The 54977-nt window shown below is 71.8% G+C and carries 54 protein-coding genes (1 of these 54 running past the window's edge); 22 read left to right on the forward strand and 32 right to left on the reverse strand.

Annotated elements, in window-relative coordinates:
- From AB0L65_RS58365 to AB0L65_RS58375, 3 genes are all read left to right on the forward strand, one after another.
- The coding region (locus AB0L65_RS58365; RefSeq protein WP_364265518.1) for a substrate-binding domain-containing protein at positions 1-523 on the forward strand (523 nt) is incomplete at its 5' end.
- A gap of 61 nt (positions 524-584) precedes the next feature.
- On the forward strand, positions 585-2420 hold the full coding sequence (locus AB0L65_RS58370; protein WP_364265520.1) for a beta-L-arabinofuranosidase domain-containing protein: 1836 nt from the start codon (positions 585-587) through the stop codon (positions 2418-2420).
- 73 nt (positions 2421-2493) lie between these two features.
- Complete coding sequence (locus tag AB0L65_RS58375) at positions 2494-3879, forward strand: MFS transporter (protein WP_364265522.1); 1386 nt, start codon at positions 2494-2496, stop codon at positions 3877-3879.
- Here AB0L65_RS58375 and AB0L65_RS58380 read toward each other — a convergent pair.
- Positions 3854-5137 carry a ferritin-like protein gene (locus tag AB0L65_RS58380; protein ID WP_364265524.1) on the reverse strand — a complete coding sequence of 428 codons (1284 nt, stop codon included), beginning with the start codon at positions 5135-5137 and terminating at the stop codon, positions 3854-3856. The genes AB0L65_RS58375 and AB0L65_RS58380 overlap by 26 nt on opposite strands.
- Before the next feature lie 205 nt (positions 5138-5342).
- Here AB0L65_RS58380 and uvrA point away from each other — a divergent pair, with 205 nt between their 5' ends.
- Positions 5343-8198: an excinuclease ABC subunit UvrA gene (gene uvrA, locus AB0L65_RS58385; protein ID WP_364265526.1), complete on the forward strand. Its 2856-nt coding sequence runs from the start codon at positions 5343-5345 to the stop codon at positions 8196-8198.
- A gap of 4 nt (positions 8199-8202) precedes the next feature.
- Here the strand turns inward: uvrA and AB0L65_RS58390 are convergent, their stop codons facing one another.
- The 4 genes from AB0L65_RS58390 to AB0L65_RS58405 are packed head-to-tail and all read right to left on the reverse strand — an operon-like array spanning position 8203 to position 11846.
- Positions 8203-9825 (reverse strand): hypothetical protein, encoded by a 1623-nt coding sequence (locus tag AB0L65_RS58390; protein WP_364265528.1) that lies wholly within the window; start codon positions 9823-9825, stop codon positions 8203-8205.
- Positions 9822-10715: an ABC transporter ATP-binding protein gene (locus AB0L65_RS58395; RefSeq protein WP_364265530.1), complete on the reverse strand. Its 894-nt coding sequence runs from the start codon at positions 10713-10715 to the stop codon at positions 9822-9824. Before AB0L65_RS58395 ends, AB0L65_RS58390 begins: the two co-directional genes overlap by 4 nt.
- Before the next feature lie 36 nt (positions 10716-10751).
- Complete coding sequence (locus AB0L65_RS58400) at positions 10752-11579, reverse strand: oxidoreductase (protein WP_364265532.1); 828 nt, start codon at positions 11577-11579, stop codon at positions 10752-10754.
- A gap of 36 nt (positions 11580-11615) precedes the next feature.
- On the reverse strand, positions 11616-11846 hold the full coding sequence (locus tag AB0L65_RS58405) for a hypothetical protein (RefSeq protein ID WP_364265534.1): 231 nt from the start codon (positions 11844-11846) through the stop codon (positions 11616-11618).
- A 220-nt stretch (positions 11847-12066) separates the two neighbouring features.
- Here AB0L65_RS58405 and AB0L65_RS58410 point away from each other — a divergent pair, with 220 nt between their 5' ends.
- A complete protein-coding gene (locus tag AB0L65_RS58410) occupies positions 12067-12774 on the forward strand; it encodes a helix-turn-helix domain-containing protein (RefSeq protein ID WP_364265536.1) in 708 nt (235 codons plus the stop codon).
- Between the two features lie 22 nt (positions 12775-12796).
- On the opposite strand, the gene AB0L65_RS58415 is transcribed toward AB0L65_RS58410, so the two are convergent.
- A complete protein-coding gene (locus tag AB0L65_RS58415; protein WP_364265538.1) occupies positions 12797-13552 on the reverse strand; it encodes a glucose 1-dehydrogenase in 756 nt (251 codons plus the stop codon).
- Positions 13553-13638: 86 nt separating this feature from the next.
- On the opposite strand from AB0L65_RS58415, the gene AB0L65_RS58420 reads away from it, so the two are divergent.
- Positions 13639-14235, forward strand: coding sequence for a TetR/AcrR family transcriptional regulator (locus AB0L65_RS58420; RefSeq protein ID WP_364265539.1), 597 nt, complete (start codon positions 13639-13641; stop codon positions 14233-14235).
- Positions 14236-14274: 39 nt separating this feature from the next.
- Here the strand turns inward: AB0L65_RS58420 and AB0L65_RS58425 are convergent, their stop codons facing one another.
- Positions 14275-15240 carry a zinc-binding dehydrogenase gene (locus tag AB0L65_RS58425; RefSeq protein ID WP_364265541.1) on the reverse strand — a complete coding sequence of 322 codons (966 nt, stop codon included), beginning with the start codon at positions 15238-15240 and terminating at the stop codon, positions 14275-14277.
- Positions 15241-15338: 98 nt separating this feature from the next.
- Positions 15339-15758, reverse strand: coding sequence for a VOC family protein (locus AB0L65_RS58430; protein ID WP_364265543.1), 420 nt, complete (start codon positions 15756-15758; stop codon positions 15339-15341).
- Positions 15759-15843: 85 nt separating this feature from the next.
- On the opposite strand from AB0L65_RS58430, the gene AB0L65_RS58435 reads away from it, so the two are divergent.
- Complete coding sequence (locus AB0L65_RS58435; RefSeq protein WP_364265545.1) at positions 15844-16512, forward strand: GntR family transcriptional regulator; 669 nt, start codon at positions 15844-15846, stop codon at positions 16510-16512.
- A gap of 17 nt (positions 16513-16529) precedes the next feature.
- On the opposite strand, the gene AB0L65_RS58440 is transcribed toward AB0L65_RS58435, so the two are convergent.
- Together AB0L65_RS58440 and AB0L65_RS58445 are read right to left on the reverse strand one after the other, a co-directional pair.
- A complete protein-coding gene (locus AB0L65_RS58440) occupies positions 16530-17528 on the reverse strand; it encodes a LacI family DNA-binding transcriptional regulator (protein WP_364265547.1) in 999 nt (332 codons plus the stop codon).
- A gap of 100 nt (positions 17529-17628) precedes the next feature.
- On the reverse strand, positions 17629-19158 hold the full coding sequence (locus tag AB0L65_RS58445) for an alpha-L-arabinofuranosidase C-terminal domain-containing protein (RefSeq protein WP_364265549.1): 1530 nt from the start codon (positions 19156-19158) through the stop codon (positions 17629-17631).
- A 146-nt stretch (positions 19159-19304) separates the two neighbouring features.
- Here AB0L65_RS58445 and AB0L65_RS58450 point away from each other — a divergent pair, with 146 nt between their 5' ends.
- The gene (locus AB0L65_RS58450) at positions 19305-19523 is read left to right on the forward strand and encodes a hypothetical protein (RefSeq protein WP_357736843.1); all 219 of its coding nucleotides are present in this window, start codon (positions 19305-19307) and stop codon (positions 19521-19523) included.
- Positions 19524-19564: 41 nt separating this feature from the next.
- On the opposite strand, the gene AB0L65_RS58455 is transcribed toward AB0L65_RS58450, so the two are convergent.
- The 5 genes from AB0L65_RS58455 to AB0L65_RS58475 all read right to left on the reverse strand — a co-directional run bounded on the left by AB0L65_RS58455 (position 19565) and on the right by AB0L65_RS58475 (position 23549).
- A complete protein-coding gene (locus AB0L65_RS58455) occupies positions 19565-20335 on the reverse strand; it encodes an ABC transporter ATP-binding protein (RefSeq protein WP_364265551.1) in 771 nt (256 codons plus the stop codon).
- On the reverse strand, positions 20325-21422 hold the full coding sequence (locus AB0L65_RS58460; RefSeq protein WP_364265553.1) for an iron ABC transporter permease: 1098 nt from the start codon (positions 21420-21422) through the stop codon (positions 20325-20327). Before AB0L65_RS58460 ends, AB0L65_RS58455 begins: the two co-directional genes overlap by 11 nt.
- Positions 21415-22491, reverse strand: coding sequence for an ABC transporter substrate-binding protein (locus AB0L65_RS58465; protein WP_364265555.1), 1077 nt, complete (start codon positions 22489-22491; stop codon positions 21415-21417). Before AB0L65_RS58465 ends, AB0L65_RS58460 begins: the two co-directional genes overlap by 8 nt.
- Before the next feature lie 199 nt (positions 22492-22690).
- Complete coding sequence (locus tag AB0L65_RS58470) at positions 22691-23281, reverse strand: hypothetical protein (RefSeq protein WP_364265557.1); 591 nt, start codon at positions 23279-23281, stop codon at positions 22691-22693.
- A gap of 64 nt (positions 23282-23345) precedes the next feature.
- Positions 23346-23549, reverse strand: a complete 204-nt coding sequence (locus AB0L65_RS58475) for a heavy metal-associated domain-containing protein (RefSeq protein ID WP_357736831.1) — start codon at positions 23547-23549, stop codon at positions 23346-23348.
- 178 nt (positions 23550-23727) lie between these two features.
- Between AB0L65_RS58475 and AB0L65_RS58480 the strand changes: the two genes are divergently transcribed.
- Together AB0L65_RS58480 and AB0L65_RS58485 are read left to right on the forward strand one after the other, a co-directional pair.
- The gene (locus tag AB0L65_RS58480; protein WP_364265559.1) at positions 23728-24267 is read left to right on the forward strand and encodes a hypothetical protein; all 540 of its coding nucleotides are present in this window, start codon (positions 23728-23730) and stop codon (positions 24265-24267) included.
- 94 nt (positions 24268-24361) lie between these two features.
- Positions 24362-25747: a PepSY-associated TM helix domain-containing protein gene (locus AB0L65_RS58485; protein WP_364265561.1), complete on the forward strand. Its 1386-nt coding sequence runs from the start codon at positions 24362-24364 to the stop codon at positions 25745-25747.
- On the opposite strand, the gene AB0L65_RS58490 is transcribed toward AB0L65_RS58485, so the two are convergent.
- The 4 genes from AB0L65_RS58490 to AB0L65_RS58505 form a co-directional block, all read right to left on the reverse strand.
- On the reverse strand, positions 25738-26280 hold the full coding sequence (locus AB0L65_RS58490) for a hypothetical protein (RefSeq protein ID WP_364265563.1): 543 nt from the start codon (positions 26278-26280) through the stop codon (positions 25738-25740). The two genes, AB0L65_RS58485 and AB0L65_RS58490, sit on opposite strands and share 10 nt — an antisense overlap.
- On the reverse strand, positions 26226-27152 hold the full coding sequence (locus tag AB0L65_RS58495; protein WP_364265565.1) for an MFS transporter: 927 nt from the start codon (positions 27150-27152) through the stop codon (positions 26226-26228). The genes AB0L65_RS58490 and AB0L65_RS58495 overlap by 55 nt, the downstream gene beginning before the upstream one ends.
- A 213-nt stretch (positions 27153-27365) precedes the next feature.
- Entirely contained in the window at positions 27366-27974 is a 609-nt protein-coding gene (locus AB0L65_RS58500; RefSeq protein WP_364265567.1) for a copper resistance protein CopC, read from the reverse strand.
- Positions 27975-28070: 96 nt separating this feature from the next.
- Entirely contained in the window at positions 28071-28679 is a 609-nt protein-coding gene (locus AB0L65_RS58505) for a hypothetical protein (protein WP_364265569.1), read from the reverse strand.
- Between the two features lie 328 nt (positions 28680-29007).
- Here AB0L65_RS58505 and AB0L65_RS58510 point away from each other — a divergent pair, with 328 nt between their 5' ends.
- Positions 29008-30396, forward strand: a complete 1389-nt coding sequence (locus tag AB0L65_RS58510; protein ID WP_364265571.1) for a glutamine synthetase family protein — start codon at positions 29008-29010, stop codon at positions 30394-30396.
- 465 nt (positions 30397-30861) lie between these two features.
- On the opposite strand, the gene AB0L65_RS58515 is transcribed toward AB0L65_RS58510, so the two are convergent.
- On the reverse strand, positions 30862-31938 hold the full coding sequence (locus tag AB0L65_RS58515) for a saccharopine dehydrogenase NADP-binding domain-containing protein (protein WP_364265573.1): 1077 nt from the start codon (positions 31936-31938) through the stop codon (positions 30862-30864).
- 96 nt (positions 31939-32034) lie between these two features.
- Here AB0L65_RS58515 and AB0L65_RS58520 point away from each other — a divergent pair, with 96 nt between their 5' ends.
- Entirely contained in the window at positions 32035-33012 is a 978-nt protein-coding gene (locus tag AB0L65_RS58520; RefSeq protein ID WP_364265575.1) for a helix-turn-helix domain-containing protein, read from the forward strand.
- A 201-nt stretch (positions 33013-33213) separates the two neighbouring features.
- Here the strand turns inward: AB0L65_RS58520 and AB0L65_RS58525 are convergent, their stop codons facing one another.
- The 3 genes from AB0L65_RS58525 to AB0L65_RS58535 form a co-directional block, all read right to left on the reverse strand.
- Complete coding sequence (locus tag AB0L65_RS58525; RefSeq protein WP_364265577.1) at positions 33214-33768, reverse strand: hypothetical protein; 555 nt, start codon at positions 33766-33768, stop codon at positions 33214-33216.
- A complete protein-coding gene (locus AB0L65_RS58530) occupies positions 33765-35204 on the reverse strand; it encodes a hypothetical protein (protein ID WP_364265579.1) in 1440 nt (479 codons plus the stop codon). The genes AB0L65_RS58525 and AB0L65_RS58530 overlap by 4 nt, the downstream gene beginning before the upstream one ends.
- 110 nt (positions 35205-35314) lie before the next feature.
- Positions 35315-35773 (reverse strand): MarR family transcriptional regulator, encoded by a 459-nt coding sequence (locus AB0L65_RS58535; RefSeq protein WP_364265581.1) that lies wholly within the window; start codon positions 35771-35773, stop codon positions 35315-35317.
- Between the two features lie 354 nt (positions 35774-36127).
- Between AB0L65_RS58535 and AB0L65_RS58540 the strand changes: the two genes are divergently transcribed.
- From AB0L65_RS58540 to AB0L65_RS58575, 8 genes are all read left to right on the forward strand, one after another.
- Positions 36128-36307, forward strand: coding sequence for a hypothetical protein (locus AB0L65_RS58540; RefSeq protein WP_364265583.1), 180 nt, complete (start codon positions 36128-36130; stop codon positions 36305-36307).
- Between the two features lie 381 nt (positions 36308-36688).
- Entirely contained in the window at positions 36689-37600 is a 912-nt protein-coding gene (locus tag AB0L65_RS58545; RefSeq protein ID WP_364265585.1) for an SDR family NAD(P)-dependent oxidoreductase, read from the forward strand.
- A complete protein-coding gene (locus tag AB0L65_RS58550; protein WP_364265587.1) occupies positions 37597-38469 on the forward strand; it encodes an amidohydrolase family protein in 873 nt (290 codons plus the stop codon). The genes AB0L65_RS58545 and AB0L65_RS58550 overlap by 4 nt, the downstream gene beginning before the upstream one ends.
- Entirely contained in the window at positions 38466-38921 is a 456-nt protein-coding gene (locus AB0L65_RS58555) for a MaoC family dehydratase (protein WP_350735003.1), read from the forward strand. Before AB0L65_RS58550 ends, AB0L65_RS58555 begins: the two co-directional genes overlap by 4 nt.
- Positions 38922-38935: 14 nt before the next feature.
- The gene (locus AB0L65_RS58560; RefSeq protein ID WP_364265589.1) at positions 38936-40432 is read left to right on the forward strand and encodes a long-chain fatty acid--CoA ligase; all 1497 of its coding nucleotides are present in this window, start codon (positions 38936-38938) and stop codon (positions 40430-40432) included.
- Between the two features lie 46 nt (positions 40433-40478).
- Entirely contained in the window at positions 40479-41000 is a 522-nt protein-coding gene (locus tag AB0L65_RS58565; protein WP_363964670.1) for a hypothetical protein, read from the forward strand.
- 34 nt (positions 41001-41034) lie between these two features.
- The gene (locus AB0L65_RS58570; RefSeq protein WP_364265591.1) at positions 41035-41931 is read left to right on the forward strand and encodes a DUF4097 family beta strand repeat-containing protein; all 897 of its coding nucleotides are present in this window, start codon (positions 41035-41037) and stop codon (positions 41929-41931) included.
- A 95-nt stretch (positions 41932-42026) separates the two neighbouring features.
- On the forward strand, positions 42027-42599 hold the full coding sequence (locus tag AB0L65_RS58575; protein ID WP_364265593.1) for an isochorismatase family cysteine hydrolase: 573 nt from the start codon (positions 42027-42029) through the stop codon (positions 42597-42599).
- A 110-nt stretch (positions 42600-42709) separates the two neighbouring features.
- Here AB0L65_RS58575 and AB0L65_RS58580 read toward each other — a convergent pair whose 3' ends face one another.
- From AB0L65_RS58580 to AB0L65_RS58605, 6 genes are all read right to left on the reverse strand, one after another.
- A complete protein-coding gene (locus AB0L65_RS58580) occupies positions 42710-43333 on the reverse strand; it encodes a TetR/AcrR family transcriptional regulator (RefSeq protein WP_364265595.1) in 624 nt (207 codons plus the stop codon).
- Between the two features lie 67 nt (positions 43334-43400).
- Entirely contained in the window at positions 43401-45716 is a 2316-nt protein-coding gene (locus AB0L65_RS58585) for a YhgE/Pip domain-containing protein (protein WP_364265597.1), read from the reverse strand.
- Positions 45713-46273: an ATP-binding cassette domain-containing protein gene (locus tag AB0L65_RS58590; RefSeq protein ID WP_364265599.1), complete on the reverse strand. Its 561-nt coding sequence runs from the start codon at positions 46271-46273 to the stop codon at positions 45713-45715. The genes AB0L65_RS58585 and AB0L65_RS58590 overlap by 4 nt, the downstream gene beginning before the upstream one ends.
- 181 nt (positions 46274-46454) lie before the next feature.
- Positions 46455-47681, reverse strand: coding sequence for an alkaline phosphatase family protein (locus AB0L65_RS58595; RefSeq protein WP_364265601.1), 1227 nt, complete (start codon positions 47679-47681; stop codon positions 46455-46457).
- A complete protein-coding gene (locus tag AB0L65_RS58600; protein ID WP_364265603.1) occupies positions 47678-48577 on the reverse strand; it encodes a LysR family transcriptional regulator in 900 nt (299 codons plus the stop codon). The genes AB0L65_RS58595 and AB0L65_RS58600 overlap by 4 nt, the downstream gene beginning before the upstream one ends.
- A complete protein-coding gene (locus AB0L65_RS58605; RefSeq protein ID WP_364265605.1) occupies positions 48574-49914 on the reverse strand; it encodes a cation:dicarboxylase symporter family transporter in 1341 nt (446 codons plus the stop codon). Before AB0L65_RS58605 ends, AB0L65_RS58600 begins: the two co-directional genes overlap by 4 nt.
- A 227-nt stretch (positions 49915-50141) precedes the next feature.
- On the opposite strand from AB0L65_RS58605, the gene AB0L65_RS58610 reads away from it, so the two are divergent.
- On the forward strand, positions 50142-51056 hold the full coding sequence (locus AB0L65_RS58610; protein ID WP_364265607.1) for an ADP-ribosylglycohydrolase family protein: 915 nt from the start codon (positions 50142-50144) through the stop codon (positions 51054-51056).
- Between the two features lie 29 nt (positions 51057-51085).
- On the opposite strand, the gene AB0L65_RS58615 is transcribed toward AB0L65_RS58610, so the two are convergent.
- The 3 genes from AB0L65_RS58615 to AB0L65_RS58625 all read right to left on the reverse strand — a co-directional run bounded on the left by AB0L65_RS58615 (position 51086) and on the right by AB0L65_RS58625 (position 54241).
- The gene (locus AB0L65_RS58615; protein ID WP_364265609.1) at positions 51086-52096 is read right to left on the reverse strand and encodes a leucine-rich repeat domain-containing protein; all 1011 of its coding nucleotides are present in this window, start codon (positions 52094-52096) and stop codon (positions 51086-51088) included.
- A gap of 137 nt (positions 52097-52233) precedes the next feature.
- Positions 52234-53334: a hypothetical protein gene (locus AB0L65_RS58620; RefSeq protein ID WP_364265611.1), complete on the reverse strand. Its 1101-nt coding sequence runs from the start codon at positions 53332-53334 to the stop codon at positions 52234-52236.
- Positions 53335-53449: 115 nt separating this feature from the next.
- Positions 53450-54241, reverse strand: a complete 792-nt coding sequence (locus AB0L65_RS58625; protein ID WP_350734982.1) for a phytanoyl-CoA dioxygenase family protein — start codon at positions 54239-54241, stop codon at positions 53450-53452.
- Positions 54242-54343: 102 nt separating this feature from the next.
- Here AB0L65_RS58625 and AB0L65_RS58630 point away from each other — a divergent pair, with 102 nt between their 5' ends.
- Positions 54344-54977, forward strand: the 5' portion of a protein-coding gene (locus tag AB0L65_RS58630; protein ID WP_364265613.1) for a helix-turn-helix domain-containing protein. Its footprint extends 269 nt past the window's final position; 634 of the gene's 903 nt are visible here — the first part of the coding sequence; the start codon lies at positions 54344-54346; the stop codon falls past the right edge of the window.

Genomic DNA, 54977 nt, shown 5'->3' on the forward strand with positions numbered 1-54977 from the left:
CAGGTCGGCCTCGGTCAGCTCCTCGGTCATGCCGCCCGTGTTCCACAGGCCCCAGGCCAGCGAGATCGCGGTCGGCCGGTTCAAGGCGATCTTCGACCCGCGCAACCGGATGACGGCGGGCTGGCGCGCCGCCCTGGAGGCCCGCGGGATCGAACCGCCGCCGACCTGGGCGGCCACCTTTGACCCGCGGAGCGGCTACGAGCTCGGGCTGGAGCTGGCGCACCGCGACGACGTCACCGCCGTCTTCTGCGCGACCGACGTCGTCGCCGCCGCCGTGCTGCGCGCCTTCCGCGACGCCGGTGTGGCGCTCCCCGGCGGCAAGTCGGTGGCGGGGTTCGACGACCAGCCCTTCAGCCGGTTCCTCTCCCCCGCCCTGACCACCGTGGAGCAGGACTTCCAGCGCCTGGGCTGGCTGGCGTTCCGGCAGCTGCTGCACCTGCGCGACGGGCAGTCGCAGCCACCCGATCTCGTCGTCAGGCCCGCGCTCGTCGTCCGCGAGTCCTCCGCCCGCCCCCACCCCTGAAGAACCACCCCTGAAGAACCACCCCTGAAGAACCAGCTCTGAAGAACCAGCCAGGAGTGCCATGTCAGCGCCACCCGTCCAGCCCTCGCACGCCCTGCTCCGGCCGTTGCCCCTCGACCGGGCCCGGCCGGCGGAGGGATTCTGGGGCCGGCTCCAGAGCGTGAGCCGCTCGGCGGTCATCCCGCACGCGGTCGAGTGGATGGAGCACCTCGGCTGGGTGGCCAACTTCGACCGGGCCGCGGGCGGCGCCCGGTACGAGCACCGGGGCCGCGAGTTCGCCGACTCGGAGATCTACAAGATCATTGAGGCGATCTCCTGGGAGCACGCGCACTCGGGTCCGAGCGCGCTCGACACGATCGCCGACGACCTGATCCGGCGGGTCGCCGCGGCGCAGGAGCCCGACGGCTACCTGCACACGCTCTTCGGCCGCCCCTGGCAGGCCCCCCGCTACAGCGACTTCACCTGGGGCCACGAGCTGTACTGCTTCGGCCACCTGATCCAGGCGGCGGTCGCGCACCACCGGGCGTACGGCACCAGGTCGCTGCTCGACGTGGCGGTCCGGCTCGCCGACCACGTGTGCGTCATGTTCGGGCCGGGCGGGCTGAACCGGGTGTGCGGGCACGCCGGGATCGAGGTCGCGCTCGTGGAGCTGTTCCGCACCACCGGGGAGCGTCGCCACCTCGACCAGGCGGCGCTGTTCGTCGAGCGGCGCGGCACGGGCACGTTGCCGCTGATCGAGTTCGGGCGGGCCTTCGCGCAGGACGACCTCCCCGTCCGCAGGGCCGACGTGCTGCGCGGGCACGCCGTACGCGCGCTCTACCTGGCCGCCGGGGCGGCCGACGTCGCGGTGGAGACCGGCGACCGGGAGCTGCTGGACGCGCTGAGGACCCAGTGGGACCACACCGCCGAGCGCCGGACGTACATCACCGGCGGGATGGGCTCGCACCACATGGACGAGGCCTTCGGCGAGGACTTCGTGCTGCCGCCGGACCGCTCGTACTGCGAGACCTGCGCGGGCGTCGCGTCGATCATGTTCAGCTGGCGGCTGCTGCTGGCCACCGGCGAGCCGCGCCACGCCGACCTCATCGAACGCACCCTCTACAACATCGTCGCGACCTCGCTCGGCGAGGACGGCCGCTCGTTCTTCTACGCCAACACCCTGCACCAGCGGCACCCGAGCGGCGACGTCCCGCTCAACGACGACGGCGTGTGCATCCGCGGCGGGGCCGGCCGGCGCCAGACCTGGTACGAGGTCTCCTGCTGCCCGCCCAACCTCGCCCGCACCCTCGCGAGCCTGGGCGGCTATCTCGCCACGACCACGTCCGACGGCATCCAGATCCACCAGTACGCGTCCTCCACCCTCGACGCCGTCGTGGCCGGCGAGCCGTTCGAGCTGGACGTCGCGACGGACTACCCGCACGGCGGCGTGGTGACGATCACCGTACGGCGGGCGCCGGCCCGGCCGGCGTCGATCACCCTGCGCGACCCGGAGTGGTCCCAGGACACCCGGCTCAGCCTCAACGGCGCACCCGTCGAGCCCGCCGGCATGACGCTCACCAGGACCTGGCAGCCGGGCGACCGGCTGGAGCTGACCCTCGACCTACGGCCCCGGGTCGTCCGCCCGGACCACCGCGTCGACGCGGTCCGGGGCTGCGTGGCCGTCCGGCGCGGGCCGGAGGTGCTCGCCCTGGAGTCGGTCGACCTGCCGCCGTCGTGGGCGCTGGAGGACGCGACGCTGCTGCCGGACACCGTCACCGCGGAGCACGGATCCGTGGTGGCCACCGTCCGGCACCACCGGTCCGGCGAGGACCGCACCGTGCCCCTGATCCCCTACCGCTCGTGGGCTCGCCGCGGCCCGTCGGCCATGCGCGTCTGGATCCCGGAGGCTCGCGGCTGATCGGACCGGGCCGGCGTCCGGCGTGCAAATATCTTCAAGACCGGCCGGACGCGCGCGGCCGATACTCGGCCGCATGACCGCCCTCGTTCCTCCCGCTTTGACCGTCGCCCGCCGCGGCCCGATGCTGGCCGTGCTGCTCGCCGGCCAGGCCATGGCGTCCATGGACGGATCGATCGTGTCGGTGGCGGCGCAGAGCATCCGTGACGGACTGCACGCCGGCAGCACCGCGATCCAGCTGGTCGTGTCGGGCTACCTGCTGACCACCGGCGTGCTCCTGGTCACCTGCGCGCGGATCGGCGACATCGTCGGGCACCGGCGCGCGTTCCTCGTCGGGCTGGGCTGGTTCACGGTGGCGTCGCTGCTGTGCGGGCTGGCCCCGAACGCGCCCCTGCTGGTGGTGACCCGCGTCGCCCAGGCCGCGGGGGCGGCGCTGCTGATGCCGCAGGTCTTCTCGCTCATCCAGCGGCACTGGGACGGGCCGGCCCGCCGCCGGGCGATCGGCCTCTACAGCCTGGTGCTCGCCCTGGGAGTCGCGCTGGGGCAGGTCATCGGCGGGCTGGTCGCGGGCGCCGACCTGTTCGGCCTCTCCTGGCGCCCGGTGTTCCTGATCAACGTCCCGATCGGCGCGGTGCTGCTGGCGGTCGGACCGCGCGTCCTGCTGGGCTCCGGCCCGGACGAGCGGGTACGCCTCGACCCGGCCGGAACCGCTCTCCTGACCGTCGCCATGGCCGCGTTCACGATGCCGCTCATCTTCGGCCGGGACCAGGGCTGGCCCGCCTGGGCGTGGGTCTCGCTCGCCTGCGGAGCCGCCCTGCTGGTGGCGTTCGTCCGCTACGAGGCCCGGGCGCGGCACCCGCTGCTGGACCTGGCGGCGCTGCGGCCGCGCGGGGTGAAGCCGGGGCTGGTGGCCTGCTGGATCGTCATGGGCTGCTACACCGTCTTCCTGCTGACCCTGACCCTGCATCTGCAGTCCACGCTGCGCTTCTCCCCGCTCCAGGCGGGGCTCGCGTTCGTCCCGTACGCCGTCGGCTTCGGCGCGCTCAGCCTGACCTGGAACCGCTACCCCCGGTGGCTGCGGAACGCGCTGCCGGTGGCCGGGCCGATCGCGTTCGCGGCCGGGGCGGGCCTGCTGGTGCTCCTCCATCGCGACCAGTGGCATCCGTACGGCACCGTGCCGCTGCTGCTGCTCGCGGGGGCCGGGCACGCCGCCGGCTACAGCCCGCTGATCGCGCGGATCACGCACCTGGTGGAGCCGCGGCTCTCCTCGGCGATCTCGGCGCTCAACTCCACCGGCCCGACGCTGACCGGGGTGACGGCCGTCGCCGGGCTCGGCACCGTCTACTTCGCGGCCCCCACCTCCGCCGAAGGTCTCCTGCGGGTCGTCGCCGCCGTCGCCGCCCTCCTCGTGGTCGGGGCGGCCTGTGCGCTGCGGGTCACGCGGGCCCGCCGGGGGCCGTGATGCCGGAGGCAGCCTTGGCCCGGACGGCGTCGAGCGAGTCGGCCACCGCCGTGACCTGCTCCGAAGCCGCCGCGATCACCGGGTCCGTGGCGGCGTGGGACGCGCAGCGCTCGGCGATCTGGCGCAGTCGTTCGATCAGCACCGTCCAGGCGGCCTCGCGCCAGGGGACCACGTTGTCCATCAGGTAGTACATCTCGAAGGCCGCCCCGGCCGTGCGTCCCGGATGGGCGGGGCCGGCGGGCCGCCGGCTCAGCTCGGTGCCGAGCGGCCGCAGCACGGCGGCCATCGTCGTGATCGCCGCGCCGATCAGGACCTCGAGCTCTTCCTCGCTCTCGTCGGTGTGCGTGAAGTAGCGGGTGAGCAGCCACAGGATCGCCTCGTAGGCGAGGTTGCACAGCTCGGCCAGCGCCAGGGTCCGCGGGTCGCCGATGAGCGGCTGCGGCTCCCGCACGTCGAAGGGCTGGCGGGTGAAGGCGCCGAGCGCGGGGTGGGCGGGTTCGAAGGCCGGGTCGGCGGCGCGCAGCGCGTGGTACTCCTCCCAGATCTTCAGGAAGCGGCCGTAATGGGCGTCCTGCCAGGCGCCCTGCGCTCCCTCACCCTGTTCGATGATCTCCTCGATGGCGGCGCACGCCGACGCGAGGTCGGTCACCGCCACCATCTCGGGCCAGCGGAACAGCTCCGGGGTGGCCTGGGCCCGCGGCGACCCGCAGAACACCTGCTCCTCGCCGTACTTGGCGACCAGCGTGGTCAGGCCGTCCTTGATGCCGCGGTAGAGATGCCCGACCGTGGCGAACTCCTGCGCGCGGGGGAAGATCTCGCCGGACGCGATGGGCTCGGGCGGCGGATCGCAGGAGATGAACTCGGCGGCGTCGCGCCGCTCCATGCCCTCGGGCCGTTCGAGGTAGAGGAAGTGGGCCAGGGCGGCCTCGCCGAAGGGCAGCAGCCGCATCTGGATCGAGGGCGGGAACGCGCCGCAGGACTGCGGGAAGTTCGGCCTGCCGAAGGTGGGCGCGGCGCCGATGGACGACATGAGGTTGGCCACCAGGGCGAGATGGAGCATCTCCTGTACGGCGATGCCGTGGAGCTCCTGGCGCCAGCGATCGACCGCGGCCTGCTGCTCGCCGGTGAGCCCATCGGTCTTGAGGCTGAACTCGGCGAAGAGGTACTGGCACATGATCATGTGCTCGAGCTGCGAGGCCTGGACGAGCAGGTACCACACGTGCTCGCGGTGCTCGATGACGATGGGGGGCTCGGTCATGCTTACAGACTTACACAGCGACCGCGCCTGCGGCAGGGCTTCGCCGCAAGGGCCGCGCCCGCTGACCGGCGGCGGGTACGAGCTCGCGCAGGCCGGTCGGGCACCGGCGGACCTGGCCGCCCGCCGCACCGCCGGAAAGATCATCCTGCGAAATCAGATAACGATGCGATAACGACGCGCCGGCGTGCGCACTAGGTTCGAGCGTGTGAGAGACCGTCTCGTCGTCAAGGGCGCCCGCCAGCACAACCTCCGCGACATCTCCGTGGACCTGCCCAGGGATGCGCTGATCGTTTTCACCGGGGTGTCCGGCTCCGGCAAGTCGAGCCTGGCGTTCGACACCATCTTCGCCGAAGGGCAGCGGCGTTACGTCGAGTCGTTGTCGGCGTACGCCCGCCAGTTCCTCGGCCGGCTGGACAAGCCGGACGTGGACGTCATCGAGGGCCTGTCACCGGCCATCGCCATCGACCAGAGGACGACGAGCCACAACCCGCGTTCCACGGTCGGCACGGTCAGCGAGATCTACGACTACCTGCGCCTGCTGTACGCCCGCGTCGGCCGCCCCCACTGCCCGGAGTGCGGCGAGCCGGTCCACCTCCGCACTCCCCAGCAGATCGTGGACCGGCTGCTCGCCATGGCGGACGGCACCCGCTTCCAGGTGCTGGCGCCTGTCGTACGCGACCGCGCGGGCACGCACGCCGAGGTCCTGCGGCAACTGGCGGGCGACGGTTTCAGCCGCGTCCGGGTGGACGGCGCGATCCACCCGGTGACCAGGCCGCCGGTGCTGGACGGACGCAAGAAACACTCCATCGACGTCGTCGTGGACCGGCTCGCGGTGAAGCCGGGCATCAGGCAGCGGCTGACCGACTCCGTCGAGACGGCGCTGGGGCTCGCGGGCGGTGTCGTCGGCGTCGAGTTCGTCGACCTGGATGCCACCGACCCGGAGCGCGAGCTGAGGTTCTCGGAGCGGATGGCGTGCCCGCGCGGGCACGACCTCGACCTGGAGGAGCTGGAGCCGCGGCTGTTCTCCTTCAACGCGCCGTGGGGCGCCTGCCCCGAGTGCACCGGGCTCGGCTCGCGGACGGAGGTCGATCCCGGCCTCGTCATCCCCGACGAGGACAGGACGCTGGCCGAAGGCGCCATCGCCCCGTGGACGAACACCAGCGGCGCGGACTACTTCGCCCGGCTGGTCGACGCCCTGGCCGCCGAGATCGGCTTCAGCACCACCACACCCTGGCGTAGCCTGCCCGAAGCCGTCCGGACGATGGTCCTGCACGGGACGCCGCGGCGGATCCACCTCGACTACCAGAACCGCTACGGCCGCGAGCGCTCCTACGTCACCCGGTACGAAGGCGTCATCCCGCACATCGAGCGCCGTCACGCCGAGGCCGGCGGCTCCGACGACCGGTTCGGCGGCTACCTGCGCGAAGTGCCCTGCCCGGCCTGCGGCGGCGCCCGGCTCAAGCCGGCCGTGCTGGCGGTCACCGTGGGCGGGCGCGGCATCGCCGAGGTGAGCGCGCTGCCGATCGGCGAGACGGCGCGGTTCCTCGCCGGGCTGGAGCTGACCGGCTGGGAACGCCGGGTCGCCCAGGCCGTGCTCACCGAGATCGACGAGCGCCTGAGGTTCCTGCTCGACGTGGGCCTGGACTACCTCTCGCTGGGCCGCCCGGCCGCGAGCCTGTCCGGCGGCGAGGCGCAGCGGATCCGGCTGGCCACCCAGATCGGCTCGGGGCTGGCGGGGGTGCTCTACGTGCTGGACGAGCCGAGCATCGGCCTGCACCAGCGCGACAACCGGCGGCTCATCGAGACCCTGCTGCGGCTGCGCGACCGGGGCAACACCGTCATCGTGGTCGAGCACGACGAGGACACTATGAAGGCGGCCGACTGGGTCGTGGACATCGGGCCGGGAGCCGGCGCCGACGGCGGGCACGTGGTGCACTCGGGCACCGTGCGGGAGCTCGCCGAGCACCCGACGTCCCGCACCGGGGCGTACCTGTCCGGACGCCACCGGATCCCGCTCCCGGACCGGCGTCGCCCCAGGACGGCCGGTCACGAGATCACGGTGCACGGCGCGACCGAGCACAATCTGCGCGACGTCACGGTGTCGTTCCCGCTGGGCCTGCTCGTCGCGGTCACGGGCGTGTCCGGGTCGGGCAAGTCGACGCTGGTCAACGACATCCTGTTCGCCGCCCTGGCCAGGCGCGTGCACCGTGCGCACAGAGTGCCCGGCCGGCACCGCGACATCACCGGGGCCGAGGCCGTCGAGAAGGTCGTGCAGATCGACCAGGCGCCGATCGGCCGCAGCCCGCGCTCCAACCCCGCCACGTACACCGGCCTCTTCGACCACCTGCGCCGCCTCTTCGCCCAGACGCCCGAGGCCAAGGTGTGCGGCTACCAGCCGGGCCGGTTCTCCTTCAACCTCAAGGGCGGCCGCTGCGAGCCCTGCTACGGCGAGGGCACCATCAGGGTCGAGATGAACTTCCTCCCGGACGTCTACGTGCCGTGCGAGGTCTGCCGCGGCGCCCAGTACAACCGGGAGACCCTGGAGGTCCGCTACAAGGGCAGGTCCATCGCCGACGTCCTCGCCATGACCATCGACGAGGCCGCGGCCTTCTTCGCCGAGCACGCGATCATCACGCGGCACCTGCGGGTCCTGGCCGACGTCGGGCTCGGCTACGTCAAGCTGGGACAGCCCGCCACCACGCTGTCCGGCGGCGAGGCCCAGCGCGTCAAGCTCGCCGCCGAGCTGCAGCGCCGCTCCCGGGGCCGCACCCTGTACGTGCTCGACGAGCCGACCACCGGGCTGCACGCCGACGACGTCCGCAAGCTGCTGGCCGTGCTCCACCGGCTCGTCGACGCCGGCAACACCGTCGTGGTGATCGAGCACGACCTCGACGTGATCAAGACGGCCGACTGGCTGATCGACCTGGGCCCCGAAGGCGGCTCAGGCGGCGGCCAGGTGGTCGGCCACGGCCCCCCGGAAGCCGTGGCCGCCGATCCGCACTCCCACACGGGACGTTTCCTGCGCCCGCTCCTGGACGGCCGTCGGGAGTCCGCCGGCTGACCCGTCAGCCCGCGGCGAGGTCGCGGCGGCGCAGCCCGTACAGGCCGAGGATCGCCAGCGCCGCGGCGAGCACGGTCAGCACGACCGTGGCCACCGGGGCGAAGGACCCCAGCGGGTGCCAGGGCAGGTGGGACAGCACCGACGTGTTCACCACCCACCCCGGCAGGTTCATGTAGGACCCCAGTACCTGCATGAACCCGCTGTAGACGAGCACCGCCCAGGCCGCGTTCACGGCCCGCGGGGCGAGCCCGAGCAGCGCCGCGGGGACGGCGAGCAGCACCAGCACCTCGGGGGCGCGGATCAGGCTCGCCCAGGTGACCTCTCCCACGAGGCCGGGCTCGCCGGTCGACAGGGCCGCCCCTATGCCGAGCGCGGCGCCGTACACCACCGGCAGGACGACCACGGCGAGCGCGGTGACCAGCAGGGACGACCAGTACCACGTCGATCTGCCGGTCGGCCCGGCCAGCACGGGAGCGATCCGGCCGCGCACCTCCTCCACCCGCAGCCGGATGACCGACAGGACCGCGAAGACGCCGGTGTAGAGGGACCCGGTGAACACCATGAGGCTGATCCAGGCCCGCCCGAAGTCCGCGCCGGAGAAGATGGGGAGGTCGGTTTCGGCCATGCCCCCGGTCATGGCGCCCAGGACGAGACCCACCGCGAGGAACGCGGCTCCCCACGTGAGTATGGCCGCCTGCTGGAGCCGCAGCGCGAGCGTGAACGGCGAGCGCAGCCAGGAGGGCGCCGACGCCCGGCCGGGACGCGGGGCCACCAAGGAGGCGCCGAGATCCCTGTGACTCGCCAGCGCGTAGGCGCCCGCGACCAGCAGCCCGGCGAGAACGACCGAGAGGCCGAGCGGCCACCAGCGCTCGTCGTCCAGCACCCGGGTCTGCTGCGACCAGCCGATCGGCGACAGCCAGAACAGCGGGCCGCCCTCCTCGCTCTGCAGCGCCCCCGCGCCGCGCAGCAGCCACGCCGTGAAGAGCACGAGGCCCGCGAGCCCGTTCGCGCCCCGGGGGTGCTCGGTGACCTGGGCGGCGACCGCCGTGACCCCGGCGAACAGCAGCCCGGTCGCGGCGAGGGAGGCGCCGAACAGCAGCGCGCTGCCGACGGGGAACCCGATGCTGATCGTCGCGGCGGTGGTGAGGGCCGCGAGCGCGGCGTTGCTGATCACGGCGACGATCAGCGCTGCGGTCAGCTGGGCGTGCCGGCCCACGACGGCCGCCCGGATGAGCTCGGCCCGGCCCGTCTGCTCCTCGGCCCGGGTGTGCCGGGTCATGAGCATCATGTTCATGATCGCTGCGGCCAGCAGGAACTCGACCCAGTAGGCGGCCAGGAAGTAGCTCTGCGTGGTGACCTCGCCGAACAGCGGCCCGCCGAGCACCCTCATGAAGGAGACGCGGATCATCTGCGAGGCCTCGGCCAGGGCCTCGGGCGTCGGGACGACCGCGTTGACGGCGGCGTAGTAGAAGCGAGGGACGAGCGCCGTGATCGCGACCAGCCAGAGGGTGAGCTTGATCCGGTCGCGGCGCAGCGCCAGCCGCACCATCGCGCCGGTGCCGGTCAGGTGACCGCTCCCCACTCTCGATCCGGTACGGCCGCGGGCCCCCGTGACCGTCGTGGTCATGCCGCCTCCTTGTGCGCGTAGTGCCGGAGCATGAGCTCCTCGAGCGTCGGCGGGTGGCTGACCAGCGCGTCGATGCCGAACGTGGTGAGGTGCCGGATGGCGCCGTCGAGGTGCTCGGCGTCCACGCCGAACCGCACGCTCCCGCCCTCGGTCTTCGCGTCGTGTACGCCGGGCAGCCGGTCGAGGCCGGTCACCGGGGTGGCGGTCTCGGCCACGACCGTCGTCCGGGTCAGGTGCCGCAGCTGCGCCAGCGTCCCCGACTCCACGACCTTTCCGTCCCGGATGATGGTGACCCGGTCGGCGAGGGACTCGACCTGGGCGAGGATGTGGCTGGACAGCAGGATGGTCCGGCCGGCGGCCTTGGCCTCGGCGACGACCTGCTGGAACACCGCCTCCATCAGCGGGTCCAGCCCGCTCGTGGGCTCGTCGAGGATCAGCAGGTCCACGTCCGCGGAGAGGGCGGCGACGAGGGCGACCTTCTGGCGGTTGCCCTTGGAGTAGGTCCGCGCCTTCTTCTTGGGGTCGAGCTCGAACCGCTCGATCAGCTCGTTCTTGCGCCGGTCGTCGAGCCCGCCGCGCAGCCGGCCGAGCACGTCGATGGCCTCGCCTCCGGTGAGGTTGGGCCACAGCTCGACGTCGCCCGGCACGTACGCCAGCCGCCGGTGCAGCGCGACGGCGTCGGCCCAGGGGTCGCCGCCCAGCAGCCTGGCGCTGCCGGAGGTGGCCCGGATCAGGCCCAGCAGGATGCGGATGGTGGTGCTCTTGCCCGCTCCGTTCGGGCCGAGATAGCCGTGCACCTCTCCGGGGTTCACGGTGAGGTCGAGCCCGTCGAGGGCGCGCGCGGGCCCGTAAGCCTTGACGAGCCCGGAAACGGCGATGGCAGGGGTCATGGGTTTCTCCGAATTGCGGTTCTCGTGGAGCCGGAGTTATCTGAGGGAGCCGGTGACGCGCGCGTCGAATTCGCGGTCCGGCAGGGACCTGTTGAGCTGGAGGAGGGCTTCGGCCTGCCAGCCCACGACGTAGCGGGTCTCCGGGCGGTCCGACTCGACGGCCTCCCGGATCGTCGCCCCGACGACGGCGGGGTCGGTGGCCTGGTCGCTCTGGTGGCCCGCCGGCGTCTCGGCGGCGCCGGCCATGGCCTCGGCCATCTGCCGGTAGGGCCCGTTCCCGGAGATCTCCCGCAGTTGCCGGGCGGTCCCGGCCTCGAAGTCGGTCTTGATGATGCCGGGCTGGATGACGACGACGTGGACGCCGAACTGCGCGGTCTCCATGCGCAGCGTGTCGGAGAAGGCTTCCAGGGCGTGCTTGGAGGCGTAGTACCAGGCGCCGAGCGGGAAGGCGAGCTCGCCGCCGATCGAGGAGACGTTGACGATCGTGCCCGAGCCCCGCTGCCGCATCGGCGGCAGGACGAGCTGGGCCAGCCGGGCCGCGGCGAACACGTTGACCTCGAACAGGTCTCGCGCCATCGCCAGCGGCGTGTCCTCGACGGCGCCGTGGAGGACGGCTCCCGCGTTGTTGACCAGGACGTCGATCCGTCCGTGTTCGTCCAGGACGGTGTCGACGGCGCGTATGAGGTCTTCTTCCTTGGTCACGTCCACCAACAGCGGGCGGCCGCCCGCGTCGCGCAACGTGGCCATCCTGCCCACCCGCCGCGCCGCGCCGTACACGAAGTGGCCGGCGTGCAGGAGCTCGAGCGCGGTGGCGTGGCCGATGCCGGACGAGGCGCCGGTCACGAGGCATACTTTGGCAACCATGCCAGGGGTCTCCTTGAGGTTCGAGGGTGATGTCGTTCAGGCGTCCCAGGCGACCGGGAGCCGGTGGACGCCGTAAACGCTCATGTCGGTGCGCATCGCCAGGTCCTCCGGCGGGACGGCCAGGCGCAGGGCCGGAAATCGGCGGACCAGGGCGGGCAGCGCGCGCTCGGCGATCGCGGGATCGGCCCGCAGGGCGAGCCTCGGAGGAGGATCTAAGGGGCGCTCCGCGTCGCGCTCGGTCGGCAGCGCGGGATGTGACTGGGTCATGTCGGTTTCCCTCCGCGTGAACGGCGATCGTTCACGCATGGAGAAACGCTACGAATCCGTTCGCGGATTCGGCAAGTTACGAACGTCGTTGTCCCAGGTCAGAGCGGATTAACTGGCGCAACGACGGTGTCAGCAAATGCAACAATCCCCGACGCGGTGTCGCAATCAGGTCCGCCGGAGGCGATACTTTGCGCGTGACGATGACGTGCCGGGAGGGCGCATGCCGGGAGGCCACCTGACGTACGACGACCGCCGCAAGATCTCGGAAGGGCTGGCGGAAGGGCTCACCTACGCGGAGATCGCCCGTCGCCTGGGGCGGCCGAGGTCGACCATCGGCCGCGAGATCGCGCGCAACGGCGGCCCGCACGGCTACCACGCGGGCCGGGCGCAGCAGGCGACCGGATGGCGCGCCCGCCGCCGGCCCGCCGCGCCGGCGAGCACGGCCGCGGGGGACGCGGGCAGGCGCGACCCCCAGGCGGTGCGGGAGTTCGAGGAGCGGCTCACGACGACGTTCGGGGGTGTGCCGACGATGGCGGCCAGGGTGATGGCCTGCCTGTTCACCAGCGACACCGGCAACCTGACCGTCACCGAGCTGACCGAGCGGCTGCGGGTCAGCCCCGCGTCGATCTCCAAAGGCGTCGGCTGGCTCGAACAGGTGGGGCTCGTCAGGCGCGAGCGGGACAACCGGCGCGAGCGCTACACCATCGACGCCGAGGTCTGGTACCGGGCGTGGCAGATGGGCACCCGGTCGATGATGTTGTGGACCGAGACGGTCCGGGAGGGTGTCGACATCCTCGGCGCCGACACCCCGGCGGGCGTCCGGCTCGCGACCGCCAGCCGGTTCTTCGAGCTCATCAGCGCCGACATGGCCCAGGCGGCCGAGCACTACCGGCAGACCTTCGCACCGACCGGGGAGGTCCCGCGCTGACCGCCGTACGCGACCGACCGCCTCAGACCGCGGCGCGGCCGCCGTCCACCGAGAGGGTGGCGCCGTGGATGTTGGCGGCGTCGTCACCGGCCAGGAACACCACCGCCTTGGCCACCTCCTCCGGAGTGCTGGGCCTGCGCGAGGGGATGCCGGCGATCATCGGCGCCAGGTACTCCGCCATCGCGGCGACCTTCTCGGTGAACGTCGGACCCGGCGCGACGGTGTTGACCCGCACGCCGGAGGGGCCGTACTCGTCCGCCCAGGACTTGGTCAGCGAGTGGACGGCGGCCTTCGTGGTGCCGTAGAGGGCGGAGCCGCTCGTCCCGAACAGCCCGGAGATGGACCCGAGGTTGATGATCGCGCCGCTCCCGCGGGCCGCCATGGCGGGGGCGATCAGGCCGGTGAGGAGGAAGGCGGCCTTGACGTTCACGGCCAGGGCCTGGTCGATGAGCTCCTCCGCCACCTCGGCCGTGGGGGCGGGGTTGATCAGCAGCGCAGCGTTGTTGACCAGGATGTCCAGCGGGCCGCCGGCCAACTGGTGCGCGGCGTCGGCGAGCTCGCGGACGGCGGGCAGCCCTCCGGCGAGGTCGGCGCGGACGAACCAGGCCCGCCCGCCCTCCTCGGCGATGGACGCGACGACCTTCTCGCCCTTGGCGGTGTCCCGGCCGCTGACGATGACGTGGGCGCCCTCGGCGGCCAGCGCGCGGGCGATGGCCGTGCCGATGCCGTCGGTCGAGCCCGTGACCAGGGCGGTGCGCCCCTGAAGACGTGCGGACATGGTGATTCTCCCTTGCGAAAGTGCGGATTCGCGGTCCAGGATGCCGAGGCTAAAATGGACCAGCAAGTCCAATCTGGGAGGTCTCCATGCCCGCGCTCACCCGCAAGGGGGCGGCGACGCGGCAGCGCATCCTCGAGGGCGCCGCCGCGCACATCCGCGAGTTCGGCGTGGCCGCCACGACCCTGGACGACGTGCTGGCCGCGACCGCCACGAGCAAGAGCCAGCTCTTCCACTATTTCCCCGGCGGGCGGGAGGAGCTGCTGCTGGCGGTGGCCCGCCTCGAGGCCGGCCGCGTTCTGGAGAACCAGCAGCCGGCGCTCGGCGAGCTGACCTCGTGGCCCGCCTGGCAACGGTGGCGTGACACGGTCGTCGACCACTACCGCAGCCAGGGCCGCCGGTGCCCGCTCAACTCGGTCACCTCGCAGCTGGGCAACCGTACGCCCGCCGCCCAGGCCGTGGTCATCGAGCTCGTGCGCCGCTGGCAGGCCGAGATCGCCACCGGCGTGCGGCACATGCAGGACGCCGGCGAGATCGACCCGGGCCTGGACCCCGACCACGCGGCGGCCGCCCTGCTCGCCGGCATCCAGGGCGGCGTCCTGATCCAGATGTCCACCGGCGAGGTCACGCACCTGGAGGCCGCCCTGGACATGGGCATCGCCCACCTCCGCGGCTCTCCCGCCTGAGGCCGCCGCACGGCTGGTGGCCGCCCGTAGCCGGCGCCGTCAGATCAGCAGCAGGGTCTTCCCCAGGGCGGTGCGGTGTTCGATCGCGGCGTGCGCGTCGGCGGCGCGCTCCAAGGGGAAGGTCTGCCCGATGACCGGCCGGACGAGCCCCGCGGCCGCCTGCGCCATCATCTGCTCCGCCCACCGCACCAGGTTCGGGCCGAAGTCGAAGAGCTGCTCGATGCCGATCACGTCCACGTCCTCGCGTCGCGCGGGATCGACGACGGTGACCTCGCCGCTGGAGGCGCCGTGCACCGAGAACCGGCCGCCACGGGCCGTCACCTCGAACGCGGCCCGCCCGATCTCCCCGCCCACGCCGTCGAAGACCACATCCGGCCCCGCTCCGCCGGTCGCCTCCAGCACCCGCCCGGTCCAGCCCGGTTCGGAGTAGTCGACCGCGGCTTCGGCGCCCAGCTCCCGGACCAGGTCGAGCTTCCGCGATCCGCGGGCGGCCCCCACGACGCGCGCGCCCGCCGTACGGGCCAGCTGCACCAGCAGGCTGCCGACGCCGCCGGCCGCCGCCTCGACCAGCACCCACTCGCCGGGACGGACCTTGGCGCCCTCGATCAGTCCCTGCGCGGTGCTGCCGTCGCTGTGCAGGGCGACGGCCTCCGGCAACCCCAGCCCGTCCGGCACCGGGAACAGGTCCTCGGCCGCGGCCACGGCCCGCTCGGCGAAACCGCCGGTCTCCCCCGTCCCGGCGATGACCCGCCGGCCCACCCACGCCGGATCCACCCCTTCTCCGGCCGAGCTCACCCGGCCGGCCACCAGCCCGCCCGGCACGTACGGCAACTCCGGCCGGGCATGCCACCTGTCGGTGCCGCGCCGGATCTGCGTCTCGACGAACGTCACGCCCGCGACCGCCACCTCGACCACGACCTGCCCCGGCCCGGCCACCGGATCTGGCGCCTCCCCGGGCACCAGCACCTCAGGCCCGCCGAACCCGGTCACCCGAACCACCCGCATTGCCGCTCACTCCCGCCTCTTTCCGACATGACCCTCATAGCGTGCAACCTCAACCGGAATTGAGGTCAACCGGCGGGCAGCGGCGGCGACGGGCCGAATCAGACGGCGAAGACCTGGGAGTCGTCGGCGAACGCCTTGAACTCCAGCGCGTTCCCCGCGGGGTCGAGCAGGAACATCGTCCACTGCTCCCCCGCCTGCTCCTTGAACCGCACATAGGGCTCGATGACGAACTCGACGCCCGCCGCGCGCAGCCGGTCGGCGAGCCGGTGGAACTCGGGGATCGTCAGGATCAGGCCGAAGTGCGGCACGGGGACGTCATGGCCGTCGACCGGATTGTGGATCCGCTGCGCGCGGGCCGGCGCCAGGTGCGTCACGAACTGGTGGCCGTGCAGGCTCCAGTCCACCCAGGTCTCGGCGCTGCGGCCCTGTTCGAGGCCCAGCACCTCGCCGTAGAAGCGGCGCGCGACGGCCAGGTCGTCGACGGGCATGGCCAGGTGGAACCGGGGGATCGAGGTCATGGGGACTTCCTTTCTGCCTAGAATGTCCGAATGTTAACATCACGACAAACGCTCGCGGTAGGGGCGCTCGTGAGAGGCTGGAGCCATGAGTGAACAGGGCAGGGTGGCGCCGGCCCGCCGCCGGGGGCTGGCCGACGAGGTCGCGGACCGCATCCGGGAGGCCATCTTCGCCGGGACCTACGCCCCCGGAGCGCAACTGCGGGAGGTGGAGCTGGCCGGCGCGCTCGACGTCAGCCGCGGCCCCGTACGCGAGGCATTACTCCGGCTGGAGCGCGAGGGCCTGGTCCGCAGCGCATGGCACCGCGGCGCCACCGTCACCACGCTCTCCCCGGCGGACGTCGCCGAGCTCGACAGCCTGCGCGCCGCCCTGGAACAGCTCGCCGTCCGGCAGGTGGCCGCCCATGCCTCGGACGACGACCTCGCGACCGTCGAGCAGGCGGCCGAGCGCATGCGGCGCGTCGAGGACGAGCACGAGATGGTGCGCTGCGACATCGCCTTCCACGACGCCGTCTACGCCGCGGCCCGGCACCGGCGCCTGGAGGAGGCGTGGCAGGCCATCCGCTCACAGGTCCACCTGTTCCTGCTGACCCGGATCGGCGTCCGCTCCGCGGACTACCTGGCGCACATCCCCGAGGAGCACCGGGAGCTGGCCGCCGCCCTGCGCGCCCGTGACACCGAGCGCGCTCTGACGCTTTTCGCCGCCCACCGCCTCCACGCCTTCGACGTGCTCACCGACCCGGACCCGAGGACCTGACCCCCCGCCCGGGGCCGTCAGCGGGTGGACTCGCGGACTACCAGTTCGAAGGGCGCGGTGTGCTCGCCGGCCGGGCGTGACGGGTCCTGGATGCGGGCGGTCACCAGCTCGACCGCCTTCGCGGCCATCCACCGGTGGTCGGGGGCCACGGTGGACAGTGAAGGCACCATGTACGCCGCTTCCGGGATGTCGTCGTACCCGACGAGGCGGAGGTCGTCGGGCACCCGGACGCCGCGGTCGGCGAGGCCCCGGAAGACCCCTTGGGCGACGGTGTCGCTCACCGCGACCACGCCGTCGACCTCGAGACCTGAGTCGACGAGCCGGTGGGCCGCCTCGCGGCCCCCTTCCAGCGTCATCCCGCTGACGGCGAACCGCAGCGCCGGATCGGGATCGAGCCCCCGTTCGGCGAGCCCGGCGAGGTAGCCCCGGTAGCGGCGCGTCACCACGTTCACGCCGTCGAGGGACTCGCCGGTGACCATCGCGATCCGGCGGCAGCCGCGGTCGATCAGATGCGTGGTCGCCGCTTTCGCGCCTTCCTCGTTGGGCATGGCGACGTGGTCGAACCGCGCGGCGAAGTCCTGCTCGCCGAGCATCACGATCGGATAGTCGCCGCCGGTCAGCCGCGAGTCCTGGGGGTCGATCCCGACCGCGCTGAGGATCAGCCCGTCGAACTGCAGGGTGGACGAATGGGAGATCGCGTCGATCTCCCCGGCCGCGGCGGCGCCGGTCTGCTCGATCGCGACGTGGAAACCGCGCCCCCGCGCCTCGTCGATCACGTGGGCGGCGAGCTGGCCGAAGTAGGGGCGGTCGATCTCGGGAACGGCCAGCCCGATGACGCCGGTCCGCCCGGATCTGAGGGTCCGGGCGGAGACGTTGACGCGGTAGCCCGACTGGCGGATCGCTTCGAGCACGCGGCGGCGGACCTCGTCGCTGACCCCGGCGCGGTCGTTGATGACGTTGGAGACCGTCATCTTCGACACTCCGGACAGCTTGGCGACGTCGCCCATGGTGACCATGCCGCTCCTCAGGTCCTGCCCCTTCGGCCGGATCCGATCCGGCCGCTTCCGACTGTGGCCGCCGCTGCTTCGAGCCTACTGCGCCCCAAAAGGGAGCCGGTTATGCGACGTCGACCTGCACGGTGACGAAGGAGTGGGCGGGCAGGTGCACCCGCACCCGCGTACCAGTGACCGTGACCTGCTCGTGGGAGCGCGGGGCGACGGCGGCGGGCGCGTCGGGCGTGTTGTGGGTCTGCGGCGCCCCGGCGGTGAGGATCCGCGAGACGACCCCGCCGACGTCGCCCCCGCGCAGGTCCAGCTCGATGTCGGCCGCGTCGGCCGTGTCCAGGTTGGACAGCGAGATGAGCACCTTGTCGTCCTTGCGGCTGGCCGACAGCGAGACGGTCGCCAGCGTGTCCGGCCCCACCTCGCGGGTGGGCACGTCCGAGAGGAGATCGACCCGCAGGGACGTGGCGTCCTGGTGCCCCTTGTTCATCTCGAACACGTGGTACGTCGGGGTGAGCACGAGCGCTCCGGAGTCGGGGTCGGTCAGGATCATCGCCTGGAGCACGTTCACGGTCTGGGCGATGTTGGCCATCACCAGCCGGTCGGCGTGGCGGTGGAAGATGTCGAAGTGCAGGCTCGCGACCAGCGCGTCGCGCAGCGTGTTCTGCTGGTAGAGGAAGCCGGGGTTGGTGCCCGGCTCGACGTTCCACCACGTGCCCCACTCGTCCAGCACCAGGCCCACCTGACGGCTCGGGTCGTAGCAGTCCATCACGTTGGAGTGGCCGGTGAGGAGCTCGTCGGTGTGGGCGGCCTTGACCAGGGTCCGGTAGTACTCGTCCGTGTCGAACACCGTGGCGGCGCCCTTGTCCTGCCAGGTGCCCGGGATCGTGTAGTAGTGCAGCGACAGCGCCTGGTAGAACGGCTGGGGCCGGTAGGCACAGCCCAGGTCGCCCAGCTGCTTCATGAGCGTCTCGGTCCAGGCGTAGTCGTCGCTGTTGGCGCCGGCGGCGATGCGGTACAGCCGGTTGTCGCCGTGGTTGCGGCAGTAGGTGCCGTACCGGCGCGCCTCGGCGGCGTACTGCTCGGCGGTCATGTGCCCGCCGCACCCCCACGCCTCGTTGCCCAGCCCCCAGAAGCGCACCCGCCACGGCTCCTCACGCCCGTTGGCCTTGCGCAGGCGGACCATCGGGGAGTCGCCGTCCCGGGTGAGGTACTCGACCCAGTCGCTCATCTCCTTCACCGTGCCCGAGCCGACGTTGCCGCTGATGTACGGCTCGGCGCCGAGCAGCTCGCACAGGGCCATGAACTCGTGGGTGCCGAAGTGGTTGTTCTCCTCGACGTTGCCCCAGTGGGTGTTCACCATCGCCGGGCGCTGGTCCTTCGGGCCGATGCCGTCCATCCAGTGGTACTCGTCGGCGAAGCAGCCGCCGGGCCAGCGCAGGTTCGGGATGTTCAAGGCGCGCAGCGCTTCGACGACGTCCAGCCGGATCCCGCCGGCGTTCGGGATGTCACTGTCCTCGCCCACGTAGAAACCGCCGTAGATGCACCGGCCCAGGTGTTCGGCGAAGTGGCCGTACACATGTCTGCTGATCACGGGGCTCTTGACGTCGACATTGAGCACGGCGGAAACGACAGCGTCACTCATGGTTCACACCTTTTCTCGGTAAGCGGCGGCGGCTACTTTATCGATAAAGCACCGCGTGGGAAAGAGCCTCTTCCTTGCCTGCCGGCTCGGGAATCCTCGCCCGATCGCCTATGTGCGACCGGCCATGCGATGCGTACGGTGAGGCCATGTGCGATCTGAACGCTGCGGAGACCCGCGAAATCATCGCATCACTCAGCGCGGTGACCGGCCTGTCCGGCCAGGTGACCACCCACATCGACGACATCGGCAAGACGTCGTACATGGACCACGAGAACCTGGCCGAACTCCTCGCCACACTGCGCGATCGCGCCGAGGCGGCCAGGGAGTGGGTCGCCGCCAAGCCTCAGCAGCACGCGGGCCACTGACCTGGGAGCGCCGGCCGGCCCTGGGACCGGCCGGCGCATGTTCACGGTGCGGGTGAGGCCACGGCGATGTGCGGGCGGCCGGTTATCGGGTGCGGGCTGATGTGCGCGCGTACGCCGAAGACCTCCTCGATGAACGCCGGCGTCAGCACCTCCAGGGGCGGGCCGTGCCCGACGACCCGGCCGTCACGCAGGACGACGACCTGGTCGGCGTAGGCGGCGGCCTGGTCGAGGTCGTGCAGGGCGGCCAGCAGGGTCAGGCCGAGGGAGCGGATCAGGTCCAGCAGCAGGAGCTGGGAGCCGACGTCCAGATGGTTGGTGGGTTCGTCGAGCACCAGCAGCGGCGCCTGCTGGGCCAGCGCGCGGGCGAGCAGCACGCGTTGCCGTTCCCCGCCCGACAGCGTCGGCATCAGCCGGTCGGCCGCCCAGGCCATGCCGACCCGTTCCAGCGCGGTGGCGACCGCCGCGCGGTCGGCGGCGTTCTCCCGGTCGAGCAGCCGCTGGTGGCTGTGGCGGCCGGTGGCGACGACGTCGGCGGCGGACAGCCCGTCGGCGACCTGGCTGTGCTGGGGCAGCACGGCGCGGTGCCGGGCGGCCTGGCGGGGCCGCATCCCCCACAGGTCCTGCCCGTCGAGCCGGACCGCGCCGCCGGACGGGCGCAGCGACCGGTAGACGGTGCGCAGCAGGGTGGACTTGCCGCTGCCGTTCGGTCCGATGAGCGCGACGAACTCGCCCGGCCCGGCCGTCAGGCTCACGTCCTCGACGATGGGGCGGGCGTCGATCCGGGCGCTGACTCCGGCCAGGTCAAGCCGCATCGGTGCCTCCACTTGATCGGCGGCGCAGCAGCCACAGGAAGAACGGAACGCCGAGCCCGGTGGTGAAGATGCCCACCGGCAGCTCGTTGGGCCGGTCGGCGATCCTGGCCGCCAGGTCCACCAGCACCAGGAACAGCGCTCCGGCCAGCAGCGACACGGGCAGCACCCGGCGGTGGTCGGCCCCGACGACGAACCTGGCCATGTGCGGGATCATCAGCCCGATGAAGCCGATGCCGCCGACCACGCTGACCACGGTGGCGGTCAGCAGCGATCCGGCCACGAGCAGCCCGATCCGCAGCACCGCCACCGGCACGCCGACGGCGATGGCGGCCTCCTCCCCGGCCAGCAGCGCGTTCAGCGCGCGGGCCTGCAGGGACAGCCAGGCCAGGCAGCAGACGACGATCAGGGCGGGCACGCCCAGGTCGGCCCAGGACGCCCCCGCGACGCTGCCCATCAGCCAGAACATCATGCCCTGCAGCTCGGTCGGGTTGAGCTGGAGCTGCACGAACGTGGTGGCCGCCGCGCACAGATAGCCGACGGCGACGCCGGTCAGCACCAGCCACGAGTCCAGCAGCCGGCCCGCGCGCTGCGCCAGCACGTACACCAGCAGCGCCGACAGCAGGGCGGCGGCGAAGGCGGCCCCGGTGACGCCCAGCGTCCCGGCGAGGACGGCGCTGCCCAGCGCGGGAACCAGCACGGCCCCGAGCGAGGCGGCCGAGGACACGCCCAGCACGTACGGGTCGGCGAGCGGGTTGCGTACGAGGGACTGCAGCGCGACCCCGGCCACCGACAGGCCGGCCCCGGCGAGCGCGGCGAGCAGCGCCCGAGGGGTGCGCAGGTCCCAGACGACCTGGCTGAGCAGCGGATCGGCCTGCGCGCCGCGCCCGGTCAGGTGGGCCCAGACCACGCCCCAGACCTGGCCGGGCGGAAGGTTGACCGAGCCGACGGAGATGCCTGCCACCAGGGCCGCGACCAGCGCGACGACCAGGGCGGCCAGCAGCAGCCCGGTGGCGGGCCCGGAGACGAGGTGCGGGCGCCGCGACGGCGCGGCCCTGGTCGCCGGTGCGGGTGTGAGGATGTCAGTCACCGGGGTGGACCACCTTGGAGAGCTTCTCCACGGCCACGGCGTTGAGCGGGCCGAGATACACCCCGTCGGAGACCACCGCGTACGTCCTGGACTTCGACGCGGCCCAGTGCGGGTAGGCGGCGAACAGCTTGGCCGCCTCCGCCTCGGGCTGCTCGTCCGGCGTGAACTGCCCGACCACGAGCACGTCCACCTGGGCGGTGGCGAGCTGCTCGGTGTTGAGGGTGCGGGTGGTGTCCGAGCTCTGCCCGGCGAAGGCGTTGACGCCACCGGCCGCCTTGATCACGTCGTCGTAGATGCCGCCGGTCATCACGGCGGGCAGCCCGTTGGCGTTCATCATGGCCATGCCGGGATAGGCGATGAGGACCTTCTTGGCGGGCCGGCCCGCGACCCGCGCCCGTACGGCCTCGACGCGGGCGCGCAGCTTGCCGATCAGGTCGGTGGCGCGGTCCTGGACGTCGAAGACGCGCCCCAGCAGCGCGATGAACTCCAGCGAGGAGTTGATCGACTGGTTGCGGTAGGCGCGCTTCTCCTCCTCCGTGGCCTCGGGCTTGCCCATCGCGCAGTTCACCGGGTTGACCAGCGAGGTGATCCCGGCGGCGGCGAGCTGCTCGCGGGTGGCGAAGCCGTTCTTGGCGTCGAACCCGCCGGACCAGGTGGACACCACCAGGTCGGGCTTGAGCTTGAGCACCTGCTCGGCGGGGACGTCGAAGTTCTTGTTCATCGTCAGCCCGCCGGTCGGCAGGGCCTTGATCCTGCCGATCATCGCGGGGTCGTCGGAGACGCCGTAGCTCTGGGCGTTGGCCAGGACGCTCTCGTCCAGGCCGAGCATGATGAAGCTCTCCACCTCGGCCACGCTGGTGCCGTTGAGGATCAGCACGCGCTGCGGCGGACGCTGGAAGGTGACTTTCGTGCCGCAGTTGTCGAAGGTCAGGGGGTAGCCGGACGCGGTGGAGGCAGTGGGGACGGCGGCGGATCCGCTCTCGGAGCCGGCGGGGTCACCGCAACCGGTCAGGGCCACCAGCGCGCAGAGCGCGGCGGCCAGCGGGCGGCGCACATGACAGGGATTCATCGATGATGCTCTCTTCGAGGTCGAGTCTGGAGGCGCGCGAGACCGGCGCGGGTCACGACGGTGACCGGCGCATCGCGGCAACGCGCGGCGCCCGGGCGGCGCTACGGCACGCCCGGTGTCGGGCTTGTTCGGGAAAAAGGCATGGGGAAACGGCCCCGGGAATCGGCCCCGGGAATCGGCGCTGACGGCCGACGCCGGATCAGGCGATCCCTGCGTGCGCTCCAGGAGGTGCCCGCCCTACGAGGGCATGTCGGAGGAAGGCGCGAATAGGCGGGGTTTCGTCCTCACCCGCGTACGCGACCGCCCTCGGACCGGTGGCCGTGCACCCGGCCACCGTGAAGACCAGGACCAGCAGCGGGCGCAGCACCCGTCCGGCGACCTGCCGGACCAGGGCGCACAGGCCCGACTCGACCCACCGCAACCAGGCGGAGGTCAGCAGCACGCCCAGCGCGTGCATGACCAGCATCCCGAAGCTCGGGGAGCCTCCGTGATGGAGTTGCGCCGCGCCCGGGACGGCCCCGAGGGAGGCCATCGCGTGGTGGGCGGCGCCCTGACTCAGCAGGACGTGCAGGACGACCTGCGACAGAGCCGTCGCGGGCAGGATGGCGCCGAGGCTGCGCTCACGCCCGGTCAGGGCCAGCGCGACAGGCAGCAGGAGCAGAAAGCCGCCCAGTGTCGACACCGCGTCGAAGTAGCCTCCGCCCGCCAGGTGCCCGAGCATGGCCAGGGCGGCGCACGTGGCGGCGAAGCTCGCCGCGCGCACCCACCGCACCACCGACAACGGACCCATCGCGGACAGATCTTCGCACACCGGTGCCGCCGTCCTCAGTTCAGGCGCCTCTCGCCGCGGACGATCAGGAGGCCACCTTGTATCCGGCCTCGACGATCGCCGCGCGCACCTGCGACTCCTCGAGCAGCGGGCCTCCGCTCACGGTGACGCGGCCCCCCAGCACGTCCACCTCCACCCGCTCGACGCCCCGCAGTGGCAGGACCTGTGCCCGGATCGTCGAGGCACTGCAGCCACAGCTCATTCCCTTAACCGCGACGGACAGGGTCATTGGCGCGAACCTTTCCCGTAATACCACCAGGCGCGCTCACGGCTCGCCTTTAGGTGGGATACGCAGGTTCCTGAGGCTGGGTTCAAGCGACGGGCAATGTTTTTTAAGATCCAAATTCCGTATATACGAATTCTCGATCACATGGCACTATGACCGGGTGCATGTCGGCCGGCCCTTCTTGCGCGCAATACGCGCCGCGGTGTTCGCGGCGGTCTGCGTGCTGGTTTCGGCTGCCCTGCATGGACTGGCCGGCGGCGATCCGGTGCGCGCGGGCACGCTGCTCGGCGCGCTCGCACTGACCTGGACGGGCGCGTTCCTGCTCGCCGGCCGCCAGCGCGGCATGGAGGTGCTGCTCGCGGCCTGCTTCGCCGCCCAGTACGGCATGCATCTGCTGTTCGGCGCGGGCGCCGCCGACGTGCCGCCGCCTCATGAGCACGCCACGGGCGTGGGCATGTTCCTGGTACACGGCATGACGGCGGTCATCTCGGCCTGGTGGCTGGCGCGGGGCGAGACCGCGCTGGCCGCGCTGCTCCATCTCGCCGTCGCGTCCGTCGGCCGCTGGTGGAGTGTCCTTTCGGTCCTGACGGGCGGGCTGGTCGAGCCGAGCCCGTACGGTGGCCGGCCCGCGGCGTGGGACGACCACGACGCCTTCCTCCAGCGCCTGTTCGCGGCGGCGAACTTCCGGCGGGGCCCGCCGGCGCGTCTCTCCCTCATCTGATCCTTTTCGGGCCACCGGCCCGTGTTCCGCCACGCCCGGTGAACGGCACGGCGGACCTCGAACCCTTGTGTGCGCTTTGAGTGGAGAACGCCTGATGACCTCGACCGCCGACGTCAGCGATACCGTCGATCACGTCCCCCCGCCGTCCCGTGAGCGGACCGCCTGGGCCGCGCTGCGCCCGCTGGTGCTGCGGCTGCACTTCTACGCGGGCGTCCTCATCGCCCCCTTCCTGCTCGTCGCCGCGTGCACCGGCCTGATGTACGCCGCCTCGTACCAGATCGAGCAGGTCGTCTACCAGCACCAGCTCACCGCGCCCGCCGGCCGGACCAGTCTGCCCCTCAGCGCGCAGGTCGCGGCGGCCCGCGCGGCCCACCCCCAGGGCACCGTCACCGCGGTACGGCCCGCCGCCGAACCGGGCCAGACCACCCGCGTGCTGATCAACCAGCCGGGCCTGGCCGAGAGCACCCAGCTGGCGGTCTTCGTCGACCCCTCCACCGGCCAGGTGCGCGGCACGCTGGAAAGCTACGGCAGCTCGGGAGCGTTGCCCGTACGCGCCTGGATCTCCACCCTCCACCGCCAGCTCCACCTGGGCGAACCCGGACGGATCTACAGCGAGCTGGCCGCCAGCTGGCTGTGGGTGGTCTCGCTCGGCGGCCTGGTGCTCTGGGTCGCCCGGCGCCGCCGCAACCCGCGCCATCTCATCGTCCCCGACCGCGCCGCCGGCGGGCTCCGCCGCACGCTGTCCTGGCACGGCTCGATCGGCCTGTGGGCGGTGCTCGGCCTGCTGTTCCTGTCCGCCACCGGCCTGACCTGGTCCAAGTACGCCGGAGCCAACGTCGACGAGCTGCGCGCGACGCTCGACTGGACGACCCCGTCGATCGACGTCTCGGGCGGCGACCACGCCGCGCACACCGCGACCGCAGGACACCACGCCGGTGGAGCCGACATCGGGGTGGACCGCGTGGCCCAGGCGGCCGCCGCCAAGGGGCTGTCCGGCCCGCTGGAGATCACCTGGCCCGCCAAGGCCGGCGCGCCCTACCTGGTGAAGGAGATCGACAAGACCGCGCCCACCCGCCTGGACCAGGTCGCCGTCGACGCCACCTCCGGCCAGGTGAGCGCCGAGCTGCGCTTCGCCGACTACTCGCTGGCCGCCAAGCTCGCCCGGTGGGGCATCGACGGGCACATGGGGCTGCTGTTCGGCCTGGTCAACCAGATCCTTCTGGCGCTTCTGGCCGTCGGCCTGATCATGCTGATCGTGCTCGGCTACCGCATGTGGTGGCGCCGCCGGCCCACCCGCGGCTTCGGCAAGCCGTACCCCCGGGGTGGCTGGCGGAACGTGTCCTGGGCCCTGCTGGCGCCGCTCGCTCTGCTGGCCGTGGCCGTCGGGGTCTTCCTGCCGCTGATGGGCATCTCGCTGGCCGCGTTCCTGGTGGTCGACGTCCTGCTCGGGCTGCGCGCCCGGCTGGGGTCTCAGACGTGATCCTCCGAGCGCCGGGGCAGGAACAGGCCGGACACGCACATGAAGGCCGCGACCAGGAACAGGCCCGCCCGCGTGCCGAGCGTGCTCGCGACCAGGCCGCCGAAGGCGATGAAGAGCGGCTGGGTGACGTTCGTGGCGAAGATCCAGAGCGTCGACACCCTGGCCAGCAGGTGGTCCGGGGTGCCGAGCTGGCGGTAGGTCGTCATGGTGGAGTTCGCCAGGCCGGAGAAGAACAGCACGCCCGCGAAGCCGGACCCGCAAAGGAGCAGGCCCGCGGTGCCGGGTGAGGCCAGCGGGATGAGCGCGTACCAGGGGCCGCGCCAGAGGCTCACCCACCACAGGCCGCGCACCAGGCCGAACCTCCTGCTCAGCCTCGGCGCGAGCCGCGCGCCGAGGAAGCCGCCGAGCGAAGGGAGCCCCATGAGCAGGCCGTACCGCCAGGGGGTGAAACCCAGGTCGCGCAGGTAGAACAGCGAGCTCAGCGGCGTCGCCATCGCACTCGCGCCGGCGAAGACGAGCCAGCTCGCGAACATCCGCCGCAGCACGGATGCCCGCGCACGAAGCCCCACCCGGCGAACAGCTCCGCCCGCCGGGAAGGGCTCGGCTCACGCGCGGGCGGCGTCGGCTCGTCCCCGGGCGGCGCCGACTCGGGCGCGGGCAGCTCGCGCTCGGACGGCAGCGGCTCGGGCGGCGGCTCGCACGCGGGCGGGGGCGGCTCAGGCGCGGGCGGGGGCAGCGCGGGCGGGGGCGGCTCGCGCGTGGGCGGGGGCGGCACGGGCGGCGGCTCGCGCGTGGGCGGCGGCGGCTCGGGCGTGCGCAGCGACCGGATCGACCAGGCGCTCACGACGAACGACACGGCGTCGACGATCAGCGCGCCCACCGCCGACAGGACGCCGATGAGCGGACCGGCCAGGGACGGGCCGACCAGCACGCTCAACCAGCGGGTCGACTCCAGCCGACTGTTGGCGCTCATGAGCCGCTCGGCGGGGACGAGAGCCTTCAGATGCGCCTGCGCCGCCCCGGACGAGGCGATCTGGCCGGCGGCGTTGCCCAGCGCGGCGACACAGAGGTGAGCGAATGTCAGCAGCCCGAAGAACGCCGCGACCGGAATGCTGAACAGCAAAATACATCTGGCGATATCTGACCAGATCATGACCGGGCGTTTGACCCGGAATTCGATATACCGCCCCGCGGGAAATGCGACGACGACAATTGTGACCGCCTGAATCACCGACAACAAGGCGACCTGGAAAGCCGAGGCGTCCAGCACGGTGATGGCGACCACGGGCAAGGCGACCATGCTCACCGCCGAACCCAGCTGGCTCACGGTCGTGCCCGCCCACAGACGCCGGAAGTCCCTTTCGCCGGCGAGATCCCCGCCTGCCCGAGTCATGTCGCAGCGCAAGCTGCCTCCTTCAGCGATCACCACCGACGGATCGGCATGCCGCCAACGGTGACAGCACCCCGATGTACGGCGATCAGCCGGGCCGGGGCGGGGCCTGCCGCACGCCGACCCATCGGCGATCAACCACCGCCAGGCCGGAGCTCGCCGCACGCCAACCCAACACCGATCAACCACCGCCAGGCCGGAGCTCGCCGCACGCCGACCCGACGGCGATCAGCCGCGGTCGGGGCGGGGCTTGCGGCGTGCGGCGAGGACGACGGCGGCGCCGCCCGCGAGGACCACCGCCACCGCCGCCCACAACCATCCCGGCAGCCCCGACATACCGTCGGCCCGGGTGGCCGCCACCGGTGAGGAGGAGGACGGCTGGGCGGAGGCGGGTTGTGGCTCGGGAGAACTCTCCGGAGTGCCGGGAGAGCTCGCCGGAGTGGACGTCTCCTCCGAGGAGCTGGGCGAGGGGTCCGGGGCGGTGATGGTGAAGGCGAGTTCCCCTTGGATCGGGTGGCCGTCGGAGGAGACCACGCGCCAGGCGATCCGGTAGCGGCCCTCCGGCAAGGTGCCGCTGGGCCGGGCGAAGACCTTGTTGCCCTGAACGCGTGGCTTGTCGAGCGAGACCGGCTTGCCGCCGGGGCCGTCGAGCACGATGGTGGGCAGCTGCATGTGCGAGGTGAATTCGAGCTCGATCGTCTCCAGGCTCTTCAGCTTGGCGCGGTCGGCCGGGTTGCTGGCCTTGAGCCGGTCGTGGGCCAGGGCGGCGGGCGAGGTCAGGAGCAGCACGAGTACGGCGCCGACGGCCGGAACGAGGGCACGCCGAAGAAAGGTCATGGGGAACTCCGAAGTCATGGGGCCCCGGCGGCACGCCGGAGAAGGTTATGGCGCCTGTCGGGGAGGCGCCGGATCAGGCGTTCGCGGGCCTGCGGGTCAGCCGCGGGCCGCCGGGAAGGTAGGCGGTCCGCGACGTGGCACGACAACGGCCAGCAGCGCGGGGACGCGAGGGGCGGGTTCCCGCCGTACCGGCGCGGAAGGGGGACGCCCGATGACCGCGAGGGGCGCCAGGACGGTGATCACGGCCGCGAGCAGGGTACGCACGCCTGCCACGCACGCGGCGTTCAGGTGCAGCAGCGTCGCCAGGGCCAGTTCGCCGCGCGCCAGCCACCAGCTCGAACACATCGCCGCGGCCAGGTGGATCATCGGCATCGCGAGCCCGGGGCCGTGCTCGTGGCCGGAGGAGAAGACGGGGCTCACCGGGGAGGAGCCGGAGAAGAGCTGGTGCAGGCCGTACTGGGACACCGCGCACAGGGCCAGCAGCTCCGGCCATTCCCGCCGGCGACCGGCCAGCAGGTAGGCGCCGGCCCAGATCGCCGCCATCGCCGTCATCACCGCCGCGAGCCCGCCCGGCCGCATCCCGCCTCCGCCCACCAGCACGTGCAGGGCGGCGGAGGCCAGCACGCAGACGGCCGTGAACATCGCGGCGCGCAGCGCGCGGATCACGGGATGGCCGACATGCACGCCGCCATGCTGCCAGAGCACACCGCCACCGTCAGGGCATTCGGCGCATTGCCCAACAAATGACCCACACCACGGCGGTCGCGATGCCCGGCTGCTCCGCGGGCGGCCGAGCATGTCCTGGGGCATGTCCTGCCGGCTGCTCCGCGGGCGGCAACAGAGCATGTCCTGGCGCACGTCGTGGCGCACGTCGTGAGGCGCGTCTTGGGCGTGGCGTCGCCGACCGAGGGTCGGCTGTCTATAAAGTGACCCGCGCGTCGAACGGCACGGCGTTCGACGCTCTGACCAGGCGTTATCCCCCGAAACGGGACACACTCGGGTGTGGTCGTGGAGTGGGGCCGATCGTGAGGGGATGCCGATGCTCGACCAGGTGACCGCCGGCACGCCACAGGCCGGCACGGACGATCTGGATCTGGCCGAAGCGGGTGTCGTCGGAGTCACGATCGTCTGGGCCGACAACAACGGCATCCCCAGGTCGCGCACGGTGCCCGTCGGTCAGTTCGGCGCGGCGGTCGAGCGGGGGGTGGGTGTCACGCCGCTGTTCGCGGTGTTCGACTCCCACGACGGCATCACCTTCGGGCATCCCCCGCTGGGTACTCCCTCGGGCGACATCCGGCTGATGCCGGTCGCCGACCGGCTGGTCCGGCTCGCCGGTCAGCCCGGGTTCGCGTGGGTACCGGGCCGGCAGGTCGCGGCGGATGGTTCGGCGTGGCCGTACGACCAGCGCGGCGTGCTGGAGCGCCAAGTCTCCCGTGCGGCGGCTCTCGGGCTGGACTTCCTGGCCGGCTACGAGATGGAGTTCCACCTCAGCCGAGCGGACGGGGGCGACGGCGACGACGTACGCCCCATCTACGAGGGGCCTTCCTACGGGCCGGCCAAGATGCTGGCCGTCGATGCCTTCGCCGAGCAGCTGCTGCGCGACCTCGACCGCAACGGCGTGCCCGTCGGCCAGTTCCACGGCGAGTACGGCCCGGGGCAGTTCGAGTTCAACATCGCCCCGGCCGACCCGGTCACCGCCGCCGACCGGCAGTTGCTGGCCCGGCAGACCGTTCACGCCGCCGCCCGCGCGCACGGCCTGCGGGCGAGCTTCGCCCCGTTGGTCACCCTCGGGCAGGTGGGCAACGGCTGGCATCTGCACACCTCGCTGTACCGCGCCGGGACGAACCTGCTGTCCGGCGGCAACGGGCCCGCGGGCATGACCGCCGAGGGCGGCGCCTACCTGGCCGGCCTGCTGCGCGACCTGCCCGCCATCGTGGCCGTCACCGCGCCCAGCCTGTCCTCGCTGCAACGGCTGCGGCCCGGTTACTGGTCCGGCGCGTACACGTTCTGGGGCGTGGAGAACCGGGAGGCGGCGCTGCGGCTCGTACCGGCCACTCCCCTGCTCGGCGCCGCGCACGCCAACCTCGAGCTCAAGCCATCGGACGCCTCGGCCAACCCCTACCTCGCGCTCGCCACCGTGATCGCCGCGGGCCTCGCCGGCATCGAGGACGGTCTCACACCCCCCGAACCGGTGCAGGAGGACCCCGGCACCTGGACCGACGAGCGGCGGGCCGAACGCGGCATCCGCCGGCTGCCCACCACCGTCGAAGAGCAACTCGGCGCGCTGCTGACCAACGAGCGCATCCGTTCCGCGCTGGGCGAGGAACTGGCCGACGCCTTCCGGGCGGTACGCGTCTCCGACGCCGCCTGGGCAGCCGACCGCGACGCGGCTGCCGTGGTCCGCTCCCACCGCTGGCTGTAGTGAGCTGCCGCGTGGCCGGACGCTTGGGGCTGAGCAGGGGGCGACAGGTCCATGTGCCGTCGGTGTTAAATGATCACGTCGTCGGAGAGGCCGCGATGAGATCCACTTCCCGTACGGCGCCGAACCGGCGGGAGATGAGCGGGCTCGCACGACCGGCCCAGATCCCTGCTCATCACCGTGAGCGCGGCCCGACCCCGAAACCCGACACACGAACCCGAATCCCCCGCTCATCACCGTGACCAGCCCGACCCCGAAGCCGGATCCCTGCTCGTTCTGTGAGGGGGCCGACCCCGAAGCCGACACACGAACCCGGATTGGGCCGATCCCGAAGCCGACGCACAAACCCGATTCCCCCGCTCATCATCGCGAGCGGCCCGAACACGGAGCCAGACCCCCTGCCCATCACCGTAAGGGGGCCGGCCCCGAAGCCGACACACGAACCCGGATCCCCTGCTCGCGGCCGTTTTACTCGTCGCCCAGCGACAGTCCGTCCAGTGACAGTTCATCCAGCGGGAGGGACCGCAGGAAGTCTTCGGCGTCGAAGAGCTCCCCAGCGGTGACGACCCCGATGGCCCGCCCGCGGCCGGTCAGGATCCGCTCGGTGGCCTCCACCACGATCGGCGCGGTGATGGCGTAGATGTCACGACCGCGCGCCGCCACCCGCCGCCGCTCGTCCCCCCGGCGGACGACGACCTCGACCAGGAAGACCTGGGCCGACCGCCCGTCGGCGTCGGTCGCCTGCGGTCCCTTGGTCTCCGGATCGCCGAGGTCCTTCAGCGGGGCGACGTTCAGGAAGGCGTCGATCCGCGGGGTGTCCAGGTGGCGGGAGACGGTGACCACGTCGGCGTTGGAGAACTGCCCCACGACGTCCTGGGTCCCGAACGGTTCGGCGAACGTCCACGTCCCCTTCGGCGGCGGCTCGTCGCCCGCGACGACCCGCAGGTGGTGGTCCGAGAAGACCACCCGCCGCCCGGCCCGGCGCTGCCCGGCCAGCACGGTGCCCCGCGTCGGGTGCCAGCTGTCCAGGGCCACCGCGATCGAGATCTCGTCGGCCGCCGGCCAGTCACCCATCGCGACGGTCGCGAGCAGGTCGCCCAGCGCACCGTAGAACGCCATCACCGGCGCCACCACGATGCCCGCCTCCTTCACCCGCGGGTCGTCCCGGTAGGTGTCGAAAGTGTTCATCGCGACCAGGGTCTCGCCGGTGACATCCAGGTAGTGGATCCCGGCACGCAACGCGGCCTCGATCAGCGGCGGCGCGGTGTCGCCGAACGGCCCGGCACAGTTGATCACCGCTGCCGTGCCGGCGATCGCGCGGTCGAGCGAGACCGGGTCGTCGACCGAGGCGATCCGCCACTCCACGCCGGGGTGAGCGGCGGCGGCCGCCTCCAGCTTCACCGCGTCCCGCCCGGACAGCACCGGCGTACAACCGCGCTCCAGCAACTCCGCCGTCACGAACCGGGCGGTGTGCCCGTAGGCGCCGAACACCGCCACCACCGGCTTCGCGCTCCCGCGACCGAACCGGCCGTCGATCTCTGTCATCAGGTCTCCTTCAGCTGTTCAGGCTCCCTCCGATCTTGCTGAACGGTGCCGCCGGGAGCCACCGTCGCGTACGTCAACGTGCGCTAGATTCGCGACATGCGCGCCCATCGCGTCGTCATGGCCGTCACCGACGACATGCCGATCTTCGAAGCAGCCGTCCCGTGTCAGGTCTTCGGCGTCGACCGGCCGCACCTGGCCGATCCGTGGTACCAGTTCTCGGCGGTCCCGGTCGGTGACGCACCGGTGCGGCTGAGCCCGGGATTCACCCTCGCCCCGGTGAGCGGCGGGTGGGATCTGGATTCGACGGACACCCTCGTCATCCCGGCCTGTACGAATGTGCACGACGACCCACCGGCGGAGTTGGTGGACGTCGTCCGGGAGGCGTACCGACGCGGGATCCGAATCCTGTCCATCTGTTCCGGCGCCTTCGTCCTGGCCGCCGCCGGGGTGCTCGACGGGCGCCGGGCCACCACCCACTGGCTGCACGCGGAGGAGCTGAGCCGCCGCTATCCCGCCGTCCGGGTCGACCCGTCCGTGCTCTACGTGGAGGACACCAATGTGATCACCTCCGCGGGGACGGTGGCCGGGATCGACGCCTGCCTGCACGTCGTACGGGTCGACCACGGCGCTGCCGTGGCCGCCGAACTGGCCCGCCGCCTGGTCACCCCACCGCACCGGGACGGCGGGCAGGCCCAGTACCACCGCCCCGCCTCGCCGGTGGTCCGCGACGACTGGCTGGCCGCCCTGCTGGACTGGGCCACCGAGCAACTGCATCTGCCCCTGTCCATCGCCGACCTGGCCGCCCAGGCCAATGTCAGCGTGCGTACCGTCGAACGCCGATTCGCCGAGGCGCTCGGGATGTCGCCGCTGCGCTGGCTGCTGCAGCAGCGGGTACGCCGGGCCCAGCAGTTCCTGGAGACCAGCGACCGGCCGATCGGATGGATCGCCGACAGCTGCGGCTTCGGCGGACCTGCCAGCCTACGAGCACACTTCGCCCGGATCGTCGGGGTATCCCCCACCACCTACCGCCGAACATTCCACGAACGGGCAAACACAACCCGCATCGCCAGCTGACCAACCCAACAGCACGACCCGCACCACCAGCCGACCAACCCAACGGCACGACCTACACCGCCAATCGACCGGGCCCAACAGCACGGCCCACCACCACCCGGCCAACCCCGCAGCGCGACCCCCACCACCCAACCGACCCACCGGCGCGGCCCGGATCGCCAGTTGACCGGTCCGGCAGCGGGGACGTGCCTCGCCGTTGCGTCACCCTTGCCGAGCGGGCCAGAGGTCCTGGTAGTAGCGGGGGCACACGCAGTTCCTGTCGTCCTGCGGGGGGTCTACGACGTGGTCCGCGATCGGGGCCAGCAGCGCCTCGATCGCCTTGGCCGAAGCGACCGCGGCCTCCGTGACGCTGTAGGGATCGGCGGTGTCGGCCACGCTGACGGCCAGCCGATCCCCGTGCGACCAGACGTGGGCGCGTTGTCCGGCGATCTCCACGTGCCCCGGTTGCCCGATCCCAGGAAAGCGCGGAATGGCGACCGGGAAGTGGGCGAACTCGGCCGCGGTGTAGGCGACGCCGGGGACCGGCCGCGGGTCGCCGGGGCTGAGCCATGTCACGGGCACGCCGAGCGCGGACAGCGTCCGCACGAGGTCGTCCTGCGTCTCGATGCGCAGCCCGACGAGCAGCTGGTCGCCGTCGTTGGCGTGCCCGCCGTACGCGCGGCAGAAGCGGAAGTAGGCCAGCTCGCGCGCCCATGCGTGCAGCCGGGCCGGCGGGTGCCGCTCGTAGAGGTAGTCGGTCCAGCGCTGCCCGTTCATCCGCCGGATCGTACCTCGCTGCCCGCGTGGTGGACGGTGAGGTCGCCGTATGGTGATAGCTGCGCGGTGAGATCGCCCGGTTTGCCGCGTAACGTCGCGTCGAGGAACGCGGCGCTGGTGGCGGCTGTGAGGCGCAGCCCGGCGGTGCGGCCCAGTGATCCGGCCAGTGCGGGCACGGGCGGAAGGTAGAGCGGCGCGTCTGTGAACGTCAGGTGCGCCGTCCCCGGGACGGTGAGCCGGTAGCTCGTGGCAGCGCTGAGGTCGAGCACCTGCGTGAGGCGGGGAATGTAGGTTGGGTTGTCCGCCGGGTCCACCGGGTGGGTGAGCGCGAGCACCGGTTGGCGGAAGGGTCGCGGCTCGGGGTCGTGGGGAGCGCCGTCCAGGTCGATGACCGCCGCGAACCGGGAGTCCTGACGGGCCGCCAGCAACGCGGCGGCCCCGCCGATCGAGTGGCCGGTCACCGCTGCCCGAGCGGTGTCGAGGCGACCAGTCCACGGGCCCGCGATCTCACCTCGGTCGAGGCGGCCCAGCTGGGTCAGGACGAAGCTGAGGTCGGCGGCGCGCACCGCCGTCCAGCCGGCCGCCCGCCGCTCGTCCTCGCGCTCGTCGCCGGTCGCGGCGACCCGGGTGCGGATCGTCCGGCCGTCGGCGAGGACGACGGCGGCCGAGTCGTACGGGTGGTCGAGGGCCACCACGACGTAGCCGAGACTGGCCAGCTCCTCCGCCCACGCGGTGTTCTGGGTGCGCACGCCCCCGAGCCCCGGCGAGAACAGCACCACGGGGAACCGTCCTCCCGCCTCGGCCACGGCGGCACCCGGCACCGAGCGGGTGCGGGCGGTCGAGGCGCTGTCGAGCAGGAAGCCGGGCACCCCGAGGTAGTCCGCCGCGGCGCCGGAGACGACGCGCGCCTCCCGCTCCGTACGGCCGAGATACACAGACCGCGCGGTGCCTGTGGCACTCCCCTGCGCCGGGTACCAGAACTGGACGACCACCGTGCGCCGGTCATCCGGGTCGGGCGTCGCGGGCTCCGGACGCGCCGGATCGGTCCACTCCAGCACGAGGGTGCCGACCGGGAACCGGCCCGACGGCTCGGGGAAATCGGGCACCGGAAACGCCCACACCGCCACTGGACCTGCGGCGAGGAGACCGGCGCACGCCGCCCAGCCCGGCAATGCCAGCCGCCATGGAGGCCGCCACGCAGCCCGGCCCAGGAGCACGGGAAGGCTGGACGACAGCAGGATGGCCGCGCCCGCGAGAACCGGGACGAACTGCCAGCGCACCCCGGCCAGGAACAACGCCGTCGTGGAAAGCAGCACCACCGCCGCCGCGCCCATCGTGACCGGCCGGCGGGCACGGGACGGAAGCCGGCGAGCGAGCACCAGCAGCGCGGTGGCCAGCACCACGACGATCTCCGGGAAGGACATGCCCAACGTCACCCGGCCATTGTTGAGGAGGGACGCGTCCCACCGCGTCCACCTGAGGTCTGGGTTTCAGGTCAGACCTACGGTTGACACCATTGCCGCCGGGTGACCGTCGTCGAAGAGCTTCACAAAAGGGCCCGCCACGCCTTGGAGAGGGCGTGGCGGAGCTGGCCGACCTGGCGCGTGGACAGGTCGGCGATCATGAGCTCCTCGAGCTCGCGTACGGGCTCGGCGAGGCGGGCCAGGAGTTCGCGCCCCGCGTCGGTGAGGAGGATGTGCAGCTCGCGGCGGTTGGCCGGGTTGCGCTCGCGCCGGATGAGCCCGCGTTCCTCCAGGGCGCGCACCAGGTCGGCCACGGACTGGGCGGTGACGAACGAGTCGCGGGCCAGCTGCGCGGCAGACAGCCCGTCGTGCCGCTCCAGCACGGTGAGCGCGGTGTACTGCGTCACCGTGATGCCGGCCGGCCGCACCAGGTCGTCGAGGCGTGCGCGGACGACGAGCTCCACCTGTTTGACCATGTAGAGCAGCGACGGCGGCGCCTTGTCCGCAGCCGTTCCCGCCTGCTGTTCCGCTGTTGCGATCATCACCTGCTCCTGAGTCGTCGTCGGGGAGATCCAGGCTAGGCCATTGACAGGAAACCTGTTGGCAACAAGACTGCCCATCGACAGGTTTCCTGTCAATTGAGGGCGGCTGGTCCTCGGCGTACTCGGTCTTTCCGTCGTGTGGCCGGGGTCACTCCGAGGCCCTGCAACGGGCGGTATCCGTGAGGGAGAAGCGCGACCATGAGCGAACCCGAGCCCGAGCACGAGCCTGAGGAAGGCCAGAGGCACGAGGGGGCCAGGGGCGGCCGTGGCCGTGGCGGACATGACCGGTGTCGGCGCGGCCAAAGGCGGCCGTACCGACGTGATCGACCCGTCCGCCGGCCAGGTGGCCCCACCGTGTCCGCGGCGGACGAGACCGTGACGGCCGCTCGGGGCACGTTCGTCCTGGTCGGCGCACCGTCGTCGGCACCGAGCCGGTCCTCGACCTCGACGTCACGCTGCCGGGGCAGGCGCGTGAGGTCCGGCACCGAGCCGGCCTTCGACGTGGACGCCATGCTGCCCGGGGCGGGCGCGTGACCGGCCTGACCCTCGACGCCGGCCGACTCCCCCAAGTCCTGGGTGCTGGCTGGCTCTCCCGGCAACTCCTGGGTGCTGGCTGGCTCTGCCGGATCCTCGGCGCCGGCGGGTTCCCCCGACGCCCGGTGCGGCCGAGACGCGGGCCGCGATTCCCGCCCTGGTCCCGCTCGTCCGTGCCGGTCAGCCGCCGGTGCGGAAGCCTACCGGCCACCGGTGCGGAAGCCGACCAACCGCGGGCACGGAAGCCGACCGACCGCCGGTGGAGAAGCCGACCGGTTGCCGGTGTGGAAGCTGGTCGGCCCCTACCCGTTCGACGACATCGATCGCGCCGCACGAGGCAAGGCGATCGACCCCGTGATCACGTTCTGAGAGGTGTCCCACATGGATCTGACCGGCAAAGTGGCGATCGTCACCGGCAGCGGGCGCGGCCTCGGCCTGGCCTATGCCGAGGCCCTGGCCGCCGCGGGCGCCGCGGTGGTGGTGAACGACGTCGATCAGGAGGCGGTGGACGTCGCGGTGGCGAAGATCACCGCGGCGGGCGGCCGGGCCGTCGGCGTGGCAGCCGCGGTCGGCGGCACGGCGGCGGCCGACCACCTGATCGGGGCGAGCGTACGGGAGCTCGGCCGCCTCGACGTGCTGATCACGAACGCGGGCATCCTGCGCGACCGGGTGCTGTGGAAGATGTCCGACGAGGACTTCGACGACGTCGTGAACGTGCACCTGCGGGGCACGTTCACGTGCGCCCGCGCGGCGGCGGTGCGGATGCGCGAGCAGGGCACGGGCGGGCGGCTGATCCTCGTCGGCTCGCCGGCCGGCCAGCGCGGCAACTTCGGCCAGACCAACTACGCCGCGGCCAAGGCCGGCATCGTCGCGATGGCCCGGACCTGGGCGATGGAGCTGGCCAAGGCCGACATCACGGTCAACGCGGTCATCCCGGTCGCGGCCACCGAGATGACCAAGACCATCCCGGCGTTCGCACCGGTCATCGAGGAGTCCGAGCGTACCGGAGAGCCGCTGCCCGGCTGGCTGCGCAGGGATGAAGGGCTGGGCACGGTCGAGGACGTGACCGGGCTGATCACGTACCTGGCCTCGGACGACTCCAAGGGCGTCACCGGACAGGCGATCGGCGTCGGCGGGGACCGGCTGGCCCTGTGGGCGCACCCGAAGGAGAAGGCGGTGGCGTACGCCGACGGCGGCTGGAGCGCCGAGGCGATCGCCGAGCAGTGGCACACGGGCGTCGGCGCCGAACCCGAGACCTACGGCATCCCCGCCCCCAAGGGAGCCGGACGGTGAACCTCGACGAGCTGGTCGCGATCGACGTCCACACCCATGCCGAGATCTCCAAGGACGGCCACGGCTCGCTGAGCCCGGTGCTGTTCGGCGCGTCCGAGCAGTACTTCGGCTCGCACGAGCGCCCTGCCGTCCCCCAGATGGCGGCCTACTACCGGGAACGGAAGATGGCCGCGGTGGTGTTCACCGTGGACGCCGAGCACGCCACCGGCCACCCGCGCATCGCCAACGAGGAGATCGCCGAGAGCTGCGCCGAACACGCCGACGTGCTGATCCCCTTCGCCAGCGTCGACCCGCACAAGGGCAGGGCGGGGGCGCGGGAGGCCCGACGCCTGGTGGAGCGGCACGGGGTGCGCGGCTTCAAGTTCCACCCCAGCATCCAGGGGTTCGCCCCGAACGACCCGATGGCCTACCCCCTGTACGAGGTCATCGAGGAGCTGGGTGTGCCCGCCCTCTTCCACACCGGGCAGACCGGCATCGGCGCGGGCGTGCCCGGCGGGGGCGGCATCCGGCTCAAGTACTCCAACCCGATGCTGGTCGACGACGTGGCCGTGGACTTCCCCGAGTTGCGCGTCATCCTGGCGCACCCGTCGTTCCCCTGGCAGGACGAGGCGCTCGCCGTCGCCACGCACAAGCCGTACGTCCACATCGACCTGTCCGGATGGTCGCCGAAGTACTTCCCACCCCAGCTCGTCCGGTACGCCAACAGCCTGCTGAAGGACAAGGTGCTCTTCGGCTCCGACTATCCCATCATCACCCCGGACCGCTGGCTGGCCGACTTCGCCAAGCTCGACATCAAGCCCGAGGTCCGCCCCAAGATCCTCAAGGACAACGCCGCCCGCCTGCTCGGCCTCGACAAGGAGCCCTCATGATCACGGTTGACGGACTCGCGGAGATCAAGGCCCTGGCCGGCCGCGACCTGGGCCACAGCTCCTGGCTGGAGATCACCCAGGAGCGGGTGAACACCTTCGCGGACGCCACGAACGACCACCAATGGATCCACGTGGACACCCGGCGGGCCGCGGACGGCCCCTTCGGCGGCACCATCGCCCACGGCTATCTCACCCTGGCCCTGGTCATCCCGCTGTTCAACGAGGTGCTCGGCATCCAGGGCGTGAAGATGAGCATCAACTACGGGCTGGAGAAGGTCCGCTTCCCCGCCCCGGTGCGCGTGGGCGCCAAGGTTCGCCTGGCCGCGAAGGTCGCCGAGGTCGAGGACGTGCCCGGCGACGGCGTGCAGATGCTCTGCGACTTCGCCGTCGAGATCGACGGCGTCGGCAAGCCCGCCTGCGTCGCCCGTGCCGTCTACCGTCACTACGCCTGAGAGGTGACGGGACGGTGTTGAACGCAGGGCTCGGCGGGTGGCCGGCCAGGCGGGCCGCGATGTCGCCGGACCGCACCGCCTTCGTCTTCCGCGACCGCGCGACGACGTACGCGGAGGTGTTCGACCGCATCACCCGGCTGGCCGGGCAGTTGCGCGCGGCCGGGGTGCGCAAAGGGGACCGGGTGGCCTACCTGGGGCAGAACCACCCGGCGTTCGTGGAGACGATGTTCGCCACGCACATGCTCGGCGGGATCTTCGTGCCGCTGAATTTCCGGCTCGCCGCGCCGGAGATCGACCACCTGCTGGCCCACAGCGGGGCGACGGTGCTGGTCCACGCTCCAGAGCACGCCTTCGGGCAGGCCGTACGCACGGTGGTGGCGCTGGGCCCGGACTACGAGGAGTGGCTCGCCGCCGGCGACCCCACGCCCATCGACGTGCCGGTCGGCCTCGACGACGCGGCCTGCGTCCTGTACACCTCCGGCACCACGGGCCGCCCCAAGGGCGCCACGCTGACCCACGGCAACCTGGTCTGGAACTGCTACAACCTCCTGGTCGGGGTGGACGTCGCCGCCGACGAGGTGACGCTGGTCAGCGCGCCGCTGTTCCACGTGGCGGCGCTCAACCAGTGTCTGCTGCCCACGTTCCTCAAGGGCGGATGTTCGGTCATCATGCCGTCCTGGAGCGTGGACGCCTGCTTCGACCTCATCGCCGGGCATCGCGTCACCTGGATGTTCGGCGTGACCACGATGTTCGCCGCGCTCGCGCGGTCGCCCCGCTGGGCGGGCGCCGACCTGTCGTCCGTACGCTGCCTGATGGCGGGCGGCGCAGCGGTCCCGCCCGCGCTGATCCACACCTACCAGGAACGCGGCCTGACCTTCTGCCAGGGTTACGGCCTCACCGAGACGGCGCCGGGCGCCACGTTCCTGGAGGCGGGCGAGAGCGAGCGCAAGGCCGGATCCGCCGGGGTCCCGGTCTTCTTCACCAATGTCCGCTGTGTCCGCCCCGACCTGACCGACGCCGCCCCCGGCGAACCCGGCGAAGTGATCATCCAGGGCCCGAACGTGACCCCCGGCTACTGGGACGACCCCGCCGCCACCGCGCGGGCCTTCTCCGAGGGCCGGTGGTTCCACTCCGGCGACATCGCGTACGTGGACCCCGACGGGCACTTCCACATCGTCGACCGGGTCAAGGACATGTACATCTCCGGCGGCGAGAACGTCTACCCGGCCGAGGTCGAGGCGGCCGTCTACGAGCACCCCGCGGTCGCCGAGGTCGCGGTGATCGGCGTGCCGGACGCCACGTGGGGAGAGGTCGGCCGGGCATTCGTGATCACCGTCCCCGGGCGCGGTCTGACCATCGGCGGGCTGCGGGCGTTCCTGGCCGAGCGGCTGGCCAAGTACAAGCTCCCCGTGTACCTCGACATCGTGGACGACCTGCCCCGCACCGGCTCGAACAAGATCCAGAAGAGCCGGCTGCGCGACACCCTCGGCAGCGCTCCCGGCCCGACGTGACGTGGCGACGCTGGCGTTGGCGTCACTTTGGCGCCATAATGGCGCCATGGATCTCAAGCCGTACGTCGACAGGCTACACAGGGACCTCGCGATCGCCGCGGAAGCAGGCGGCGAGGACGCGCGCGCCCTCGCCGAGCGACTTGTCTCACCTCTCGAGTCATCCGTCCGGCTGATCCTGCTGGAGGTCCTGTCGGCGGCCGCCGACGAGATCACGCGCGAGCTGGCGCCGGGTTCGGTGGAGGTCCGCCTGCGCCGCGGCGATCCCGACTTCGTCCTGACCCGATCCCCGGCGCAGCACCCGTCCGCGCCGGACGCCCCCGATGACGACGGCGGGCCGTCCGGCGCGGGCGTCCAGCCCGTGGAGATCCAGGAAGGCGGCACGGCCCGCTTCAGCCTCCGGCTCCCTGAGCACCTGAAGGTGCAGGTCGAGGAGGCCGCCCGCCGGGAAGGCCTGTCGGTCAACACCTGGCTGGTGCGTGCCGTCGCAGCCACGTTGGAGCCCGGCGGCCGCCGGACGGCGGGGCGCGGCTCGGCGAGCGGGCGCAGCTACACCGGCTGGGTCGGCTGAGGCCCGGACGTACGCAACCACGAGGAGGGATGTCATGCCGACATTCGACACACCCGAGCCGATCTCGGTCAGCATCGACCTGCCCGGCGCCGAGGTCAGGATCATCGCGAGCGACCGCGCCACCACGGTGGTCGACGCCCGGCCTGACGACGGTGAGGGAGGGGCGGCCGCGGTCCAGATCGGCTACGCGGCCGGCAAGCTGGTCGTCAAAAGCGCACAGCAGGCGCCCGCCCAGTCCCTTGCGGGCGCCGGAGCAGGCCCGCGGCGCCATGGGTGGGGCCTGTCAGCCCTGGCCGGCCTGTTCGGCGACTGGGGGGAGTCGGTCCGCGTGACGATCGAGCTGCCGTCGGGCTCGCACGTACAGGGCTCGACGACGTCGGGCGAGTTCCACTGCACGGGCCGGCTGGGAGACTGCCGGCTGCAGACGGACCACGGCGACATCCGGCTCGACGAGGCCGGCGCGATCCAGCTGACCAGCGACAGCGGCGAGATCGGCGTCGAGCGCGCCACCGGCCGCGCCGAGGTCTCCAGCGCCTCCGGCGAGATCAGGATCCAGGAGGTGGACGGCCCCGCGTCGATCAGGAACGACGACGGGGAGTGCTACATCGGCGAGGTGACGGGCGACCTGCGGCTGATCGGCACCAGCGGCGACATGCAGGTCGAGCGCGCCCACGGCGGCGTCGAGGCGAAGAACGTGCACGGCAGCGTGCGGATCGGCGAGGTCGCGCGCGGCTCGGTCGTCCTGACGAGCACGACCGGCGACCTCGAGGTCGGCGTCCGGCAGGGCACGGCGGCGTTCCTCGACGTGAGCACGGCCAACGGCAGGTTGCTCAACTCCCTCGACGCCCGCGAGGGCCCGGACGGGTTCGACGAGACGGTCGAGATCCGCGCCCGGAGCCACGACGGCGACATCACGATCCGGCGCGCCTGACGGGCCGCCTCCCGATGAAGTGCGCCGAGTACGACACTGCCGTCGAGCCGCGCGGGTGATGGCGCGTCCGGGGCATCACGTCCGATCCTAGGAGCGTGACGGTACGTTCCGGCGAGTCCGTGCTCGTGGTCATCGACATGCAGAACTACTTCGTTCGCGATGTTTCTGCCCATATCGTCCCCGTCATCGCGGACCTTGTCGCCCGGTGGCGGTCGGCGGGGAACGACGTGGTGTTCACCCGCTACGTCAACCATCCCGGCTCGCCGTACGAGCGGCTGCTCGGCTGGACAGCGTGCATGGAGCCGCCGCAGATCGAGATCATCGACGAGTTGCGGGCGCACGCGCGCAAGGCGACGGCCGTCATCGACAAGAAGGGGTACAACCTGTTCGCCGACGCCGGCGGAGCGGCGCTGATCGCCGGACGCGGGTGGCGGGACATCTACCTGTGCGGGATCGCCACGGAAAACTGCGTGCTGGCGACCGCGCTCGGGGCGTTCGAGCTCAACCTGACGCCGTGGCTGATCGAAGACGCCTCCGCCAGCCACCGCGGGCGTCACGCCCACGACGCGGGGGTGTTCGTCGCGGGGAGCTTCATCGGCGCAAGACAGATCATCTCGGTTGCGGACATCCCGGCCTTGCCGGCAGTCCCCGAGGGCCGGAATCCCTGAGCGGCCGGCCCCGCGCCCGAAGCCCGAATCCCCGAGCGGCCGGGCCCGCCTTGGGACGCTCGGGAGGCCGGGACCGCGGACTCGGCGCAGGTGTATTCGCCAGGTACGGACTACTTGATGCGGCCGTGCAGGAGCTCGACCAGGGTCGCGTGGGTGCGCTCCAGCGGCCGGTCCGGATACAGGGCGCGGCGCTCGATGGCGACCGTCAGCACCATGCCGAACACGGCCGTCGCCGCCGTCTCCACGTCCAGGTCGGCCCGGACCTCGCCGTTCGCGGCGGCCCTGCGCAGCACGTCCGCGTACACGCCGAGAGCGCTCTGGCGCAGCCGCCCCACCGCCTCCTGCCACGCCGTCCGCCACATCTCGGCCAGCAGCACCCGGGCGAAGGCCCCGTGCTCCTCGAAGAACCTGAGCTGGCCGAGCACCACCGAGTCGAGCGCGTCCAGCGCGCTCTCCCCCGTGTCGGAACCGGCCAGCGCCTCGGCGAGCATGTCGATCGAGTGCTCCAGCAGCGCCTCGAACAGTCCCTCCTTGCTGCCGAAGTTGTAGAACACGGTGCCCTTGGCCACCCCGGCCCGCTCGGCGATGGCGTCGACCGTGGTGGCCGCGTACCCGTGCTCGGCGATCAGCTCCACAGCCGCCCTGAACACTTTCCGCCGGGTGTCCTGCCTGCTCCCGCGCCTGGCGGTGCGCTCGCTGCTGTGCCCATTGGTTCGCTCGCTCCGCTCGCTCACAGGCCCTCCTTCGTCAGGCCTGCGAGCGCAACGCTGCTGTGCCCATTGGTTCGCTCGCTCCGCTCGCTCACAAGGCCAGCTCCGGGTGCAGGCGTTTGACGGACCAGGTGCGGCCGCGGTCCACGGCGAGCGTGGTGAGCGCGAGCCCGAGTACGAGGAAAGCCGACAGCACCCCGCAAGCCTGCCACACCACGGTGAGATCGCCACCGCTGATCAGCCTGCGCAGCGCCGACACCACCCAGCTCATCGGCAGCCACGGCGAGATCGTCTGGAAGAACCCGGGCGACGTCTCGATGGGATACGTACCGGCCGCCGAGGTGAGCTGCAGCATCAGCAGCGCCAGCGCGACCACCCGTCCGGGCGGGCCGAGCAGCGCGTTCACCGCCTGCACGACCGCCATGAACGCGGCGGTCGCGAGCAGCAGCAGCCCGGCCAGCCCGGCCCAGCTCGCGGCCTCCAGCCCGAGCCCGAACCGCAGAACCGCCACCAGCACGCCCACCTGCGCCGCCCCGAGCACCACCGCCGGCAGCCAGCCCGCCAGCGCGATCCGCACCGCGCCCGTCGTGCCCGCCAGCCGCCGCTGGTTCAGCGGCTTGAGCACCATGTACGCGATCATCGCACCGACCCAGAGCGCCAGCGGCAGGAAGAACGGCGCGAAGCCGGTGCCGTAGTTGGGCACCTCGTTGTCGACGGTCCTGGCCAGCCGGACCGGGTCGCTCATCACGTCCGCGCGGTCGTCGCGCTGCTTGCCGTCGTAGTCGGGGATCCGGGCGGCGCCGTCGCCGAGCCCGCCTGCCAGTTCCTTCGATCCCGCGGCGAGCTTGGCCGCGCCCTTGTCCGCCTGGCCCGCGCCGTCGTGGAGCCGGTCCACGCCGGTGCTCAGTTCGCTCGCGCCGTCGCTCAGCCTGACCAGCCCGCCGCCCAGGCGTCCGATGCCGTTCGTGACCTGGCGCGAACCGTCGGTCAGCTTGGTCGCACCCTGGTAGAGCCGGTTCGCGCCGGTCGCGGCCGTGCCCAGGCCGGAGTTCACCTTCGCGGCGCCATCGGCCAGCTTGCCCAGGCCCGTGTCCAGGGCATTGAGCCGGCTTCTGGCCTGGTCCAGCTTGGACCCGAGCCGAGGTGCCACAGCCGCGATCTTGCGAGCCTGCTCGGCCAGCTCCCGCGCCTGGTTCCTCAGGTCCGCGACGCCGTCGATCCCGGTTCCCGCGCCGCTGCCGGCGCTCGTCCGGGCGGCGTCCTGGGCCTGGCCCGCCTGAGTGGCGGCCCGGCGCGCGGCGGCTGCCGCGTTCCGCAGCAGGCCGCGTACCTCGGGGTCGGCGTCCGCGCCGAGGCGGTCGAGCGCGGCCTGCGCCTGCGAGCTCGCCTCCCTGGCGCTGTCGGCCGCGCTTCCCGCGTGGGTGTTCGCCGCGCTCGACTGTGCCGCGCCCGTTGACGACCCGCCGTCGGCGACCTTGTCGGCGGCGTCGGCGACCGCCTCGGCGGCCCTGGAGATCTTGGGGCCCCATTCGTCCAGCACGGGGACGTACGTGTCGGCGAGCTGGTTGACCGTGCGGGTCTGAGCGTGAACCTGCTGGTATGCCTCCTTCGCTCCGGAACTGAGCGGAGTGGTTCCTTTCTCGTGGAGCTGGTTCAGGCCGTCGCGCAGTTGCCCGATGGCCTGCTGCGCCTGAGTGAGGCCCTGCGTGACCTGGGCCGAGCCGTCACGCAGCCTGCCCGTGGCGGTGTTGGCGGTGCTCAGGCCGGCGGAGAGCTGCCGGGCGCCGTTCTCGGCCGTGCCCAGGCCGTCGCTGAGCCGGGAGACGCCGTCACCGAGCCGCACGACGCCGTCGTGCAGCTTGCCCGCGCCCTCGGCGGCCTCCGCCGTCTTGTCGTGGATGTCGCCGATCGAGACGAAGACGTTGTCGAAGTAGTCGTGGATCGCCGTGCGCTCGGCCGCCGCCCGTACCTCGTTGAACACCGCGTCCGAGATGCTGCCCATGATGTAGCTGCGGCCCGTGTCCACGCGCAGCCCGAGCCGTGCCGGGCTCGGTGCGGCGGCGTCGTCGGCGGGTGAGGCCAGCTTGGCGCTGAAGTCGGCGGGCACGGTCAGCGACAGGTAGAACGTGCCGTCCGCGACCCCGTCGGCCGCCTGCCTCGCGGTGGTCTCGTGCCAGCCGAAGACGTCGCGCTTCCGAAGCTCGCCGGCCAGGTCGCGGCCCGCGTGCAGGGTCTTGCCCGCGGCTTGGGCAGGCTGGTCCTCGACGACCAACGCGACCGGCACGCGGTCCAGATTGCCCTGCGGGTCCCAGAACGACCACAGGTACAGGCCCGCGTACAGGAGCGGCAGCACCACCACCGCCGCCAGCGCCGCTCTTGTCAGCCGCGACCGCAACATGCCCTTCATGACAGCTCCACCAGCTGGTCGAAGCGGGCGGGCGGCGTCACGCACGAGGCCACCACCGTGCGGTCGAGGCTCCGCAGCAGGTTCCACAGCGCCTGCTGCCGGTCGGCCGGCAGGCCCGCGTCCACGTTGTCGGCGACGATCACTTCGGGTTCGTCCAGCAGCGCCAGCGCGAGGCCCAGCCGCACGCGTTGCTCGCGATCCAGCTCCCGCACCAGCGCTCGCTCCCGGCCGGCCAGCCCGACCCGCTCAAGAATCTCCTGGTACGGCCGGCGCCGCCGCTCCCGCAGGTGCTCCCCGACTGTCAGCGACCGGTCCAGATCCGTCACCCCGTCGATCAGCGCCAACGCCACGGCTTTTCGGATGGCGCGGCGCCCGGCGTGCCCGGCGACGTTCAGTCCGCCTTTGGTGGGCTTCATCCGCCCGGCCAGCGTCAACAGGAGGCTCGTCCGCCCGCTTCCCGCCGAACCCGCGACCACCGTGAGCGTGCCGGCCCCGGCCTTCAGCGAGACCTCCGGGTACACCCCCTCGATCGCCAACCCTTCCGCAACGATCATCATGGCTCCATTCTTTATACTGACCAGTCAGTACAAAGATAGGGCCGGTTCGCTCGGCCGCACCCATGCAGGCGCGGTGGCATTCGTCACCTCCGGCCGGCGTCGCCCCACCCCGGCTTCAGAACGGGCGGGGTCGGCCGACCCCTGTCGCGTAAGTGACGATCTCAAGAACGGACCGCGCCCTCTACACGGTGTTGTTGAGCGTCAGATCGTGGATGTCCCGATTCCTCAGCACACCGGCGTGCAGCCGCTTCGCCAGCGGCCCCCTGACGGGGCGGCTGAGGATCAGCGGAACGAGCTGCTCGTGCCTGCTGCCGTGGGATCGGAGACCTCCATGGAGCTGGGAGAGATCGTGATCGACCGCATGGCGGCCGAGCGCGGTGTCGGCCGCGGCCGCGAGGCCGATGTCGCCGATGCGGTCCGCCGGCAGCTCGTAGATCGTCGCCGCGTCCGCACGTTCCCAGACCTCTTCGATACCGGGCAGCGCCGCGAGGGCACGCACAGCGGCCCCGCGATGCTCGGGAGCCAGATGCAGCCAGGCGAAGCCCCCGAGCGCCCCGTGATGCTTGGGGTAGGGGTCGGTGATGGGCAGCACGATCTCCTCGAACGGGACGCCCGCTTCGGCGAGGAGGTCGCCGAGATAGTGCACCCGAGCGGTGCCGGCGTCGTGGTGCTTGGCGTTCATTCCATGATCGGCGGTGATCCCCACGGTGCACCCGGCGTCCAGGTACGCGCCGAGCAAGGCGTCGAACTCGACGAAGAACCGGTCGGCGAGTTCGTCCCCGGGTGCTGCCGCATGCTGGACCCGGTCCGTGAGGGAGACGTAGACGAGGCGCAGCCCGGGAACCCGCTGAAGCACGGCGAGGCCGATGCGCATCGCGTAGTGGCTGGCGGAGGGGTCGTACACGTCGAGAGCAGGTGTTCCGACGAGCTCCTCGATGTCGTCGATCCCGTACTCGGGCAGCGCGGCACCTCTTGCGCGTTCGACGCTGACGCTCGGCACTCCGCCGTTGCCGAGCAGGAGCCGGAGCTTGTCCTTGGTCGTGACGGCCAGAGTCGGGATCCCGCGGGCGGCGAACTCGGCGTGGATGCTCGGCGCGCGAAGAAATCGAGGATCATTGAGCAGCTCCAGTGAGCCGTCGGGCAGCCGGCAGTAGTTCCCGGGGATGCCATGGATGGCAGGCGGGACGCCGGTGACGATGGAGATGTTGTTCGGGTTGGTCAGGCTCGGCATCTCTGACGCTCCGACGGAGAAGACGCCGCCGTCGTCGAGCATCCGCTGGAGACGAGGCATGATGCCGCGGCTCAGCCCGTCCCGGAAGTATCGCGGGTCACCGCCGTCGACGGTGATGACGACGACAGGGTGATCCGGGACGGTGTACGGGCGATCGTTCACGGTGATGGTGGTCACGGTGTCCTTTCTTCACGGACGCTTTCGATGAAGAGCTCTTCGACCAGCGTCGGCGGTCGTGCCGCCAGCCTGATCAGCTGGATCGGACGTTCGGGAGGCGCCGGGTCGAGATGGACCTCGGCGACCCGGCCGAGCAGCAGGGCCTCCTCGGCGGCGGCCCTGGGCAGGCAGGCCAGGCCGAGACCCTGGGCCACCGCGGCGACGATCGCGCTCGTGCCGGCGATCGTGCCGGCATGGGTGCGTGGGATTCCCCACCTCTGCGCCATGTCAACCTGGTACTGGCGCGTGGTGGACCCCTCCTCTCGGAGCAGGATGCGGGTGCCGCGCAACAGGCGCGGCTCCACCCGCTGCCCGGCGAGCGGGTGATCGCCGGCCACGATGACCACCTGCTCCTCGCTTCCCGCTGCTGTCGCGCTGAGAGAGGGCTGTTCGCTCTGAGCGGCGACGAGCGCGAGAGGCAGCTCGCCGGAGAGCACCTTCTGGATGATGAGGGAGGAGTTCGCGACGTGGAGTTCCAGCTCGACGTCCGGGTAGCGGTCCAGGAAGGAACGCAGGAGCCGTGGAAGCAGGCGCTCCGTCGCCGTGGTCGTGCCTCCGATGGCCAGGACACCGGCGACCGGCGCCCGTCGTACACGCGTGACCTGATCCAGCGCCTCGTCCGCGAGGGAGAGCAGATCACGGCCGTACTCAAGGAGCTTCTCACCGGCCTCGGTGAGCCTGAGCGACGGCGCGGAACGGTCGACCAGCACCGCACCGACCTCGCCTTCGAGCTGCTGAAGGTGGGACGAGACGGTCGACTGCGCGACGCCGAGCGCTCTCGCGGCCGCCGAGATACCGCGGTGATCGGCGATCGCCACGAACACCTGAACCCGTTGGAGGCTGAGTTTGCCGGTCATCGGCCACTGACCTTCTCCGGCTCGGATGTCAGCGGGACGGGAGGCGTGGACCTCCCGGACATGATGGCGTTGGCGGCCGACGACGAGATCTCGCCCTGCCAGCGCGCGATCACCAGACCTGCCACCGCGTTGCCGAGCGAGTTCACGACGGCGCGGCACTCGGACATGAATCGGTCGATCCCGAAGACGAGCATGACACCCGAGACCGGGATGACGGACGTCGCCGACACCGTCGTGGAGAGCATCACGAAACCGCCTCCGGTCACGCCCGCGGTTCCCTTCGACGACAACAACATCACCGCGAGGAGCAGCAGCTGCTGGCCGAGATCGAGGTCAATCCCCAGCGCCTGCGCGATGAACATGCTGGTCAGCGTGAGATAGATGCACGTGCCGTCGAGGTTGAACGAATAGCCCGCGCTGACGGTGATGCCCGCCGTCCCCTTGTCGACGCCGAGGCGAGTGAGTTTGGCGACGATGCCGGGGATCGCGGCTTCCGAGGAGGACGCGCCCAGCGCCAGCAGGATCTCGTCCTTGAAGTACCGGAAGGTGTGCAGCGGGTTCAGCCGTACCAGCAGCAGGATGCCGCCGAGGACGACGACCACGAACGTGATCGAGGTGCCGTAGAAGGTGCCGATCAGCTTCAGCAGCGCACCGACGGTCGCCACCCCGAAGTGGCCCACGGTGTACGCCATCGCCCCGAACACGCCGACGGGGGCGGCATACGTCACGAGTCGCACGATCGTGAACAGGACCTCGCCGATCCGATCGACTGCCCGGGCCACGGGCCGAGCCCGATCGCCGAGGACGGCCAGGGCGACGCCGAACAGAACGGCGAAGAACAGAATCTGAAGAATCGCGCCTTCGGCGAAGCTCGCCACGATGTTCTTCGGGAAGATCTGCAGCACGTAGTCGGTCCACGACATCTCTGACGCCGCGTCAACCCGCGCGCTCACCTCGTCGGTGAGCTGAAGCTGAGCGGGGTCCACCGCCAGGCCGTCACCCGGGCGCACCAGGTTCACGGCGAGGAGCCCGAGCAGCAGCGCCAGCGTGGTCACGATCTCGAAGTACGCGATCGACCGCAACGCGATCGCGCCGACATGCCGGAGCCGATCCACGGCTGCGATGCCGCTGACGACCATGCAGAAGACGATCGGTCCCAGCAGCATCGTCAACAGCCCGACGAACGTGTCCCCCAGAACCTCCAACGACGTCGCGAAACCGGGCGCCACCAGGCCGACGATCACGCCTGCGGCCATTCCGGCGAGCACCCACGTGTACAACTGCCGGTACCAGGGCCTGCGCACGCGCTGAGCACTCTCGATATCGGCTGAAACCATGATTTTCCACCTCCACCTGATGAGGCGAGCGCATGCCTCGCTCCGCCCACCCGGACATCGTGGGCGGCGACACGGAGAGGAAGGTGAACGACGGCCACCCGGCCAGGCGAATGTGCGACGACAGGCCGGCCACCGTCCGATGGCCCTCATCGGGTAGGCCGATCAGCGTGTACGCGGCCGGGGAAGCCCCGGCGTGGAGAGAGCTGACTTACCCCACAATGTGAGTGATGTCAGTCCAACTCCTTGCGCGGGCCACCGCCTCTCTCCTCGGCTTGGCCCTCGGCGACGCCTTCGGTTCCCAGTTCTTCGTTCCCGCCAACCACCACGCACTCTCCTCCCGCCTCCTTCCACCCGACCCGTGGCAGTGGACGGATGACACCGAGATGGCGTGCTCCGTCTATCGCGTCCTGGCCGATCACGGCGCCATCGACCAGGACAAGCTCGCCGCGAGCTTCGCCGCCCGTCATGACTTCGACCGCGGATACGGCCCGGCGACGAACCGGATGCTTCGGCTGGTCCGCGAAGGAGGCGACTGGCGGACGCTTTCCGCGGAGCTCTTCGACGGCAAGGGCTCGTGGGGCAACGGTGCCGCGATGCGCGTGGCGCCGCTCGGCGCCTGGTTCGCCGACGACCTGCCACAGGTGGTTCGGCAGGCCGTCCTGTCGGCACAGGTCACCCACACGCATCCGGAAGCAGTGGCCGGCGCCGTCGCCGTTGCCGTGGCCACGGCCGTGACCGTCAACGAACCCGGCCTCCCCGCGGGGCGTTTCCTCGATCGGGTCAGAGAGCACGTGCCCGCGGGCATGGTCCACGACGGTGTCGCCGAGGCGCGGCAACTCCTCACCATCAGCGACCCCGTACTCGCCGCCCGGATGCTCGGGAACGGGCGACAGGTCAGCGCTCACGACACGGTCCCGTTCACCCTCTGGGTGGCGGCTCGCGAACGCCATGACTTCGAAGCGGCCATGTGGACCACCGCGGCGGCCGGCGGGGACGTCGACACCACCTGCGCGATCGTCGGCGGCATCGTCGCGGTCGCCGAGAACGCTCACCTGCCGCGGGAGTGGAGAGGGCGATGTGAGCCGCTACCGGACTGGGCAGGCGCCCCCAGCCCATCTCCACGTGAGGCGCGCGGCCGGTGATCAGCCGCCGTATCTCGGCCAGGTCCATCTCATAGGCGGTTGCCCGCTGTGTACCGGTGCGGTGCGTCGCCGCCCTGCCCGTCGGAGACGTCGACGATGCCGGGCAGTTCACTGATCAGGCGGGTCTGCGCCGTCGGGGAGAGAAAATGATGGTGCAGGTCGAGTCTGTGCAGGTGTGTCAGCGGCTGACCGGTCAGTAGCGCCTCCGCGCCGGCGTCGCTGAGCGTGCCCAGCGACAGGTCCAACGCTTCCAACCTGGCCACCACCGGCGCCGTCGCCACCGCCGCGGCTATCTCATCAGCGAGTTCGGCGTTGCGCAGGCCCAGAGACCGCAGCCGCGGCCACCGCGCGCCCGAGAGGATCGGCGCGAGATCGGCGATCGTCGGCCCGTCATGGAGTTCGTCGCCCAGCCACAGCTCTAGGTGCTCCAGAGCCGGAAGATCCGACTCCGCGATCGCGACGACCGTTTCGCGGGACAGGGCGCCGGACTCGATCGCCAGATGTCGCAGCGACGCATGCGTGAGCGGATGGCGAAGGCCGGTGCTGTCGCCCATGCCGCCGCGCACCCGTAGCGTCTCAAGCCGCGGATATGCGGCGAGCAGCTCCTCCACGTGGGCGTCGTACCACTGGTCGAGGCCGGCTTGCTCGCCGACGAACATCGCCTTCAGCCCGGTCAACCGTTCGGCCACCTCGCACAGCATCTGGATCGGCGCCTCGTCCTCCTCCAGCTCAGGCCCCCAGCGCCCGACCACCAGCGCCTCGACGGAGGCGGGCGGCACCGTGTCGAGGAAACCCTCGAAAACCGCCCGGAAGATCGGATGGGTGCGATCGCCTTCGAACTCGGCCAGCACTTCCCATTCTTCGCCTGAATCGTCATCCGCCCGGGGGCCGATGCTGATCCTCCAGGCCACGGTCTCGTCGGACTGCGGGCCATCCGGTTCGTCGCCCCCGAAATCGACGACGGCGCGACCGGCGAAGGCGGTGGGAGACTCGGCGCCGTCCGGGTAATTCCGGTAGTGCCCCGCGTAGGTCCAGCTCATTGGCGCTCCTGTCCCAGGACTGTCGGGCCGCCGCTCCGTCGGCGGCCGGCCGGGGCGACCCTATCGATCGGCCTTGCCGCCTGACTCGACGTTGATCGTCTCGTTGTCTCGCCGGCCTATGTCTACTGGGCGCCGGGTCAAGGAATGGCTGCACCAGGGCCGGCCAGCTGCCGGCGGGTCTGAACGAGCAGCTCTGGGACCGCGCGGCGGGACAGGGAAAGCGCCTTGCGCGCGATGCGGCGGCCGTCACGCGTCCGACCGGCGGCGCTCAGCACGAGCGCGTGTGCCGTGAGCGCCGAGAGCAGCGCCGGGGTGTAGGCCAGGGCGTCCTGCCTGGCCGCTGACTGTGTCACCTGGACCATCCGCCCGCTGCTGGAGATCGCTTCATCAGGATCCGTCCGGCAAAGGATCTTCGCGTGGGTACCGCTGACGCGTGCCAGGAGGTGGAGATACTCACCGCGATACAGGTTGATCAGCCGCTCGCAGCACTCGACCGCCTCCTGCGCGTCCGCGAGTGCGTCCTGCTCTCGACCGGCGGCCAGCTCGCAGATGGCGCGGATGTCCAGGACGCCGGCCAGGGCGGGCAGGTAGCGGTGGTCGTCGCGCGCGCTGATCGTACGTAACGCCGTCAGGGCCTCCTGGCTCGCCGCCAGGGCCTCGTCGTGCCGCGCTGCGACACTGAGCAGGCTTGCGCGGGTGGCGAGGGTCATGGCCACGTCACGCTCGTAGTCGGGACCGCCGCGCCACTGGCCGAGGCCCTCCCTGCGGATCCGCAGAGCCTCGGCGTTCACGTCAAGGGCCTCCTGGACCCGCCCGGCCAGCTGGAGCATGCCCAGGTGCGCGTCGAGTGCCTCGGCGAAGTCGTCGAGACGCTCGCGGCGGCGGTCGGGGTCGCCGTCCAGCAGGCTGCGATGATGCCCGATCCGTTCGGCGCTCGCCTTCAGTGCCTGTTCGACCCGGCCCGCGCCGAGCAGGGCCCTGGCGTGCCGGTCCAGGGCGGTGGCCAGCTGAGGCAGGTAGCGCTCGGGGTCGGCCTCGGAAGGGGCGCGCAGGGAGTCGGCCGTGGCGGCGAGCTTGCGGATCCGCCACCACTTCCAGATCGGCCGCAGGAGCCAGCCGAGACCGATGATCACGGCGAACGGCAGCACCGTCGCCCAGCCCGGCCACACGATGAAGGAGATCAGTGCGGTACCGGCCACCAGTCCCAGGAGGACCGTGACCGCGCAAGATCGCATCATGACGACCAGTGTGACGCCCGGCGACCAAAGCGCAATCCCGGGCTCAGGCGCAGCGGCCCCCCCGATGTTCGCGGGGGGCCGCCGCCTCTCCTGGCGGTCCGAAGGGACCGGTCGGCTACGCCCAGGGGCGGGGGAAGGCGTCGCCGTCCAACCGCTCGCCCGCGGCGAGTCCGAGAGGATCGGTCACGACGTGCCCGGCCCCGCTGTAGCGGGTCGCCTCGTCCATGTAGATGGTGACGTGCGCGAGCCGGGCCTGGTCGGTACGGTTGGGCAGCGCCATGTGGCCGGTGTAGCCGCTGTGGAAGGTGCAGTCGCCCGCGCGGAGCGGCACGGTGACTCGGGGGATCCAGCGCAGGGACGGGTCCGCCTCGAACAGGTCCTCCTCCTCGTGGAGGTCCTGCGGACGCAGGCCGTCGCGATCCTGGGTGCCGGGCAGGAAGGTCATGCAGCCCCGCTCCGGAGGAACGTCCACCAGCGCGATCCACGCCGACAGCGGGAGCCGGTCCCCCGTGTGCGGCCAGTACGGACGATCCTGGTGGAACTCCGTGGCCGCGTTGTTGTGCGGCTCCTTGACCAGCATCTGGTCGTGCCAGAGCCGCAGCGAGAACCCGGCGAGCTGTTCGGCGATCCGGCCGATCCGCGGGTCGAACGTGAGCTCCCGCAGCGTCTGGTCGCGTTGCCAGACGTTGACCAGCTGGCTGAAGGTGCCCTGCTTCTCCAGGCTCTCCGCGCGGTGCGCCTCCAGGAACGCCTCGGCGCCGGCCCGGAAGCGCTCGACCTGGCCGGGCTCGAGCACGCCCCTTACTCGGACGAAACCGTTTTCGCGGTAGGCCGCCACCAGCTCGTCCGGCACCCGGCCATCGGCGCCGACGTCGCTGACGAACTGCTCGGTCGTGGTCGTTGCCATCGCTGACCTCCAGGGTTTCTTGCTGTTGGGATACCGCAAGCCTCGTCGAGACGTGCCGCCACGGGCTAGGCCGATCCCGGCGATTAGTCGTACGATCCCGACATGCCTGCCATGCTGCACGAGCACGCGCTGTTCGCCGGGGGCCCGGTCCTGGCAGGTGTTCACCACCTGAACCCCGACATCGAGCCGCACGCGCACGACTTCCTCGAGATCGCCGTGATCGGACCCGGCCACGGCCGGCACATGACCAGCCGGGGCGAGCACCCGCTGCGGCGCGGGCAGGTCGTCGTGCTCCGCCCCGGCGCGTGGCACGGGTTCCGCGACTGCACCGACCTGACCGTCGCGAACTGCTGCCTGTCCGCCCAGGCGCTACGGGGCGAGTTGGCGGCGCTGTACGACATCCCGATGCTGCGCCGGATGTTGTGGACCGACCCGGTGGCCTCCGGCACGCACGGCGTGGCGATCACGACCGTCGATCCGGCCGCCGCCGAAGAGGCCATCGCGGAGATCGGTCTGCTCGAACGGGACCTCGCCGCCGAGCGGCGCCGGCCGGGCCGGGTGCTGGGCCGCCTGGTCACCGTGCTCGGCGTCCTGGCCGACGGCCGCGACCCCGAGTGGCAGCCGCTCGAATCCACCGTCCACCCCGCCGTCGCCGCCGTCATCGCCCGGCTCGAGGCAGCGCCCGCCGATCCGTGGAGGCTGGATGAGCTGGCCCGGTCGGTCAACCTGGATCCCG

Source organism: Nonomuraea sp. NPDC052116 (assembly GCF_040680035.1).
Taxonomy (GTDB): domain Bacteria; phylum Actinomycetota; class Actinomycetes; order Streptosporangiales; family Streptosporangiaceae; genus Nonomuraea; species Nonomuraea angiospora_A.

Bases quoted from the DNA above. Each gene is read 5' to 3' on its own strand.
- AB0L65_RS58430 (WP_364265543.1), bottom strand. From the start codon at position 15,758: ATGACCTCGATCCCCCGGTTCCACCTGGCCATGCCCGTCGACGACCTG.
- AB0L65_RS58465 (WP_364265555.1), bottom strand. From the start codon at position 22,491: ATGAATCCCTGTCATGTGCGCCGCCCGCTGGCCGCCGCGCTCTGCGCG.
- AB0L65_RS58445 (WP_364265549.1), bottom strand. From the start codon at position 19,158: ATGAGTGACGCTGTCGTTTCCGCCGTGCTCAATGTCGACGTCAAGAGC.
- AB0L65_RS58615 (WP_364265609.1), bottom strand. From the start codon at position 52,096: ATGAGCTGGACCTACGCGGGGCACTACCGGAATTACCCGGACGGCGCC.
- AB0L65_RS58390 (WP_364265528.1), bottom strand. From the start codon at position 9,825: ATGACCACGACGGTCACGGGGGCCCGCGGCCGTACCGGATCGAGAGTG.
- AB0L65_RS58400 (WP_364265532.1), bottom strand. From the start codon at position 11,579: ATGGTTGCCAAAGTATGCCTCGTGACCGGCGCCTCGTCCGGCATCGGC.
- AB0L65_RS58450 (WP_357736843.1), top strand. From the start codon at position 19,305: ATGTGCGATCTGAACGCTGCGGAGACCCGCGAAATCATCGCATCACTC.
- AB0L65_RS58425 (WP_364265541.1), bottom strand. From the start codon at position 15,240: ATGCGGGTGGTTCGGGTGACCGGGTTCGGCGGGCCTGAGGTGCTGGTG.
- AB0L65_RS58395 (WP_364265530.1), bottom strand. From the start codon at position 10,715: ATGACCCCTGCCATCGCCGTTTCCGGGCTCGTCAAGGCTTACGGGCCC.
- AB0L65_RS58380 (WP_364265524.1), bottom strand. From the start codon at position 5,137: ATGACCGAGCCCCCCATCGTCATCGAGCACCGCGAGCACGTGTGGTAC.
- AB0L65_RS58545 (WP_364265585.1), top strand. From the start codon at position 36,689: ATGGATCTGACCGGCAAAGTGGCGATCGTCACCGGCAGCGGGCGCGGC.
- AB0L65_RS58555 (WP_350735003.1), top strand. From the start codon at position 38,466: ATGATCACGGTTGACGGACTCGCGGAGATCAAGGCCCTGGCCGGCCGC.
- AB0L65_RS58490 (WP_364265563.1), bottom strand. From the start codon at position 26,280: ATGTTCGCGAGCTGGCTCGTCTTCGCCGGCGCGAGTGCGATGGCGACG.
- AB0L65_RS58625 (WP_350734982.1), bottom strand. From the start codon at position 54,241: ATGGCAACGACCACGACCGAGCAGTTCGTCAGCGACGTCGGCGCCGAT.
- AB0L65_RS58435 (WP_364265545.1), top strand. From the start codon at position 15,844: ATGAGTGAACAGGGCAGGGTGGCGCCGGCCCGCCGCCGGGGGCTGGCC.
- AB0L65_RS58415 (WP_364265538.1), bottom strand. From the start codon at position 13,552: ATGTCCGCACGTCTTCAGGGGCGCACCGCCCTGGTCACGGGCTCGACC.
- AB0L65_RS58610 (WP_364265607.1), top strand. From the start codon at position 50,142: ATGTCAGTCCAACTCCTTGCGCGGGCCACCGCCTCTCTCCTCGGCTTG.
- AB0L65_RS58455 (WP_364265551.1), bottom strand. From the start codon at position 20,335: ATGCGGCTTGACCTGGCCGGAGTCAGCGCCCGGATCGACGCCCGCCCC.
- AB0L65_RS58375 (WP_364265522.1), top strand. From the start codon at position 2,494: ATGACCGCCCTCGTTCCTCCCGCTTTGACCGTCGCCCGCCGCGGCCCG.
- AB0L65_RS58535 (WP_364265581.1), bottom strand. From the start codon at position 35,773: ATGATCGCAACAGCGGAACAGCAGGCGGGAACGGCTGCGGACAAGGCG.
- AB0L65_RS58410 (WP_364265536.1), top strand. From the start codon at position 12,067: ATGCCGGGAGGCCACCTGACGTACGACGACCGCCGCAAGATCTCGGAA.
- AB0L65_RS58585 (WP_364265597.1), bottom strand. From the start codon at position 45,716: ATGAAGGGCATGTTGCGGTCGCGGCTGACAAGAGCGGCGCTGGCGGCG.
- AB0L65_RS58405 (WP_364265534.1), bottom strand. From the start codon at position 11,846: ATGACCCAGTCACATCCCGCGCTGCCGACCGAGCGCGACGCGGAGCGC.
- AB0L65_RS58565 (WP_363964670.1), top strand. From the start codon at position 40,479: ATGGATCTCAAGCCGTACGTCGACAGGCTACACAGGGACCTCGCGATC.
- AB0L65_RS58525 (WP_364265577.1), bottom strand. From the start codon at position 33,768: ATGAACGGGCAGCGCTGGACCGACTACCTCTACGAGCGGCACCCGCCG.
- AB0L65_RS58440 (WP_364265547.1), bottom strand. From the start codon at position 17,528: ATGGTCACCATGGGCGACGTCGCCAAGCTGTCCGGAGTGTCGAAGATG.
- AB0L65_RS58520 (WP_364265575.1), top strand. From the start codon at position 32,035: ATGCGCGCCCATCGCGTCGTCATGGCCGTCACCGACGACATGCCGATC.
- AB0L65_RS58420 (WP_364265539.1), top strand. From the start codon at position 13,639: ATGCCCGCGCTCACCCGCAAGGGGGCGGCGACGCGGCAGCGCATCCTC.
- AB0L65_RS58475 (WP_357736831.1), bottom strand. From the start codon at position 23,549: ATGACCCTGTCCGTCGCGGTTAAGGGAATGAGCTGTGGCTGCAGTGCC.
- AB0L65_RS58620 (WP_364265611.1), bottom strand. From the start codon at position 53,334: ATGATGCGATCTTGCGCGGTCACGGTCCTCCTGGGACTGGTGGCCGGT.
- AB0L65_RS58500 (WP_364265567.1), bottom strand. From the start codon at position 27,974: ATGACCTTTCTTCGGCGTGCCCTCGTTCCGGCCGTCGGCGCCGTACTC.
- AB0L65_RS58510 (WP_364265571.1), top strand. From the start codon at position 29,008: ATGCCGATGCTCGACCAGGTGACCGCCGGCACGCCACAGGCCGGCACG.
- AB0L65_RS58590 (WP_364265599.1), bottom strand. From the start codon at position 46,273: ATGATGATCGTTGCGGAAGGGTTGGCGATCGAGGGGGTGTACCCGGAG.
- AB0L65_RS58370 (WP_364265520.1), top strand. From the start codon at position 585: ATGTCAGCGCCACCCGTCCAGCCCTCGCACGCCCTGCTCCGGCCGTTG.
- AB0L65_RS58600 (WP_364265603.1), bottom strand. From the start codon at position 48,577: ATGACCGGCAAACTCAGCCTCCAACGGGTTCAGGTGTTCGTGGCGATC.
- AB0L65_RS58485 (WP_364265561.1), top strand. From the start codon at position 24,362: ATGACCTCGACCGCCGACGTCAGCGATACCGTCGATCACGTCCCCCCG.
- AB0L65_RS58470 (WP_364265557.1), bottom strand. From the start codon at position 23,281: ATGGGTCCGTTGTCGGTGGTGCGGTGGGTGCGCGCGGCGAGCTTCGCC.
- AB0L65_RS58570 (WP_364265591.1), top strand. From the start codon at position 41,035: ATGCCGACATTCGACACACCCGAGCCGATCTCGGTCAGCATCGACCTG.
- AB0L65_RS58605 (WP_364265605.1), bottom strand. From the start codon at position 49,914: ATGGTTTCAGCCGATATCGAGAGTGCTCAGCGCGTGCGCAGGCCCTGG.
- AB0L65_RS58515 (WP_364265573.1), bottom strand. From the start codon at position 31,938: ATGACAGAGATCGACGGCCGGTTCGGTCGCGGGAGCGCGAAGCCGGTG.